Genomic DNA, 57,671 nt, shown 5'->3' with positions numbered 1-57,671 from the left:
GGCTGCGTTTTGTTTATGGTTAATGTTTAATCAACCTGCTAATATTACGAGTATTACTTTACCTTGGGTGGGCTTTGCTCTACCTTTAGGCTTTTTATTCTGGCCCTTGGCTGGCTTTGTCCTTGTGGCAGAGAGTAATGCAACTAATTTAACTGATGGTATTGACGGTTTGGCTGGCGGAACTGTAGCGATCGCCTTACTCGCTTTAGGTGCTATAGTTGCCCCAACAGCCCCAGGATTAATGGTTTTCTGTGCAGCTTTAAGCGGTAGTTGCTTGGGTTTCCTAGCACACAACCGCAATCCAGCCAGGGTATTCATGGGAGATACAGGTTCTCTGGCATTGGGAGGCGCTTTAGCTGCTGTGGCGTTACTGACTAACAGTTTAGTAGCCTTGTTTATCCTCAGTGGTATTTTCTTTGTCGAAACCCTGTCTGTGATGGCACAGGTAAGCTATTACAAAGCCACCAAAGGCCCCGATGGTAAAGGTAAGCGCCTGTTTAAGATGGCTCCTTTACACCACCATTTAGAATTATCTGGCTGGTCTGAATTACAAGTAGTTAGCACATTTTACGCGATCGCGGCGATTTTAGCCGTCATCTGTTTGGCGATCGCTCCGTTCTGAATCTTTCGCTAAATTATCGCCAAAAAAAACAACCCTATGAAGATGAAGAGGGTTGTTTTTTTATGAATGTAAAGCAGAACGGAAAATATCTCTTTAATGTTGTAGTTATACAAGTACTGAATTAACTAGTATTTTTAAATAAAAAAGCAATGACAAAAAAAATTTCAACTGTACTTTTAGCTGGAATTACTGCAACTTTAATACTCAGTAATCCTAGTAGCGCCAACACAGTCAATAAACATTTCGATAACAATAATTTCTTAGTTTCTCAAGCAACCAATAGAGGCAATAGCCAAGAATTGATTGTTAGTGGTACAGAACCGTTTTGGAGTGTGACAGTTAGTCGAAAAGGAATAGTCTACTCTACCCCTGAATCTCGTCAAAATTTTCCTTATGTAGCACCATTAACAGCATCAGGGCGACCAGCAAATTTAGTCAGAGTTTATCGTTTGAGAGGACGGAACAATGCTATCAATACGTTGGTAATCAGAGAAGGTTCCTGTAGTGATGGAATGTCTGATACCAAATATCCTTACTCAGCAATATACATTGCTGGTAATACTGTCTTAGAAGGTTGTGCTAGAGCCAAATAATCCAACTATTGTAAACCAGGGTAATTGTCAGAATCCAGAAGAGTCATTTCTTCCTTAACAAAAAAAATGCCTGCTATGTGGTCTACTTTCGCTGACTACAGAGGATAGTTGATTGTTTGTAAATTACCATGAATACCTAATTTTGACTTTCATCATCTAGATTTTGACGCTTTGATTAAAACTCAAGAAATTAGGATTTACGCTAAATACTCTTTCATTAAGGCTTGGTATGGGGCATGGGAACAGCCTGAGGGGTTTCTGAAAAACGCATCAGAGTAGGCATCATGGAGAATTAGTCAATGTCCCATGTCCTACACCCCTTTGATTTGGAATTTACAATTTTAGACGTTCCATCTAAAACCTCAAATTCCAAAATGTAAAATTTTTCTGCCCCATTACCCCATGAGCGGAAAGCCTTAGATAACTGAGTGGCAAATATCACGAGTAAAGCATTTCCCAAAGTTTTCGCCATTGTGGCTCTTGACCATTACAGATAATATGCTAAGATCATCTGCGTGAATTGGGCTACAACTGCTATTTTTAGCTTTTTAGCAAGCTTTAGTGGTAGTCAGGTTGTGGCTGCGTCTTAATAAAATTGGAAGCATCGTACAAGTAGCGACTGGCTTCCTCCTCTAAACGATGAATCAGATAAGGTTCAATAACGTTACTGTGTCGCAGTGCGGCTAGATACCCATCCAAATACATCCGCATTTCATCCATGCGATAACCGCGATTCCACAATTCGACGAAGGCGTCGGTAATTCGTTGGTAATAGCGGATGGTTTGTGTGTCTTGGAGCATAACTGCTGATTGATCTCTTTGGAATGAGAATTGTAAATGATTCAGGCTGAAATGTGAAGAGTGATTTCTGCTTCAATTTCAGATGCAATTCCTTTTTGTCACTTTTGATAGTCTCTCCAGCAGCTACAATACAGTTAGATTTTATTCCAGAAAAGTTGCAATCAAGATAAGTTGTTAGCCTATTTTTATACTTTTTGCAGAGAACACCTTGGGTAGCCTAACAGATGTAGTTATTTAATAAATTACAAGCTAAATTAGCTTTTGCTAAATACTGAGTATTTTTTATTTCTTTTGTATTAGTACATTGCTTCCTTGTAAATGTAAGTCATTTAGATAAAAGAACTTTTAACAACTATAACAAAAATTTAATAATATTATCAACTTAGCTCTGGGCAAGGCATAAACTAAACATCTTGCCAACATAGGTTATAAAAAAACGTAAAGGTAATTGTGGCTGGAGTAACAAAGACTACAAAACCTTGAGCATGGGCTTGTTACTTTGAAATTCATCGACGCTAAGGGGTCTTGCCGCCGTGGGTTCGGTTTGTATTGAAATCGTTGAGGGGAATCCCCATCTGAGGTCGTTGCTGGGTTGGCACTTGCAACAATTGGAATATCGTGTTCATCAAGCCGCCAGCATATATCAAGCAAGGGAAGCTTTCCTGAGCCATCAGCCAACGCTAGTCATTCTAGATGCTGATTTGCCGGATGGTGACGGTATTGAATTTTGCCGTTGGTTGCATCGTCAGCAACAGCCTCTAATTCTCATGTTATCTGCCCGGACTAATGAGGCAGATATTGTGGCCGGCTTGAAAGCGGGAGCTGATGATTACTTGAGCAAACCTTTTGGGATGCAGGAGTTTTTGGCTAGGGTAGAGGCATTAATCCGTCGTAAGCGCACACCTGCTGCACCTGCTTATTTGGATTATGGGACTTTGCAAATCGATTTAGTCCAGCGCCGTGTACGATTCCAAGGGGAGTTTATCGACCTCACCCCGCAGGAATTTAGTTTGTTGTATGTTTTAGCGCAAGCTGGTGGAGTACCTTTGAGCCGCTCAGAGTTACTGCGTCGTGCTTGGCCTGATGCTATCGACAATCCGCGTACCATTGACACTCATGTTTTATCGTTGCGCAAAAAAGTAGAACTTGATCCCCGCCAACCTAGCCTCATTCAAACTATCCGCAATGTTGGATACCGATTTAACATGGAGATTTTGAATGCTAATCCTCCACAAGCTCAAACAAAGTTAACAAAAGAAAGATTTAGCAATCCACGCTCAACACTGAGCGGGCAGAGGATGTAGTAACAATTCAAAATTCAAAATTAAGAAAGCCACATTTTAAGAGGATTTCTGAGTTTTGAATTGCTGCTGAATTTGGAAAAATTGCTATGAAAGAAGCATGAAGCAAGGCGAAGAATTAATTACTATGGACTACTTACTGTTGACTTAGTTCCACTCGTCCTTGGCTTGCTGTTCAGCGTGCATCAACCTCTGCTGTAAGTCAATCCAGTTGATTTCAGAAGCTGTTTGATTTATCAATAAACATCCTTGCTGTAGATACAAAAGTCGATTACAAAATATCTTGGCTAAATCTAGCTGACTGTTTACCATCACAATTGTGGTGTGATGAGTTTGAGTTAGCTGGGTTAAGATTTGCATGAGATTGGAGGCTATACCAATATCTAGGTTAGAAGTTGGCTCATCTAACAGGAGAATTTTCGGTTGAATGACTAAAGCACGAGCGATCGCTACGAGCTGTCTCTGTCCCGCCGAAAGTTGTAACTCAGTGCGTCCCAACCAATCACTAGGAATTCGTAGCTGTTCTGTCCAATGACTGACTCGCTGCTGAATCGTTTCTTTGGGCAAACCGCGCAAAACTAAAGGATAAGCCAGGGCTTGCTGGACTGTCATCCCCAGTAATTTTGGCTCTTGTAATACCAGTGTCACCGTTTGGCGTAACTGGATAACTGGGATTTGTTCATAATCTTGGTTTTCTAGAAAAATTTTGCCGCTATTGGGTTCGCCTAAACGGTTAATTAGACGTAACAGTGAAGTTTTACCAGCGCCAGAAGGGCCGATAATTGCCAAGCGATCGCCTGGATCAATCTCAAAAGAGATATCCTGCAATATTGGGTATCCCTGAAGCTGAGTTTTGAGCTTGGCAAAGAGATTAACTTGCTCTAGCCGTAATTGGGCTGTCATTGGGGTTTTAGGGGTGTAAGGGGGTAGGGGAAGAAATTCTTTAATTTTGAATTTATCTGTCCCCAATCCCTAATCTTAGATGGCTATAGCTGTAGCGATCGTCCAAGCATCAACGAAAAGTAGTAATAGTGTAAATCCCAATAAAATCAAATACATCCACGGCTGCGCCAAAGGGCGAACATCTGTGGTGTCTATACCTGTATTGGTTTGCACAAGATTAACCAAACGGGTAAATCCAGCTACCCGCATCGGTAGTAAATAAGCTTTTCCGTCTTGACTGAGAAAATAATAAACCAGCCCTCCTTGACCAGTGGAGCGGGGTTTGATTTGTTTTACTTCTGACCACGGTAAAGACCAACCTTTACGGAAAAATTTAGGAACCCAAGCCGGGTATGTTACCTGTATTCCTTGGTCGTCTACAACTACCCTTTCAGTTAACACTGCATACAAGCCAATAAAACCGAGGCTAATTCCTACCCATAACAAAGCTGGTGGCGTAGGTGCATTCGTCACTTCGGCTAAAAAAGGTAAGGGGAGTGTGAGTGCTACGTATAGACTCAGTAGGGTAATCCGAATTAAAGGTGATAGACGGAAGACAGAAGTGGAATTATCGACTAAATTTGCTGTCACGGCTCAAATAGGCTGATGAGGTTTTAAATTTAGTCTAACTGGGAAGTCAAAATGGGGAGTGAGGAAAGAAAATCCTCTCATCTGTGGCGATCGCCCATAATCTTTTTGTGTTTCCTCATGGTAAATACTTCTGTACCACACTCCAACCAGTGAGTGACACCCAGGCAAAACCCACAAACAAAACAGTATTTAAGGTGATATGCAATGGTCTAGCCCAAGGTTTTCTCACCCTAATTTGTGTAGCGCTAAAAGCAGATAACAGAACTAATCCAACTACCATTAATCCAGCCCACAGGTGCGACGAGTGACCTAAAGAGCCAAAATGCCCCAAAGTGCCAATAATACCGATTGCCAGCAGTAACAGCACTAGACTGACCATACTCACACCCATTATCAAGTGCAGCTTTACCCATAGCGATCGCGTAGCCCATCGCCCCCCAGCAAATAACAAAAAACTGGGAATCGAGAGTGAATGTCTCATCCGCCACATCCCAAAGCCAGTGAGTGCTAGCAGCAAATAAGCCATTAGCGATAACCCCATCGACCATGCGGCTATTTTCCATAGCCAAAGAAATGAAGGTAGTTGCATAAATACTTATTGTAAATGGGAGTGGGGAGAAAGAAGCAGGGGGCAAGGAGTAGGGGTAGAAAATAAATGACTAATGACCAAATAAAAAAGGTTGCTGAATATAGCAACCTTTTTTATCGGGAAAACATTGTTTTTTTATTCAACGGATGCTACACCAGCAACTGTTAAAGGTTTTGTATTATTTGTTTGCACAATTGGTTTTTTACTAATAGGGTCTGTCCCTACGGAATCTGTATCAAACTCATGACTGCTAGGCTCGGACATGATCAAGCGATCGCACGGAATTGTATCCGACAAAATTGCACTTGCCATCATACCCGTATGAATCTCCATCTGTCCGGCGATGGGAGCTTCAAACACGAGGCGTTGTCCAGGGAAAACCACCCTTTCAAAGTACCAATTGGGAATATTGGTGATGCGAGCGACCTGGATTTTGCTCGTGGCATTGACGTAGCAGCACAGAACTTTTCCTGATTGCTCAGGTGGTAGAGGATCTAGTATTTGAGCCATAACTGCTGAGGAGCTTGTTGCCACAATTTTACATTACACCAGCAAAGTTAACACTGGCTGATCCCAATATGCTGTAACTCCGACTACCAACTGAAATTTTCTACGCTATTTCTATCTAAAGATATGTTCAAGTTATGAAAATTTTACAAAATAAATATTACCCATAAAATTATACAGTAATGAATATTTTTTTAAAATTTATTTTTTATTAAATTAATAATTAACTCCATTAGCTCATCATGATTCCAACGTAGTGATGATGCCTCCATCAAGAATTTTTGTTTTCATCAATCCCAGGAGTGGATAGCAGGGATCATCGCTTAAGAAATGAACTCAATGTTATGGTAAAGATATATGAAATTTTTCTTCGTAAAACCAATCTATATTATTTTGGTGCCAAGTAACCCTGATTATCAATAATCTGCTGAAATGTCAAGCAAGTTTATGATAAACAATCCTAAATAACACATACTTGGCGTATCGACTGTTTCTTTGTATTTCCCCGGTACATGGCAAGATGGAAGTTAAAACACCAATGATGGAAAATCGAATTCTCTATGTTCGCCTTCCTTGTAACCCCATCTTTCCTATTGGGGTTGTTTATCTTAGCGATCATGTCCACAAGATGTTTCCCAATATCGAGCAACGTATCTTTGATTTGGGAACAGTTCCGCCTTTAGATTATGCGTCTGCTCTAGAGAGTTGCATAGACGAATTTCAACCCACGCTATTAGTATTTTCTTGGCGAGATATTCAAATTTATGCGCCAGTCGGTGGACGTGGTGGTAATCCCCTACAAAATGCCTTTGAATTTTACTACGCGAAAAATCCCTTGATTAAATTGCGTGGGGCTTTAGGTGGTTTGCGAATCTTCATTGCTTACTATGTGGAGTTATGGCGTAATCTAGGACTGGTTAAGCGTGGCTTAAAGCGTGCAGCCAAATATCATCCCGATGCTCGTGCGGTTGTCGGTGGTGGTGCTGTCAGCGTATTTTACGAACAACTTGGTAAAAGCTTGCCTAACGGGACAATTATTTCCGTTGGTGAAGGCGAAACCTTGCTAGAAAAGTTCTTAAGTGGCAAAGAATTTCGGGATGAACGTTGTTATGTAGTGGGAGAAGCCAAACCACGCCAGCGTCTTATTCACGAACAACCAACCCCACTGGAAAAAACTGCCTGTAACTACGACTACATAGAACATATCTGGCCAGAGTTTAACTACTACCTGCAAGAACAAGACTTTTACATCGGTGTCCAAACCAAGCGCGGTTGTCCTCACAACTGCTGTTACTGTGTCTACACCGTTGTTGAAGGGAAACAGGTACGCATTAACCCCGCAGATGAAGTCGTAGCGGAAATGCAGCAATTATATAATCGCGGCATTCGCAACTTCTGGTTTACTGATGCTCAATTCATCCCCGCACGGAAGTTCATTGATGATGCTGTAGAACTGCTACAGAAAATCGTCGATTCTGGCATGACAGATATTCATTGGGCAGCATACATCAGAGCCGACAACCTCACACCCGAATTGTGTGAGTTAATGGCAAAAACTGGGATGAACTACTTTGAAATTGGCATTACCAGTGGTTCTCAAGAACTCGTGCGAAAAATGCGGATGGGTTACAACTTGCGGACTGTCTTACAAAACTGCCGTGACTTAAAAGCTGCTGGTTTTAATGATATGGTTTCTGTCAATTACTCCTTTAACGTTATTGACGAACGTCCCGAAACCATCCGCCAAACCATCGCCTACCATCGGGAACTGGAAAAAATCTTCGGTGTGGATAAAGTCGAACCAGCTATCTTCTTTATTGGGTTGCAACCCCACACCCATTTAGAAGAATATGCTTTTAAAGAAGGTATCCTGAAACCAGGGTATGACCCCATGAGTTTAATGCCGTGGACTGCCAAAAAACTCCTATGGAACCCCGAACCTCTTGGTTCGTTCTTTGGGGAAGTCTGCTTGCAAGCTTGGCAACAAAATCCCAATGACTTTGGGCGTGAAGTCATGAAAATTCTAGAAGAAAAACTGGGATGTGCCGATTTGGAAGAAGCACTATCAGCACCAATTGAGACAAAAGATAAGCAATTGGTAGAAGTTTAAGTCCCAAGAACTAAAATAATGCGTAATTTGTAGTTAAGTATAAATTACGCATTATAAATAAAGAGCGATCGCCATTTTTCTTAATAGTGGACAGCTTGTAAGAGCTGATTCGTAAAGAAAATCTTAAGGAGATTCAAATCATTACTAGGTCTAAGTTTCAGCGAATAAGTGCTGTATTAACCCGAATTCCTGAAACCCTTACATGGTAAGTATTTTACTTTAGTTTACAAATTAGCTCTAATATCACAGCTTAAGATTCAGTGGTCTCTCTTTCTCAGGAGAAATCACTTGCCACTACTGACGGACATTCGCTGGCGAACTATTATTTCTATAGCTATTATTCTCCCCATTGGACTTTTATACAGCCACTATCGGTTTTCTATGTCTTGGTTGAACCAAGAAGTAGGAGGTATTTTTTATGAGATATTTTGGTGCCTGTTCGCTTTCCTATTTATTCCTACTTGCCGTGCAGTTTGGCAAATTCCTTTATGGGTATTAATAATCACTTGCTTGTTAGAATTTTTGCAATTGTGGCAACCACCTTTTCTTATTTGGTTACGTTCATTATGGGTAGGAAGAATGGTACTTGGTAATGCCTTTACTTGGGCAGATTTTCCTTATTATTTTGTTGGTAGTAGCTTAGGATGGCTGTGGCTAAGGCTGATAATTCGTGGGGCAAAGTTAAGATAATTTCATCAATTTCTTTACTTTCTGCTGCAATATTTATTGCTGCGGGGGTTCAAGCGTAGGGAGAGAAAGCACTTACTGACAATCTAAAGTTAATATAAACTGCTCTAAATCATGATACTGGCCTTTCCAAAATCCATGCTGTTTAAGTACACCTTGGTTTTGAAAGCCTAATTTGCATAATAGCTTTTTTGAAGCAATATTATCTAACATGACTTCAGCAATTACATACTGCAAATTACACTCAAAAAAACCATACTGCAAAATTGCTTGTAATGCCTCTTTCATGATACCCTGCCGCCAATAAGTACTGTTGAGTTCATAACCTATTTCAGCAGAGTGTGCTTGCTTATCCCATGTAAAGCCACACGAACCAATTACTATATTGTCAAGCTGACGTGTAATTCCCCATCTGATTCCCTGTCCAGTTTCAAATCGTTTTGTTCGACGCTCAATAAGACTAAATGCTTCCTCAATATTTGTAAAGGTATCAAGGTCATGAAATTGAGTTACTTTTGGATTAGAAAATACTTCAAAAACAGCGCCAGCGTCTTCTGGTTTTTCTTGACGCAACAATAGTCGTTGTGTCTCTAAAGTTGGAAAATTATCCACTTGTTTTTATTTCACCTAACAATTAGTTATTACCTGTCTCCTGCTATGTCTGGTGGTAAAACTGGTCTGCCTAATTCCGCTTCCTGCATTTGGGCTACCATTTGTTGGCTACGACGCAAATAAGCGACGAACAGCAAAATTGTAAAGCTAATGATTACAAGACCAAGGACTCCGTTGCTAAATGTATTGTATGAACCGTGCAATACAGCAGCCAAGGCTACACCAATAAACATAATTGGCAACTGTCGAGAACGGTTGATTGCTGCTAGTCCCAAAAAATAGCCGACAATTCCTGCTAAAATCGCATGAAACAAAGGTAGAGAGACAAAGCGAATAGTATTTGCCAATATGTAAGTGCCAAAACCAGATTGTCCTCTGACTAAATTAAAAGCGTATAGTAAAGAGTAAGAACCACCTTCAGCGATCGCAAATCCTAATCCTGACATAGCGCCATAAAAAGCCCCTGTCAGTGGTTCATTTAATTTTTGGGGACGCAGTAAAAATAAATACACTGGTAAGGCTTTGCACAGTTCCTCTAACACTCCTACACCGAAAATAAAGCCAATCAATTGGGGAATTAGTCCTAAATTCGACTCTGTAGCGGCATAAAGTAACTGGAATAATGGGAATCTCTGAATTAAAAGCAATAAGGGAATCCCCACAATTGCAGTAAACACAACACATTTCAGTGTTTCTTGCCAAGAAAACCAAGCTGGTTTGATTAAATTGTATAACACCACACCCCAAATACTGGCGTAGTAAATACCTAACAACCAAGCTGCTTGTTCGAGATTTCTGGGATTCACAATTAAGCCAATGACCAGAGGGAATAATCCAAAAAATAACAATAATCTAACCGTATTATTACTATACAGTTCTAAACTAAAAACATCTTTATAAGGAACTACAGAAGAAAACTTAAACGTCCTAAGTGCTGCTAAAAACGTTGCAGGTTGAGATTTTTGCCGTATTATATAAAAAACTTCTTCCCAATCTGGGAAAGGTTCATCAGGTCTGCGACCATAAATTCGTACAGTATTAATTAATGCAGGCTGCCATGTAGAAAATTCCTGACGAATAAAAGCCATAGATGACGCTTTATCAGAAACCTGCTCAGACTCCAACATCAACTGTAAACAACCATCCCGGATACTAGCTATAGCAGTGATACCTTGGGGTTGAAAATAAAGATTCATCAACGAGGCGATCGCATTTATATCGCCTTGTTTGGCAAGTGGTAAATAGTCATTAGTCATTAGTCATTGGTCAATTTACAGGGTAAATTTTTATGTATCAACAAGTATTCAGACATCTCCAAAAATGAATTAGGCACAACTCATGAATTTTGCCTATCAATAATTTCAGGCAAGGCATAATTAAAATTGATGTCTATTCCCAATTTAGCCTAACTAAATCTTCGAAAAATAAGCAGATAGGACATTAAACCAGATTTAAAAACAACTGACAACCAACAACTGACACGCAAAGCGCAGTAAACTAAAGAATCAGAAGCATAAATTCATAGCCTCTCTTTCAAATCCTGTTTTCCTCAACGCCTTTGCGATTCACGTAACCAAACCCCATGTTAGAAGGTTCAATTCTACAACAGCTAGAAGCCTCCCATCGCCATAGCACCAGACCAGTTCGGTTCGGGGTGTATTATAAAAACACCCTGGTTGCGCTCTGCCATGCTTTAGAAGATCATATCTTGTCAGATGAAAGTACACCCTTAGTAATTACTGCCTTCCAACGGGGTAAGTGGTATTTACAGGAAGCAGAAAGATATGCAGATATCGCCAAGTGCAGCCGCCAAATTGCCATCATGGCAGCACCAGATGCAGGCTTTGCCAAACATCCTACTAGCCAACTGCCTAATTTAGATTTAGTGGCTTTAGATCCATCTGATCCAGTAGCTCAAGAATGGCATTTGATTATCTTGTCTCCAAAATACACGGCAATGGTACTTTGTCAAGAATTATCTGATGCTGACTATGGAATAGGTGGACAACCAGCATCTGATGTGGAGCGAAAATTCTATGGTTTGTGGACACTTGAGCCAGAATTAGTAAAAGAAACGGCAGAGTTAGCGATCGCTCATATTCAAAAATACAACCCAGAATTAGCAGCAAAACTCCTCACTCATTATCAGGGAATTAAGAATGCTGCAATGAGCTACGCCTCGCCTACATTGGGGAACGATCCGCGAACGGTGATCGCATCAGAAGAATTGAGTACAGTAATCTCCCGTGTTGTAGATTACCTGCAAACAGGACAAGAACAATTATCCATCCCCGCCCCCATTCGCCACCAAGCTTTAGATAGCAACTTGGTTTCTAACGAAATTCAAGCATTTTTGCGGATGGCTCAACTGATGGATTTAGCCGATATTGCAAACCCACAAGCAGCCGCAGAAGTAGCAGCTTTAGCAGAAACCCTGGGACAACTTTTGGATCTACCTGCATGGCAAATTAAAAGATTAAAACTAGCTGGATTGTTGCACCGCATAGATCCTCTCCAAAAAGCCGAGAGTATTTTTACACCCAGCATATCCACACATCACCAAGAATCAGCCCCTAGTTGCCCCTTAACTTGCTCTTTAGTACCAGGAGTGCAAGTCTTACGAAAAATGTCAAGACTGCGAGCAGTTGCTCAAATCATCACTCACCAAACCGAGTGGTGGAATGGTACAGGAGAACCAGCCGGTTTAGCCGGAGATGAAATTCCCTTAGAATCAAGAATTTTGGCTTTAGTTGCAGACTTTCAGTGGCAAGTTAACCAAAAGAAATCCATTAGTCAAAATCGCCAAGAGATATTTGTTCAAGCTCTAGAAGAATGCCGACAACAATCAAACCGCTTTGATCCTAAACTGATAGATGCCCTATCTTTATTAGTCATGGGTTTACAACAGGGACTCGACTTACCTCTGATGACACCAAAAGTTAGTACAGGTATGTGGTTACTTGATTCCCGATGGGATAGCCATAGCAAAAGTAGTGAAGAGATGAGTAGTTACCCCCAATGAATATTGACGCGATTAAATTAGGAAAACTCAAACAACTGCCAGGGGCTAATTTAGAAGATGAAGAACTCTCTCAATTAGATTTAAGCCGCATCAATTTGGCTGGCGCTAACCTTGTCGGCACTAATTTCACTCGTTCTAAACTTGAAGGTGGGCATTTAGAAGGTGCAAACTTGATGGGCGCAACCCTCCAAGAAACAGACTTGCGGGCAAACCTCATGGGAGCTAATTTGATGCAAGCCGATTTAACTGGCGCGGACTTACGGGGTAGCAACTTGCGGGGTGCAAACCTGATGGGAGCTAGACTCAGTGGCGTGTCCTTGGCTGGGGCTTTCTTGAGTGGTGCTAATTTAATGAACGTAAACTTACAAGGCGTTGACTTACGGAGTGCTGATTTACGTGGTGTTAACCTGACTGGAGCTAACCTAAAAGGTGCTGATTTAAGCCGTGCTGACTTACAAGGGGCGTTATTGAGTGAAGCGAATCTCGAAGAAGCTGACTTACGGGGGGCTAATCTGGCAGGGGTGAATTTGACAGGGGCAAATTTACTCTGTGCAGAGTTAGAAGGTGCAAATTTACAAGGTATTAATATAGATAAAGCTTGTTTGATAGGAACGGTACTAGAAATCGTTTAGTAGCTACCTGAAGAGGAATGGTGTTTTAATGATAGATTTTGGCTGACTTAGACCGCATTAATAATGCTAATACACTCATAAACAACACACCCATAAGTCCTTGTAAAGGATTTTGATTTACTCCAGTCAACCAATCAGGTACTTGGCCAGAATATTGAATTAATCCTCCTACATTAATAATGTAGTAGCCCCCAACTAAACCACCATGCAAACCAATTGGTAAACCTAAACGTCCCCTACGCCAACGCTTCGCCCATACCTGCGTTAATCCCAACAATACCAAAGCTGGAAATTGAGGTAGTGTATGAATAATTGCCTCTATTGGTTTGATAAAATGTAACACTGCAAATGTGACTGCATTTATCCACAATGCCATACGTGGATTATAGTCACGTTGCAACTCATCTAAAAGCCAGCCGCGAAACAATAATTCTTCAGCAAACCCCACACCCAAACCAACAAAAAAACCTTCTAAAATTACCTTTGGGAATAACACTGTTGGTTGTTTCCATACAAGCCAACCTAAAACACCTTCTATTACAAACAAAATCAGAATATTCATCAACCCCATAGCCAGTCCACAAAGCAGTTCTATACCGTTACGCTTTGTTAACTCTAAGCCATAGTGCCACAAGACTTGAGGTTGCTGATAGACATTTTTACCCCACAGCCTAAGCAGGAAAATAAAGAAACCATATAACAATACCATTGTCAAAATACTTACTAAATTAGCATCACGGACTAATAAGTAAATGGGTGCAGCCAAGGGCAACCACAATAATAATAAAATAAAAATAAAATAACCCAGCCTAATTGGTGCGGGGCGCTGGGCTAATATAGAAAGTTTGTTTTTCATTGAAGTCACCAGTCAACACTCCAGATTATGACTAATAACATAATCATTAGTGATCCGTACTTCGTAGTTGAAACTATTAATTAAGAATTACTCATCAGGTTCTATTGTGCTGCTTAAACCATGATTTTTTAGGGTTTCGCAGTAGAACTCTGCGTGTTCTTGAGCGCAGGTAATGACCAAGGCTAACCCATTAGTATGGGCTTCCATCATAATGCTTACAGCCTGGGGTTGAGTCAGGCTCGTCACTGTGGTCATTAGCACTTGTACTACGTACTCCATAGAGTTGTAGTCATCGTTATGGAGCAAAACGCGATACCGAGGCGCGAGCTTGCGGGATGTGGAACGCTTCTCAATGGTTTCGACTGACACAACTTTTGCTCTTTGTTTTTTTATTACTACAACAGAAATTCTGTAGAGCGATCGCTCTACAGTTATTTGCTCATTCTATAACATTTTCATCAAAACTTCAGGTCAAGAAAAACTTTCTTACCAATATTTTGGTTTCGGCAAAATGCTATTACCGAAAATACTACAAGACTTTTGCAGTAGCTTATTTTTATAATACCGCATTTTCACTTTTAAAATAAAGAGAGAAGAAAACTACAAATTCATCCTTGCCACTGCCCTAAATGATTATGGACATAAGTCTCAACTTTCAACCAGGACAAATTGTGTCATTAGAGCATGGCGACAGGAATCTGTATGCAGAAGTTATTCAAGTTGTTATTTCCCGCCAGTTATGTTGGGTGCGTCCCTTACTGCTAGTCACCTATAGCCAAGAACTACCAATCATAACCGACCTACGAGACGGGTCTGACTTACTTTGGCCTATTAATCTATTTAGACCCGCTTTAGATATAGAAGTTATTACCCTTCTGAGTCAGGTTCTAGTCAAAGAACCAAAAACAGAACCAGACTTAGCGGCCAAGCAGCAACTTCATCAGTTTATTCAACAACTCTGGCAAGAGTATCAGGAGAAATATTAGAGGGGATTAGAAGAGTAAAGGGTAATAACTGTTAACTGCGGACTAAGCATAACGAATACCCGCATCCCGCATTCGTTCAATTGCTTCATGCAAGCGTTCATCAGAGATGGTGAGGGCTATTCTAAAATAACCTTCCCCTGACATACCATAACCAATACCTGGGGAAACAATAATACCACATTTATCTAACAGCAAAGTAGTAAAATCTGTTGAGGTATATCCAGAAGGTACCGGAACCCAAACATAAAGAGTTGCTTTTGGTGGTTCAATCGGCCATCCTAAGAATTGTAATCCCTTAACGATGATGTCACGACGATTTTGGTAAACTGACATCACAGCTTGTAATTCTGCTTCATCAGTAGCGTAAGCCGCGATCGCTGCTTTTTGAATTGCTTTAAATACACCTGAATCAACGTTTGTTTTTACCTGACTCAAGCCCTTAATTGCGTAAGCATTACCAACTGCAAACCCAACTCGCCAGCCTGTCATATTATAGGATTTTGACAGACTGTGAAATTCAATAGTAATATCTTTCGCACCCGGAATTTGCAGGACACTCGGTGGTTTGTAGCCATCATAAGCCATTTCTGAATAGGCGTGATCATGGCACAATAAAATATTGTACTGCTTACAAAAAGCTACTAATTCCTCAAAAAACTCCAACGTTGCTAAGGCTCCAGTAGGATTATTCGGATAATTAATCCACAACAGTTTTGCTTTACGGGCAACTTCTTCAGGAATTATACTTAAATCAGGTAAAAATTTATTTTCTGTCTTCAGGGGCATAGTGAAAGGTTCGCCCCCAGCAAAAATTGTGGAAGTTCGATACACCGGATAACCAGGATCTGGTATCAATGTGTAATCTCCTGCTTCCACAAAAGCTAAAAAAGTATTGTGTATCGCTTCTTTGGAACCAATAGAAGAAACAATCTCTGTATTTGGGTTTAAATTTATCACCCCAAATCGACTTTCCATCCACTTAACAGCCGCTTCCCGGAACTCTTGCGTACCCTCATAAGGTGGATAGTTATGGTTAGAAGCGTCATCAATCGCCTCACGCATCGCCTGGAGAATATGAGCAGGAGTCGGCTTATCAGGATCACCCACTCCAATATTAATAATGTCAACTCCTTGGTTAATCAGTGCTTCCCGTTTACGGTTAATTTCAGCAAACAGATAAGGAGGAATTTTTTCTAAACGTTTAGCAAACTGCATGGCGGCTTGTAACTAATGCAAATGGGATGCTCATTAGCACAGTTTACGCCACACTATGTAACTAAATAGTAAACACCAAAGAAATCTACTAGCAATAACACCGGGTTTTTACTGGCTGTTGCTACCAATTATGTAAGTTTTGTGAACCTTAATGTTACTAATTATTGCGAAAATTAATTTTCTATAGAGAAAAAATGACAAGACGAGCGGATTCAATATCCCAATCCTAGACTCGGAACTAGCTGAATACGTCCAGCATCCATCTCTGCCATCAATAATTCTAGAGCTTCGTAGTCAACGTCAGAGATGTGACCCATTGAAGTCAACTCAAAGTTAATCTCATTTTCGATCTCTGGAGTTAACTTTTTAATATCCAGAGCTTTTTCTACCAATTGCCGAATTGCATATCTAGTTCTCATAAGTGTATGAACCCACTTTCGGTGATACTAAATTATCCAAGATAGAGTTAAGTATAAAATGTGATCCAGACACATAGGAGTATGTGATTTAGATCACTGTTTAACTAAGTAGATATTTCCTGCTTTGACACACAATGTCACATGAAAATTCATGCCGATTACAGCAATTAAATTAAATGGCAATTCAATCTGTGGCTTAATACATCGCGTTTACGGATGAGTCGATTTTTCCAGCACAAGTTGTCATGATTGCTCTCTTTTGGGGCTTTATATGACGATTTTTTTTGAACCAATACGAAAAAAAAGTATATATAAACACATTTCATTGAGAAATTATGACAATCTTTAAACAGACCCACTATAAACATAAAGATTCAGCAAAGAGAGTTAAGACATATGGTCGATGTCAAAACAAAAAGTTTATGTTCAAATAAATTCAAGCTCTACAATTCAGTAACTCTAATTTAGGATTTAATATGCAAGCAGTACTGAAGTGTCCAAAAATTCAGGTAATTCGTCCTCATGGCTGCCTGAATGCGACTAACGCGTTGGAATTTGAACGAGACTTGACTACAACTCTGGCACAAGAGGATGTCTCAAGCCTGTTTGTGGATTTAGCGGCTGTAGAATCCCTAGACAGTTCTGGACTTATGGCTTTGGTATCTGCCCTCAAACTGGCTCAGAATTTGGATAAGAGTTTTCAGCTTTATTCTGTTTCCCCAGCAATCAGGATTATTTTTGAATTAACCCAACTCGATGCAATTTTTGAAATATTTGAAGACAAAGTAGAGTTCGCGGTAAAGTGATTGTATTAAAAAAGTCATAAATCTTAGCAAGTGACTAGGTTAGCAGCAGCTTAGTGTAAAGGAATTCTAAGTTCCCAAAGCAAATCCTGTTGAAAGAGCTAATCAATGCTAATGTTGGAGGTGAGTAGCTGTAATTAAAGTAGCTCGTTAGCACAGTGGCTGTTGCATTTGAAAGCTTAATCACACCGGATATCTTAAAACCAGCGCGTTACTTAGGTAACGAACGCCTAGCAGTACATAAACCTTGGGATACCGCCTCCATACGCTGGGTGTTAACCTACCCAGAAGTTTATGAAGTCGGAGCATCCAATCTGGGGCATATCATTCTCTATAATATTTTGAATGCCCAACCGAGACAATTATGCGATCGCGCTTACCTACCAGGGGCAGACTTAGCAGCAAAACTCAGGGCTACAAATACACCCTTATTTGCTGTAGAGTCTAAGCGATCGCTCAAGGAGTTTGATATTTTAGGTTTTAGTCTCAGTTATGAACTAGGAGCCACCAACATTCTGGAAATGTTGGATTTAGCAGATATTCCTCTCACTTGGCAAGAACGCTTACAAGGAAATCACCCCCTAATTTTTGCTGGTGGACAAACAGCAACATCAAACCCTGAACCATACGCTGACTTTTTCGACTTTGTAGCATTAGGAGATGGTGAAGAACTCCTACCCGAAATTGGTTTGGTATTAGAAGAAAGTAAAAAAGCAGGATTAAGTCGAGAAAATCTACTCCTCGACTTGGCGCAAATACCAGGGGTATATGTGCCGCGATTTTATCAGATGACGGCAGGCGGCTCAGTCCAGCCTCTACGTCCAGATGTACCCAAAAAAATTTTGCGGCGAGTAGCAACTCCCATACCGGCTTATTCTATTGGGCTAGTACCGTATGTAGAAACTGTACATGATCGCTTGACAATAGAAATTCGCCGTGGTTGCACCCGTGGCTGTCGCTTCTGTCAACCAGGAATGCTCACCAGACCTGCTAGGGATGTAGAACCAGAAAAAGTAGTAGACGCAATCGAGCAGGGAATGCGGGCGACTGGTTATAACGAGTTTTCTTTGTTGTCCCTGAGTTGTTCTGATTATTTAGCCCTACCAGCCGTGGGGATGGAAATTAAAAATCGTTTAAAAAATGAAAATATTTCCTTGACTCTCCCCAGCCAACGTGTAGATAGATTTGATGAGAACATCGCCAACATCCTGGGTGGTACAAGGCAAGGGGGATTGACCTTTGCGCCAGAAGCCGGAACCCAAAGAATGCGGGATATTGTCAACAAAGGTTTAACCAACGAAGAATTATTAAGAGGTGTAAAAACAGCCTGGGAACGAGGTTGGGACAAAATCAAGTTATATTTCATGATTGGCTTACCAGGTGAAACCGATGCCGATGTTTTCGGGATTGCAGAAACGGTAAGTTGGTTGCAACAAGAATGTAGGGGAAAAGGCAGAAGACCCCTCAATTTCAACATTACAATTTCTAACTTCACACCCAAACCCCATACACCATTTCAATGGCACTCTGTAGCAACAGCAGAATTTAAGCGCAAGCAAAACCTCCTGCGCCAAGCATTCCGTAGGATACGGGGAGTGAAGATAAATTTGACCGATGTCCGCATCTCAGCAATGGAAGACTTTATCGGCCGAGGCGATCGCTCTTTAGGTAAAGTAGTACGTAGAGCTTGGGAATTAGGCGCAGGCATGGATTCCTGGTATGAGAACTTAGATAAAGCTTTCACCGCCTGGGAAGATGCGATCGCTGAAGCTGGTCTAGATTGGAAATACCGCCTAGTAGAGAATGGTGAGTGGAATCTGTTTCATGTAGATAAAGCAGATAAGGGAGTAGGGGGAGATGAGGGAGAAAATTTCCCCAGTCCCCATAGCCCCTTATCCCCAGAGAGAATACCACCTTCCTCAGTCTCTAGTCCCCAATCCCTAGATGCTCCCCTCCCGTGGGATCATATAGATACAGGAATTGACAAAAAGTGGCTCCAAGAAGACTTACAACGCGCTCTAGAAGCTGCAATTGTTCCAGACTGCTCATTTGAAGGTTGTTCTCACTGTGGCGTTTGTGGTACTGACTTTGGTCATAACATCGTTATTGAGCCGCCACCAATTCCTGAATTTGCTGGTGAGTTTGTCCCCAACACCACCAAATCTCAACGACTACGCGTTTGGTTTGGTAAACAAGGTGACATGGCATTGGTCAGCCATTTGGATTTAATGCGTCTATTTGACAGAGTACTAAGAAGGGCAAGTTTACCAGTTACCTATACCGGTGGATTTCATCCTAATCCCCGAATTGCAGTGGCTAGTGCCTTGGCTTTGGGAGCTACGAGCAGTGGTGAAATTGTGGATTTTGAATTAACTCAGCCAGTAGAAATAGATGGGTTTATACAAAAACTCACTGACGAACTCCCCCCCGATATCCCCATATATCGTGTGGAACAGATAGATTTAAAATCTCCCGCCGCTAACCAAGTGTTGGATAGGGCAGAGTATGTGATTACTGTGGCAGCTTCAAGGGAAGCGAACACTACACAATGGCAAAACTGGCTGAATATTATTCAGGCAAAAGACGAAATTTTGTGCGAACAAACAACCAAATCTGGCAAGAGCCATTCAGTAAATCTGCGCTCACGTTTGTTTGAGTTGGAATTAGTCACAACCCACAACAGCGAAACTGAATCTACAGCAGTTTTACGTTATGTGGGTAGCTGTCGTCCCGACGGTTTGCTATTGCGTCCTGAACACGTCCTATCTATGCTAGAAGTTGTTGCCGATGAAGAAGAATTTCATCTTCTGCACATCCATCGTCATCAGCTAATTTTAGCGGTATAATCCTTAAAGGGTAACTTGCTAGTAGTTACTCTCTTGTGGTACATCGCGGGAATTGATTTTTAGCAAGGTTGCGTTAGAATGGGGTGAAGAGAAATTTTCTGGCGCTGCATTGAACAAACTGGTTCACTACTACCCTGATACTCAGGGAGCCAAAGTAAAGATATTAGAGTGCAAATTCTAGGATTTTATCCCAGAGAAACTAAGGCAGATTAAAGAACACTCTCTTTATAGCTATCTTGTGAACTAGTGATTAACAGCAGGCTCCGTCGGCTTCTCTACCTCCATGCTTTTAAAACAATTGCTGAATGCCCAATCCTTAGATGGTGAAGGTATCGCATCAGAAATCAACCACGAACGGTTGATTTATTTGCTTAGACAATATGCAGCCGTTCTGGAATAATCAGGCGTATCAACGCGATTCTCTAGTCAACAGCTTTTTTATTTTGAAGCTCAACTTCACAATTTTTATTACCAGCAGTGTCTTTGGAGGCTGGCAGGGGCGAGAGGGATAACAAACCTCCAAGCCTGTTGACGCTGCCGATTTTTGAGGAAATTGAATGCCAAAACAAATTATTATCGCGGAGCAGCATCAAATTGCTGCTGTATTTTCGGAAGATCAAATACAAGAACTCGTTGTAGCCACAGGCCATCATCAAATCGGTGACATCTACTTAGGTGTAGTAGAAAATGTATTACCTGGTATAGATGCTGCTTTTGTCAACATCGGAGATCCAGAACGTAATGGTTTTATTCATGTAACTGACTTAGGCCCTCTACGACTCAAACGTACAGCAGCAGCAATTACAGAATTATTAGCACCACAGCAAAAAGTTTTGGTGCAAGTAATGAAAGAGCCGACGGGAACAAAAGGCCCAAGGCTCACAGGTAATATCACTTTGCCCGGACGTTATGTGGTGTTGATGCCCTATGGTAGGGGTGTGAATTTATCACGACGAATTAAAAGTGAAAGTGAACGTAACCGCTTACGGGCATTAGCAATTTTAATTAAACCTGCTGGGATGGGTTTGCTGGTACGTACAGAAGCAGAAGGTAAGCCAGAAGAAGCAATCATTGAAGATTTGGAAGTTCTGCAAAAGCAATGGGAAGCCATTCAGCAAGAAGCCCAGTCTACTCGTGCGCCAGCATTACTCAACCGAGATGATGACTTTATCCAGCGCGTATTACGTGATATGTATGGCGCGGATGTGAATCGGATTGTGGTTGATTCCAGTACTGGTTTGAAGCGAGTTAAGCAGTACTTGCAGAACTGGAGTGGCGGTCAGACACCACAAGGATTGCTGATTGATCATCACCGCGATCGCTCCCCAATTTTAGAATATTTCCGGATCAATGCCGCAATTAGAGAAGCCCTCAAGCCAAGGGTAGACCTACCTTCTGGCGGATATATCATTATTGAACCCACAGAAGCCTTAACTGTCATAGATGTTAACTCTGGTTCCTTCACGCGATCGGCCACAGCCAGAGAAACTGTTTTGTGGACAAATTGTGAAGCGGCAACAGAAATTGCCCGTCAACTACGTCTGCGGAATATCGCTGGGGTAATTGTGGTTGATTTCATTGACATGGAATCTCGTCGTGACCAGTTACAAGTGCTCGAACACTTCAACAAAGCCCTGCGCGCAGACAAGGCTCGTCCTCAAATTGCCCAACTCACCGAGCTGGGTCTAGTAGAACTAACCCGCAAGCGGCAAGGGCAGAACATTTATGAATTGTTTGGTGACACCTGCCCCGCCTGTGGCGGTTTAGGACACACCGTGCGTTTACCCGGAGAAAGCGAAAATCGCTTACCTACGCCAGTAGCAGTGGAAGTCCCAGAACGTTTTGTATCTCTGCCTACTAGAGAGCCGCGTTTACCAACTGCACGCATTACCGAACCACGGGAAACCTACGATGGATTTAGTGATGGATTTGAAAATGACTCTGACTTAGGTTCTTTAAATTTAATCAATCATCCTAGCTATCAAGAACTTAACGACCAGAATAAACGTCGCGCTCGGACTCGTCGCAGTCGGATAGGCATCAATGGGACAAATGGTAAAGATGAACAAAGAATTACTACCAACCCGCTAGGGTTTATCAGCGAACCAGACCTAGACATTGACGGAGATGTTGAATTAGGTCAACCAGAATTACCTTCTCCCAACCTGGGCAAATCCAGTTGGAATGAAAGAGGAGAACGTACTAAAGTCATCAAAACAGAGCCAGTTAAGCCAGTGGTAGAACCACCGGAGATTAAGACTGTAGAAATGACTCCAGAAGAGCAAGATATTTTTGCTTTGATGGGGGTTTCTCCACTAATTAAATTAGAGCAGGAGGTTAAAAATCCCAAGTCTGTAATTATTAATATTGTTCAACCAGGGCAAACACAGACTACAGCATCCGAAATCACTTCAGAGCCTGTTGCTATAGCAACACCAAGCATGGAAGTTAGTACACCAAAAGTAAAGTTGGAATCTAAGTCTGTGTCGGCAACGGTGACTGAACCAACAAAGTTGACAGTAGTAAATAATGAAGACGCTGAAGTGAATACCACTAATACCACTACCGCAGCTAACCGTCGTCGTCGTCGCCGTTCCTCTGCAACGGAATCTGATACAGGCGAGGATATTTAATACCAATTTTCAAGAAAGAGCAACAGATTTAAACTTGGCAATCCAAACGAAATCTGAATTTCTTCATTTTGTCAGATGCTTTCCAAGTTCTCCAACAGATTAACCACAAGTATTTTCTAGCTTGCTTTCCTGAGTCGGCGTAAGTCTCTCTCTAAGTTGTTTTGAGTTGATATAATTCGTCATTATGGTAGAGATAGGACAAACAGCCGATACTCTACAGTTGCCAATATCCTTAAATGCAACTGGTTGGCTGGAGTTTTCTCCTGCTTTGTTAACTATTTCAGGTTTGGTGGCAGGGGTAGATGAAGTAGGGCGAGGCGCTCTTTTTGGCCCTGTCGTTGCAGCATCTGTCATACTACCAGCTAGTGCTTTTTCTCAACTCATAACAGCCGGGATTAAAGATAGCAAAAAACTATCTCATTCCCGGAGAGTTAAGCTAGCCCAGCAAATTTGTACGCTAGCTATAGACTGGAGAATTGGTTATGCAGCAACTGCTGAAATTGACCAAATTAATATTTTGCAGGCAACACTATTAGCTATGAAGCGGTCTGTACAAAAGCTAAAAGTAAAGCCTGCTCTCTGTTTGGTGGACGGTAATCAGCCAGTAAAAGACTTATTAGTACCACAACAAACTATTGTCAAAGGAGATGAGCGATCGCTCATGATTGCCTCCGCCAGCATTGTAGCTAAAGTCTGGCGCGACGATTTGATACAGCGTCTAGCAGCAAAATATTCCATGTACGACTTACACAGTAACAAGGGATATGGTAGTAAAAAGCATTTGTTAGCTCTGCAAGAATACGGAGTTTCTCCCTTGCATCGTCAGTCTTTCCGTCCTTGTCAAATCCAATCTAAAAGCTAATACCAATCAGTAATTCATAATTAGGTCTATTTCTTTTGTCTCTTTCGTCAGATATCAGTGGTCAATGGAAAAAAACACCTGACCACTTTCACGCACATCGCGGTAAAAAAATTAATCTATATTTAAGATGGGTAATTGCGTATCATTATTACCTAAAGTTTTTTCTTGGGTTTGTAAAATTACCCATTGCCTATAATCTACTAATAATTGATGTAACAATCTTTGCTTTACGGTCAACAATACACTCTTCAGTAAACCATTCCCAGTAGTTTCTAAAATTGGCTTGGGAGTTAGAGAAAAAGGAGGCGGTAAATCAACCTGCACCACTAAGTCAGCCCTACCTTCTAGGCGAGTACCAGTATTTAAGTGATATGGAGATAAATATCCTCTTAAATTTAGAGAGAAGCGCTGGTTGATATATTCAAAACCAAGAATTTCGCAACCCACAGATCGTAGATAAATTGTTCCGTTTGATTCTGACCAAACTCTCATGTCTACAGTAGGTTGAATACTCAATGACATGAAACTTAAAGGGCGCATTTTTAGGCGGAATACTTCTTCAGAAAGCTGCTGGATGCGCCTTTGATCAACCAAAGCATTAACTAGACGTTGGGGCTGACGCAAGTAGTGCTGAATAGGAATAGCCTGCTGTGGTACAGCAATTTCTACCGATTGTGAGGCAGTAAACTTGGTAGCCATGAGTTACAGGAAGTAATGTTTTAATAGTTTTATTATTAATTAATTTTTGACTTGATTAATTTTTTTCTATAAAAAACTATTTAACGAAAGCAATGGATATTCAAAATTATATGTATCTATACTTTATTTTTATCCTTGATATATGCTGACTGACAATATTTTTTATTATTAAATATATAAATAAATTATAGCTTAAATGAGCATTATTGGTTTAGAAATAAACTTGGTCTATATATTTTAGAATTTAATACGTAGTTATGAGGCTTTTTACTTAGATCAAAAAGTACCTATAAGGAACGTATTTTGACAGTGCAATGATGACTCCAAGTCACCTTAGGTGATCGCTTGATATTTGTTTCATAATTACTGAGATTAACGTTTTATAGCAATGCGATTTGATTGCTGTATCCTTCACGGGAGGTGTAGCCCTATTTACTTGCGTAGGTAAACAATAGCTACTCTTGCGGCTTTTTTACTGTGACTCAGACTCAGTTTTTAAGTGCAAGCGCCAACACTAACAACAATCAAATAAGAGTCCTATAGTTCAATAAAAAACTAGTTGTGCTTATGATAAAGTCTATGCACTAAATATGTAACTAAGGACTCAAGATTATGGCTATATCCGTTGCTCATTTAGGCCCACCTGGTACTTATGCAGAGCAAGCAACTATTTCTTATGTAAAATGGCTGACTAAAAATACAGGAATCGAAGCTAATCTTCATCCTTATCCTAGTATTGCTCAATCACTACAAGCTCTAGCCCAGGAGCAAACTCAATTAGCTGTTGTGCCTGTAGAAAATTCTATTGAAGGTAGCGTCACTATGACGATGGACACCTTATGGCAGTTAGACAGCTTGCAAATTCAGTCAGCTTTAGTATTGCCCATTGCTCATACCTTAATTTCTTGTGCGAGTAGTTTAGATGGAATAAAAACTGTTTATTCTCATCCTCAAGCTTTAGCCCAATGTCAAGGATGGCTGGGAGCCTTTCTTCCCAAAGTTCAACTGATTTCTAGTAATTCTACAACTGAAGCCTTGCAAAGACTAGAGCAAGATTTGACAACGGCGGCGATCGCCTCTAGTAGAGCTGCTGAACTGTACAATTTGCCTATACTCGCCAGTAGTATTAACGACTATCCAGAAAACTGTACTCGCTTTTGGGTAATTAGTCAGGCAGAAGCAGATATTGCTCATCAACTACCTTTACAAAATCCCACTCACACTTCTGTTGCTTTTAGTGTGCCTGCTAATATACCCGGTGCGTTACTCAAGCCACTGCAAGTATTTGCTCACTTAGGTATTAACCTAAGTCGAATTGAGTCTCGTCCAACCAAGCGATCGCTTGGAGAATATTTGTTTTTTATTGATCTAGAAGCTGATGCTAATACACCACAGATGAAATCGGCTCTACTAGAATTAACTACCTACACAGAAGTGTTAAAAATTTTTGGTAGCTATAGTGTACTGTCAGTTAGTAATTAACAGTAATTATTGCTAGGTTATCAGTCTATTTCATGACCATTAACTTATAGCTTCGGATTAAAGGTATCTTTCAAAACAGAACGAGCTGCCAAATGATTGCGAGTGGTAGTCAAAATTTCTGCTTCTCTTTCTAAGCGAGCGGCGGTATCTTGCATCTCTAACAGTGATTGCTGCTCTCCAGCCACTCCGTATAAGTTACTGGCTACCCAGTATGATAACTCTGTTGGCAAATCTGGTAACTCTTCTGGAATTTCTATGTTTTGTTCTGTGATTTTTGCTGACAGACGGACAACATCGCGCAGGAGTTGTTCTACATCTGTCGCCAATGGACGTAAATCTTTGGCTGGGGGATGGTCTTCTAGCCATTCCACTAAACCAACACGGTAGGGTTTTTCCCGCACGTATTCTAAGACGCGAAATCTTTGTTGTCCCAGGGTCAACATTTTCATGCGGTCATCTGGTAGGCGCTGGTAGTGAATAATTTCTGCACAGCAACCTACATTAGCGATTGAGCCTTTTACTGGGTCAACCATCAACACTCCAAACCTGCGATCGCTCTCCAAAATCGTGTTCATCATGATTCGGTAGCGGAATTCAAAAATATGCAGGGGTAGAGGTCTGGTGGGAAATAGAACTACTTCGGGTAACGGGAACAGAGGTAGTTCGCGGACGGCAATTCTAGAAGAAGATGTCATTTTTACCTGAGTATAAATTTAATCTTTAAAATTTCTCTTTCTCTGCTTTTCCCGTATTTTCTTTACATTCTATCATTTGTTTTCCAGCTAAATAAAATGCCCTGAAATAATTTTCTTCAGGGCAGAGTAAATCTTCATACAGTAGTCATTGGTCTATAGTCAATGAATTCTTAATTTTTAACTGTGGACTCTTGACTCTTGACTCTTGACTAATTAAAGTTTTACTTCAATGTCTACACCGGATGGTAAATCCAGTTTCATTAACGCATCGATTGTTTTAGATGAAGGCTGGTAGATGTCAATAATCCGACGATGAGTGCGGGTTTCAAAGTGTTCACGGGAATCTTTATCTACGTGAGGCGATCGCAGCACGCAGTAGATTTTCCGTTTTGTAGGTAAGGGAATCGGGCCTATGGCTGTAGCGTTAGTCCGGTTAGCTGTGTCAACAATCTTCTCGCAAGATGTATCTAATAAACGACGGTCAAAAGCTTGTAAACGAATTCTAATCTTCTGCTGCTGTAGAGTTGCCATCTTAAATTTTCCAGGTTCTGATGAATGGGGGAGTGGGGAGTAGGGAATAGTTAATAATGCTTTTCTCCTATTCCCTATTGCCTAAAGTAAGGTCAGATAAAAGAGCAGAGAAGCATTCAGCATCTCTGCTCTGATTTATTAGAGTAAAAAGGTGCTATTTGAGGATTTTGGAGACTACACCAGCACCGATGGTGCGACCACCTTCACGAATAGCGAAGCGCATCCCTTGCTCGATCGCAATTGGGTTGATCAATTCTACTGTCATTTTGATGCGATCGCCTGGCATTACCATTTCTGCTTCGCTGCCGTCATCGGAAGTGAAAGTTTTGATGGTGCCGGTTACATCTGTTGTCCGTACATAGAACTGAGGACGATAGCCAGGAAAAAAGGGAGTTTTGCGGCCGCCTTCTTGTTCTTTGAGTACGTACACTTCACCTTCAAATTGAGTGTGAGGTGTAATTGAACCGCTCTTAGCTAAAACCATACCCCGTTCAATATCGGCTTTTTGGATACCACGAAGTAGTACACCTGCGTTATCTCCTGCCAAACCTTCTTCGAGGCTCTTCTTAAACATCTCGATCCCTGTAACAGTAGTGGTACGAGTGTCTCTAATACCCACTAATTCCACAGTGTCACCAACTTTGACTTTACCCCGCTCAATCCGGCCAGTAGCTACTGTACCACGGCCTGTAATGGAGAATACGTCTTCTACTGCCATTAAGAAGGGCTTATCAACATCACGCTCAGGGGTAGGAATATAAGAATCTACAGCATCCATTAATTGGTAGATTTTGTCTACCCACTCATCTTCACCCCGTTGAGTCTTCGGGTTAGCTGTCATTTTTTCTAATGCCTTTAGACCAGATCCTTTGATGATAGGAATGTCATCACCTGGGAAATCGTAGCTAGAAAGCAGTTCTCGTAGTTCTAATTCGACCAATTCTAACAGTTCAGGGTCATCCATCATATCTTCTTTGTTCAAGAAGACAACCAAGCTAGGAACACCAACCTGTTTTGCCAGTAGAATATGCTCACGGGTTTGGGGCATAGGGCCATCGGTAGCAGCTACCACCAATATAGCTCCGTCCATTTGTGCTGCACCGGTGATCATGTTCTTCACATAGTCAGCGTGTCCGGGACAGTCTACGTGAGCATAGTGACGATTGGCGGTTTCATATTCAACGTGAGCTGTGTTGATAGTGATACCCCGTGCTTTTTCTTCGGGTGCATTATCAATTTGGTCATAGCCCTTAGCTACAGCCTGACCCATAGCCGCCAAGGTCATGGTAATAGCTGCTGTTAAAGTGGTTTTACCGTGGTCAACGTGGCCGACAGTACCGATATTTACGTGGGGTTTATTCCGTTCAAACTTTGCGCGTGCCATGAATCCTCGTTTCCTTTTTTAATTAAGCGTTCCCTTTGCTTTTTGCGATGATAGTTTCAGCTACGCTGCGAGGCACCTCTTCGTAGTGGCTGAACTCCATCGTAAAGATACCCCGACCTTGGGTCTTCGACCGAATATCGGTGGCGTAGCCGAACATGGTCGCCAGTGGTACTTTGGAGGCCACTTTAGCGAGTCCCTGTTCAGTGCTTTGGCTTTCAATCTGCCCCCGGCGGGAGATGAGGTCGCCAATGACGTTCCCGATATAATCTTCAGGAACTTCCACTTCAACTTTCATCATCGGCTCTAAAAGTACTGGTGAAGCCTTCAGTACTGCTTCTTTCAGTGCCATTGACCCAGCGATTTTGAAAGCCATTTCCGAAGAGTCTACGTCGTGGTAAGAGCCATGAACTAACGTTGCTTTCACGTCAATCAGTGGATATCCAGCTAAAATACCAGATTCACAGCTTTCTTTCATACCCTGCTCGGCAGGGCCTATGTACTCTTTAGGTACTACGCCGCCGACAATCTTAGAGACGAATTCAAAGCCAGTACCTGGTTCTCCTGGTTCCAAATTGATCACAACGTGACCATATTGACCTTTACCACCACTTTGACGGATGAATTTGCCTTCCACGTTGGTAACTGTTTTACGAATCGTTTCGCGGTAAGCTACCTGTGGCGCCCCGACATTCGCTTCCACCTTGAATTCGCGTAACATTCTGTCCACGAGAATTTCTAGGTGGAGTTCTCCCATCCCTGCAATTACAGTTTGGTTGGTTTCTGGGTCAACGTTGACGCGGAAGGTTGGATCTTCTTCGGAGAGAGATTGCAGCGCCTTGGATAGCTTATCCATGTCGTTCTTGGTTTTGGGTTCAACCGCTACCGAGATCACAGGCTCTGGAATAAACAGAGATTCCAGAATTACTGGTGAGCCTTCATCAGTAATAGTATCCCCTGTTAATGTGTCTTTTAGTCCCAGTGCAGCACCCAAATCACCTGCTCGTAGTTCATCCACATCTTGGCGATCATCTGCTTTCATAAGAACTAAACGAGAAATTCGTTCTTTTTTGTTCTTAGTAGCATTTAAGACGTAGCTACCTTTTTTCAGAACACCGGAATAAACCCGAACAAACGTGAGGCGACCGTAGGGGTCAGCCATAATCTTGAAGGCCAAAGCCGCTAAGGGTTCATCATCGTCAGCCCGGCGCTCAACGGTGTCGCCATTGGCGAGTGTGCCTTGAATGGGAGGTACTTCTGTTGGTGCTGGTAGGTAATCTACAACTGCATCCAACATTAGCTGCACGCCTTTGTTTTTAAAGGCTGAACCACAAAGTACAGGTACGATTGTGCCAGCAATTGTCCCTTTCCGCAGGGCAGCCCGGATTTCTTCTTCTGTCAGAGCTTCGCCATCGAAGTACTTAGTCATCAGAGCGTCATCGGTTTCTGCGACTGCTTCCACCAACTTGGTGTAGTACTCTTCGACTTGATCTTGCATCTCTGCCGGGATATCCGTTTCTTGGATATCTGTACCTTGGTCGTTGTTGTAAATATATGCACGCTTACACACCAAGTCTACAATGCCCTTAAAGTCGTTTTCACTACCAATGGGCAATTGAATGGCAATGGCATTTGCCCGCAGGCGATCGCGCATTTGCTCATGAACTCTGTAGAAGTTCGCTCCTGTACGATCCATCTTGTTGATGAAGGCAATCCGAGGCACTTTGTAACGGTCTGCTTGCCGCCATACTGTCTCTGATTGGGGTTGTACGCCACCCACGGAACAAAATACTGCGATTACACCATCTAAAACCCGCATTGAGCGTTCAACTTCAATTGTGAAGTCTACGTGACCCGGAGTATCGATAATGTTAATTTGATAATCTTTCCAACTGGTACTGATCGCCGCAGCAGTGATGGTAATTCCCCGCTCCCGCTCTTGATCCATCCAGTCGGTTACAGCCGTTCCTTCGTGAACCTCACCAATTTTATGAATTATTCCAGAGTAAAATAATATTCTCTCTGTTGTCGTGGTTTTGCCCGCATCTATATGCGCCGCAATACCGATATTGCGTACTTTCTCTAGCGGGTTTGTACGTGCCACAATAACCTCCTATAGTTTTTGCCTCATGATATCTTGTATATTACTCTTTGTTAAGATTCTATACTTTTAGAGAAAACCAATTTTTGCTTGGTAATTCCGCGATATATCGTTTTTTGATGCACGATATATCGCTTTTGTACTTAGTAACGATAATGTGCAAATGCTTTGTTTGCTTCCGCCATCCGGTGTGTTTCTTCCCGTTTGCGAATCGCATTCCCGCTTTCATTGGCAGCATCAAGCAACTCATTAGCTAATCTGCTAGCCATTGTGCGTCCGGGCCTACTTCTAGAAAATTGTACCAGCCAACGCAGTGCTAGGGTAGTACCACGCTCTGTACGCACTTCCATTGGTACTTGGTAGGTTGCCCCACCGACACGACGCGCTTTTACTTCTACTAAAGGTGTTGCATTCCGCACTGCTCTTTCAAATACTTCTAAAGCATTATTACCAGTGCGTTCTTCTATTGTTTTCAAAGCATCATAAACGATGCGTGCGGCTAGTGATTTTTTTCCATGACGCATAATTCGCCGGATGATCATACTCACCAGCCGACTATTATATACAGAGTCAGGCGGCACTGGCCGCCTTTGAATAACACCACGACGAGACATACTTTACCCTTAATTCGGAACTTGGCAACGAAATTATATGCTATCAGACAGCGTATTCTCTGAGTGCTAGAGCAACTCAGAATTCCGCATTTTTGGCTCTACGGTTGCAGCAATCCCAATTTATAGACTTGCTACTTTGGTGTAGTACACAAAGCAACAAAATGATTAATACCGAAGTATTTACAATTAAATGCTGCTGTCGCTAACAGTGTTTTTGATACTGTCTACACTTGCTCGCTGAGTGCAGATTGGCGGTAGAAGCTTGAGCAAAATTCCCGAAACAGATTCTTTCTTCTGTGAATCAATTACTGTTTCAGAACAAACATTGATTCTTTTGTTTGAATTTAGGCACTTTGCTTTTTGGTTAAGCGACTAATCGCATCAAGCACGATTAATCGCTTGATTTATTTTTTCGCTTCTTTCGGGCGCTTGGTTCCATATTTGGAACGACCTTGTTTGCGGTCTTTAACTCCAGCTGTATCCAAGGTTCCACGGATGATGTGGTATCTTACACCTGGTAAGTCTTTCACCCGTCCGCCACGAATCATTACAACTGAGTGTTCTTGTAAGTTGTGACCAATCCCTGGGATGTAAGCTGTTACTTCAAATCCCGACGTAAGTCTTACCCGTGCTACTTTCCGTAGAGCCGAGTTAGGCTTTTTAGGTGTAGTTGTGTATACTCTGGTACAAACACCCCGACGTTGAGGGCATTGCTTCAGAGCAGGGGACTTGGTTTTCTGACGCGCTTTCTCGCGTTGGTTACGGATTAATTGCTGTATTGTTGGCATGAGTCACAGCGCGTGAAGCTGCTTATAGGTCTAAGTTTTAACAAATCCTGATTATATCTTTTTTTGTGGTTTTATGTCAAACTTCCATATTATTCGTTTAGACGTGAGATGGTGTAGTGGTGGAGAAGGAATTACCACAACCACAGGTAGCAACGGCTAGGGGGTTTTGGAAACGAAATGCGCCACCCATCAGATCCTCTGAATAATCTATAGCTAAACCGTTGATATAATCATAACTGGTATGATCTATGACCACTTGAATATTATTCACATCAAAGATGCGATCGCTCTCTTTGATTTTTTCATCAAAAGACATATCGTAAAACCAATCAGAACAGCCACCTGGTTTAACTGTGAGTCTAAATAAAGATTGGGGATGCTGCTTTGCTTTTAAGCGATTGATTTCACTGGCTGCGGCTTGGCTCAAATGAATCATAACTAACTTGGGCAAGTGAAGACACCATCTCTAAGTATTACAGATGGGTTGCCCAAAAAATTAATTCATTAGATTGAGATGAGAAAACTTTAATATTAATTCTTTGTGCCTCTGTGATGAAGAAACTACTTTCTAAACACAGAGACACAGAGGAGGACACTTGCATGAGGGAGTTTGCCCATTGAGCAAAGTATAGGTTACACCGAGAAAAGTAGGTATTTAACTTATTGACCTGAGATGGTTTACCAAATAGTCCCTAATGGGATGTCCGAGAATAATCATCTTGGTAGCGAATAATATCATCTTCACCTAAATATTCACCATTCTGTACTTCAATCAGTACCAAGGGAATTACGCCAGGATTCTCTAAGCGGTGAGAAGTACACTGTGGTACGTAAGTAGACTGATTATTACCCAATAAAATTTCTTTTTCACCACAGACTACTCTAGCTGTTCCAGAAACAACAATCCAGTGTTCACTGCGGTGATGGTGCATTTGTAGACTGAGGCGGTGTCCTGGTTTAACTTCGATGCGTTTAATTTTGTATCCGCGTCCTTCTTCCAAAACTGTGAAAGAACCCCAAGGACGCAGCTCAGTTGCAGCAACACTACGGCTAGTAATGGTAGTAGGTAGGGGCAAAGTGTTGATTTTGGTTGTGGTTTCTTGAGATTGAGCCATAGTTACCTCTTTTGGAGACAAAACAAACCGTCATTACTCTGAACAATTGATGGAAAATTTGGGGCAATTTTACAACCGTGAAATTAGCAATTTATTAGCACCTTGCTAAACATAGCAAAGTGAAACTGGGTAGAGTGCAGAATGTTAGTTGAAATTCTAGGTTTATACAAAGTCTTCATCAAGTAGGATGAGTGCTTATTCTCTGCTTTAAAAAGGAGAATGGGAGGATGAGAATTATTGCTCACTTCCCGAATTCCCAATTAACGTGGTTGGAGAAAAATTCCGATGCCGTTGTGGACGCGGGCGGCGGTATTGGGATAGCGGTCTAGTAGTTGTCCGCTTAAGTAAAGGCTAGTTGAGCTACCACCGTCTAGGTTGAGGGCATTTACACATCCCAGTTGCTTCATGAGTTGGGCGTGTTCTGCTAAGTTTGGGCCAGGGCCGCCTGCACGGTTATGTACTGTGGCAATTAATAAGGTGTTGTTGGTGGTTGTACAAATGCCACTGCGAACAGCTCTTTCGATAATAAAGGCTTTACTGAATTTTTCGCTTTCGGCATCAAGGACGATTTGATTATTTTGGACTAATAGTGGCCCAGCTCCTATGATATGCGGGTAACGGTTAAAATCTCCGGGTATGGTGCTACTGGTAATCTGCACATCCTTACCGATTACCAATTGTGATGCGATCGCGTTATTATTACCGCGTAATGTTAGTAAATAGCCATCTTTGGGAATGGGAAAGTTGCTCTGACCTGCTTTATCACCTGCTAATTGATTGGTAATTTTGTTGTTTTGGACTATGAAAATTCTTTCGTTGTCGGTTAAGGGTGTATAAGTCTGTCCCCAGGCGGTGGTGTAACGAGCCATACCTGTTTGTACATAGCCACTATTGAGGAATAGAATTGGCAATCGCAAATTCGTAGATGTGACTAAGGTTTCTTGTAAACTGAGGCGACCAAAGTAAAATTGTCCGGCATCGTTCCAAGCGATCGCACCTCTATTTAAAATGGGACTAGACAACCATCGCCCATCCTGACGAACTGCACCCAAAGGATAGCGGTTATTGCGGTTAAAATATCCCCCGTTAATTGCTCCTATGGCGGAGTAGCGTTGGGCCATTTGAATCAGGGGATCTGTACCTACTAAAGTGTTAGGACTTGTAAGAATCGGTCTTAAGCTTAGTCCGACAGTCCGGGGGTTAATTTCCAACAGAACTACAGGGAATCTATTTGTATCTAAATTGACAAACTGCTGTCGCCAATGTATTCCTGTTGCCCAGGCAATATCTCGCGCATCTAAAGCATCGGGACGCAGATCTATAATTAAGCGATCTGGATTATTGATGGTGGCAAGTCTAGGAAATAAAGCTAAGGGAACCCTTAAACTAATTAAGGTTTGATTGTTCACTACCTCTACTTTTGTCACCATTGGTTCAGGTGTTGGTAGTTGTTTGAATAGATTTGGTTCGGTTGGTAGAGGTGTGTAGCGTTGAATTAGAGCTGCATCAGCTATGCCATCTAGGACGATTGTCCACTCTCTGTGAGTTGGCGCAGGAGGTGGAACATCTGGGCTGTTGGGGTCAGCAGGGGGTCTGATTGGTTGTCCTTGTCTAACTTGCCAGGGGGTTGGGCGGTCTAAGTCTACGACAATGCGAGTTACCGGCAAAGATGGTACGCCTGTGTTTTCTGGTCGCTGACTCTGGCGAATATTTCTCACTTGCCCTGGAGGGGTGGCGATCGCTAAAGTGTTACCTTGTGCTTGTACCTGCCATCCTGCTGTTCGGACAAGATTGGTAACATCAAGATAGCGATAGCCTCCCTGGAGCTTAGTTGTTAAAACTAATGGCTGGGTAGTTGAGGAAAACCACACCACCGGTTGTCTGGCTGGATTGTTGCTGTTTAATAGGTCTACCCCAATAAATTGCCTGAGAGCGCCATCACTAATCAGTGTTGTCACTTGATTTGCTCCTCCCGGTTGCTGCAACCAAGCCCCTGACAAGGTACGACCATTGAGGGAAATTTGGCTACCAGAAGATAATCTGACTGATGCAGATGATGTTGGACGCTGTATGTTTGCTTGAGCAGCTTTTGGTGGATGCTGGGCGCTAGTAGCTAAGGTAGCAGACAAACACAGTGATATTGCCGTTATCGGAGACACTATAGCTTGAAAGAAGCTGTATTTTAATGATCTGGTAACAAAATTGTGGGGTTTTTCTCGGCAATAATTTGACATTTTGTCCATAATTTACATAGGTACTTTTGAAACCTATCACTCAATGAGCTGGTTGGCTAATTGTGTGGGAATCTTAAAAAACAGTGTTTTAATTCCTTAATAAACGTGATAATGTATATGTTGGCTTCTTATCTCTTATGGATGAAAAGCCAATAAGTGCGTCGCTAAAACCACTGTAACTAAATGCTTTAACTAGCACTAGTTATAGCCAAACTATAGATAGTAGTTTTGGTGATGATATTTGGATAAGATATTAGATCCTGATAGATTGTTCCTGCTGTTGCTACTTGAGTGAAGGTTAAACAGTAGAGACGTCAGTGGCAACAGCGAAAAATCTCACAACAATAAAAATATTAGGAATTGTCAAAGGGGTATATAGTGTACTACGCTGATTTTGCTACTAAATCAGGATTGTTTCTGGTCACAGAACAGTGAAGTGTTAATTGGAGTGCGATGGGCTACGCCCTGCCGTAGGCGATCGCTAGCACTGAAGAGTGTTCTTTGTCGAGGAAACTCAAAGCACTAGAATTGAGAACATATAAAGTTGCACGATATAAATAAAGGACTGTCAAAGCACAGAAATTTTCTCTTCCATTAGGATAAACACATAAAAAATAACGTAAAAATTTTAACGTGGGTAATAAAAAAACCGAAGTTAAAATTTTTTTTCTCTAAATTTTGGTGAATTATGTACTTATACGGCACTAAATTTAGAAGTTTTTCTCACAAACAGTGGCGCAATTCGTGACTCAACGATCTCAGGAACAGGCTATGAATCATAACTTGAAGCATCACAACCAAGAAATCACAGCAAATATGAACTCAGGAGATACCTACCAGGGACAAAGGTGGTTAGTAGAGGAGCGAGATGCCTGTGGTGTAGGTTTTATCGCTCATCGCCAAAATCATGCCAGCCACGAAATTGTGGCTAAAGCTCTAGGTGCCTTGACCTGCTTAGAACATCGGGGTGGTTGTAGCGCTGACCAAGATTCTGGTGATGGTGCAGGGATATTAACTGCTATTCCTTGGGAGTTGTTGCAAAAAAAATATGCCCAAGGACAGATAGATTTTTTGTCTAGCAATAATATTGCTGTGGGAATGATATTTTTGCCACAAGATGCAGAAGTAGCACAAAAAGCCAAAGCCGTTGTTGAGCGAATTGCGACTGAAGAAAAATTCACTGTACTGGGCTGGCGAGTAGTTCCCGTACAACCTGATTTGTTGGGTATACAAGCAAAAGAAAACCAACCTCAAATAGAGCAAATTTTTCTAGCAGCAGATAACAGTGGTGATGCACTGGAAAGGCAACTGTTCATTACACGTAAACGCATATTTAAAGCTGCAAAAAGCATCTCCGAAGAATTTTACGTTTGTTCCTTGTCCAGTCGCACAATTGTTTATAAGGGCATGGTGCGTTCTGCGGTTTTAGGAGACTTTTATCTAGACTTACAAGACCCAGCTTATAAAAGTGCTTTTGCTGTTTATCACCGTCGCTTTAGTACTAACACTATGCCCAAGTGGCCTTTAGCGCAACCAATGCGACTGTTGGGTCACAACGGAGAGATCAATACTTTGTTGGGCAATATCAACTGGATGATGGCCAGAGAAGCAAGCCTGCATCATCCAATTTGGGGCGTTGGCGCAGCCTCTCCACAGGAGACTCGCTTTGACGAACTCAAGCCATCAGTCCTCCTGGGTAATAGTGACTCGGCAACGCTAGATAACGTCCTAGAGTTATTGGTGCATTCTGGACGTAGCCCCTTAGAAGCCTTGATGATCATGGTTCCAGAGGCTTATCAAAATCAACCATCCCTGCGTAACTACCCCGAAATTGTGGATTTCTACGAATATTACAGTGGTTTGCAAGAAGCATGGGATGGGCCAGCACTGTTGGTATTTGGTGATGGTAAAACAGTAGGAGCAACACTGGATCGGAACGGTTTAAGACCAGCTCGTTATGTGATCACCAAAGATGACTATATAGTTGTGGCTTCGGAAGCTGGGGTAGTTGATTTCCCAGAAACAGACATTATTGAGAAAGGTAGACTAGGCCCCGGACAAATGATTGCGGTGGATTTAGTCAACCATGAAATACTGAAGAATTGGGAAATTAAACAGCGTATTGCTAAACAGCAACCTTATGGGGAATGGCTGCAAAAGTACCGTCAAGAACTCAAGCAAGTTACCAGTCAGATGAATGGGAATGGTAACGGTAATGGGAATGGGAAAAGTCATGTAACTACGCTGAAGATTGACAAAGAAAACTTACTTCGTCAGCAATTGGCTTTTGGTTACACCACAGAAGATGTGGAAATGGTCATCCAACCAATGGCTACCAACGGATCAGAGCCGACTTTCTGCATGGGTGATGATATTCCCCTAGCTGTGCTGTCCAGCAAACCCCACTTGCTTTATGACTATTTCAAACAGCGCTTTGCTCAAGTAACCAACCCAGCAATTGACCCATTAAGGGAAAAGCTGGTGATGTCTTTGAAAGTAGAACTGGGTGAGAAAGGTAACTTATTAGAACCAAAGCCAGAATACGCCAGAAGACTAAAGCTAGAATCGCCAGTCTTAACAGAAGCAGAATTGGCAGCAATTAAGCTGTCGGGATTTGCTACGGCTGAATTGTCAACTCTATTTGCCATCGCCAATGGTCCAGACGGATTAAAAGAGGCAGTCCAAGCTTTGCAACAACAAGCGGCTGAATCAGTCCGCGCCGGAGCCAAGATTCTCATTTTGAGCGATGGGCTAGGCCCCACCGTAGATGATGGCGCAGGTGGTGGTATCAGCACAAAGTATAGCTATATTCCGCCCCTGTTAGCTGTGGGTGCAGTGCATCACCACTTGATTCGGGAAGGATTGAGAACGAAGACATCTCTAGTTGTTGAGACTGCTCAATGTTGGAGTACTCATCACTTTGCTTGTCTCATCGGCTATGGTGCTGCTGCTGTTTGTCCTTACATGACCTTGGAAACAGTGCGTGCTTGGTGGTCTGACCCCGCAACCCAACAGTTTATGGAACGGGGTAAAATTCCTAACCTCACATTAGAACAAGCGATCGCTAACTATCGTAAAGCTGTAGAATCTGGTTTGTTGAAAATTCTCTCAAAGATGGGAATTTCTCTACTCTCCAGCTACCAAGCAGCGCAAATTTTTGAAGCCATCGGTATTGGTGGAGATTTACTACAACTGGGATTCCAAGGTACTGCTTCCCGTATTGGCGGCTTGAGTATCAGTGAGTTAGCCCAAGAAGTACTTTCCATCCACAGTAAGGCTTTCCCAGAACTGACAACCAACAAGTTAGAAAACTTGGGGTTTGTCAACTACCGCCCTACCGGGGAGTACCACATGAACAACCCCAAACTGGCAAAAGCCCTGCATGAGGCTGTAGATGGGAAGAAGTATGACCACTACGAAGTTTACAAGCAGTACTTGCAAGACAGACCAATTACAGCATTGCGGGACTTGCTAGACTTCCAAAGCGATCGCTCACCCATTGCTCTAGAAGAAGTAGAGTCAGTGAGTGATATTGTCAAGCGCTTTTGTACTGGGGGGATGTCCTTGGGTGCATTGTCACGGGAAGCCCATGAAGTACTAGCGATCGCTATGAACCGGATTGGTGGTAAATCCAACTCTGGGGAAGGCGGCGAAGACCCAGTGCGTTACAAAGTTTTGGATGATGTAGACCCATCTGGACACTCGCCTACTCTGCCGCATTTGCGGGGTTTACGCAATGGTGACACAGCGTCTAGCGCCATCAAGCAAGTCGCCTCAGGACGCTTTGGTGTTACACCAGGGTATTTAGCAAGTGCAAGACAAATTGAAATTAAAATTGCCCAAGGTGCAAAACCAGGAGAAGGCGGACAACTACCAGGGCCAAAGGTCAGCCAATACATCGCCATGCTACGGCGGTCTAAGCCCGGTGTCACCTTGATTTCACCACCACCTCACCACGATATCTATTCCATTGAAGACCTGGCACAGTTGATTTTTGACCTGCACCAAATTAACCCCAAAGCCCAAGTATCGGTGAAGCTGGTAGCAGAAGTTGGTATTGGCACAATTGCGGCGGGTGTGGCTAAAGCCAATGCCGATATCATCCAAATTTCCGGTCATGACGGCGGTACAGGTGCATCACCACTCTCATCAATTAAGCACGCTGGTTCACCTTGGGAACTGGGTTTGAGTGAAGTGCATCGGGTGCTGATGGAGAATAGTTTACGCGATCGCGTGGTCTTACGTGTGGACGGCGGTCTCAAGAGTGGCTGGGATGTATTAATCAGTGCCTTGATGGGTGCAGAAGAATTCGGCTTTGGCTCTATCGCCATGATTGCAGAGGGCTGTATCATGGCGAGAATCTGCCATACCAATAACTGTCCTGTGGGTGTTGCTTCCCAAAAAGAAGAATTACGCAAGCGGTTTACAGGTATCCCCGAACACGTCGTCAATTTCTTCTACTTCATTGCGGAAGAAGTACGAGGTTTGTTAGCCAAACTTGGCTATCGTTCTTTGTCAGAAATCATTGGCCGGGCTGACATACTAACAACACGTAAGGATGCACAACTCACCAAGACACAATCAATCAACCTCAATTGCTTACTTCAACTACCAGATACCAAGGAAAACCGTAGTTGGTTGGTACATGAAGAAGTCCACAGCAACGGCCCAGTTGTAGATGACCAATTGCTTGCTGATCCCGATGTTCAAGCTGCTATTCGCAATCAGTCCACTGTGACAAAGACCTTACCCATAGTCAATACTGACAGAACATTGGGGGCAAGACTAGCGGGAGCGATCGCTTCTCAGTACGGTGATAGTGGTTTCGAAGGACAAATTAACCTTAATTTCACGGGTAGCGTTGGTCAAAGTTTTGGTGCTTTCAACCTCCCTGGAATTATTCTCACATTGTCAGGAGAAGCTAACGATTATGTAGGTAAAGGGATGCACGGTGGTGAAATTATTATCAAACCACCAGCAGAGGCTACTTATGATCCTGCCAAAAACGTTATTGTTGGTAACACCTGTCTCTACGGTGCTACAGGTGGGGTGTTATTTGCCAATGGTTTAGGAGGAGAACGCTTTGCTGTAAGGAACTCCAAAGGTGTAGCCGTCATTGAAGGTGCTGGAGATCACTGTTGCGAATACATGACTGGTGGTGTAATTGTTGTCCTTGGTAAAGTAGGACGCAACGTAGCGGCGGGGATGACTGGTGGACTAGCTTACTTTTTGGATGAAGATGGTTTATTCCCGGAACTAGTCAATCGAGAAATTGTCAAAATTCAACGGATTATAAGCACAGCCGGAGAGAAACAATTGCAAGACTTAATCAAAGCTCATGCAGAACGTACTAGTTCACCAAAGGCCAAACTAATCCTACAAAATTGGCAAGAATTCTTACCTAAATTCTGGCAGTTAGTACCACCTTCAGAAGCTGAAAGCCCAGAAGCAAATCCTCAAGGTGTAACAGAAAAACACTTGAGTTCAGTTTAGTTATTGGTCATTAGTTATTAGTTGTGGACTAATACAAAACTGATAAAGAGTAGTAAGACACTGATTGTTAAAAAAAGACGCGATATATCGCGTCTTTTTTTTAATTACGAATCACTTTTTATTAGTAATTAATTTTTCCTCTTTATCTTGCATTTCTAAAAGTTCAGGAACAGTTACAAAACTATAACCTTGCTTGCGAAATCTCGTAATAATTTCTGGTAATGCTTGTACAGTTTGGGAACGATTACCCCCACCATCGTGCATTAATACAATTCCACCAGGTTGTACTTGTCTGAATACGTTATTGATTAATCTAGGTACGCTGGGGCGCGAGTAGTCTATCGAGTCAGATGACCACATAATAACGGCATATTTATTATTTCTAGCGTAGGAAACTAGTCCATTGTTCATCATGCCTCCAGGTGGACGAAATAAATCTGTTTTCACACCTGTTACTTGATAGATAAGATTTGTTGTATTAGTAACTTCATAAGCTGCTACTTGGGGGTTCATGAAGTGATACCAGTGATGCCATGTATGGTTGCCAATGGCGTGTCCTTCAGCAACCACTCGCTTCACTAAGTCTGGGTAATTTTTTACATTTTGCCCAACAACAAAGAAAGTACCTTTAATATTGTTTTGTTTAAGGATATCTAATACTTGTGCAGTAGTTTCAGGCCAAGGCCCATCATCAAAAGTTAGTGCAATTACTTTTTGACCTTGACTAAGTTTTACTGCCTTAATCGTTGCGCCTTGAAAACGAGATGGAACAGCATAAGACAAACCTTTGGTTTTTGCTTCTTGCTGCCAACTAGTCAGCATCATCGTTTTAAATTTCTCAATTCGCTGCCGAGTTCCGACTTTGGCTGACGGAGTAGTTATATTTATACTGTTGATAATTTGTCTGTTTTGAGCATCTGAGGCGTTTGGTTTGAGTAGCATCATCACCCCAATACTAAAACTAGCACTAAGAGTTAATAATCCAATCAATATTCCTTGTGGCCAGAGAAACGACTTATTGTTTTCCACTTCATAGCTCCTTCAAGGGTAGAATCATTAGTTACTGGTATTACCGTAATTTTTCACACATTTTCTTATCAATGCTTGGATACTTAGTTCATGACTGCTAATTCTAAAACTTTGTATAAAAATTAACAGGAACTAAGGAATGAGCAAGCTGTATGTGATATAGCTCTAACTCAATGTTAGAGAATTTAATTTGGGAGGCTTGTAGCCTATTTAGTTATTGCTATTTTTTAATACCAAATATATTTTCTCCACAGTGTAGAGCTTGAATTTGTATTGTTGATAGATCCCTGGTAAGTAAAGCCAAATTATTATATTAATCAAATAGTTAGTATTGCTAAATCAGCGCATACTATTTTTAGATACTATTAATTGATTTTTTCTATAATTCTTTATCCACTAATAATTATTCTATTTTGCATAGATTTTTGTCAAAGATGAGCAAAGTAAATATGCAATCTGAGTTAGTTAATTTATTGGAAATTTTAATGATATATCAGTTTGCTTGTTGACAATCATTATTCTACTGCTAAGTATCATTTTCGTATTTTTAAGAAAAAATTAAATTTTTAGCCACCAGAAAGCATCCTTCACTTTTAGATCAAGCAGATAGACGACACTCACCTGAAGATAGTTTCTCATTAACAAGAAGCTCGGAGTAGTTAATCCATATACCCTTTAACGATTTATGCAAAATTAATTGTCAAACACTTAGCAACAAATGTGATAAAAAATTTACTTTTTTAGTATCAAAGTGTAAGTAGACCATTAAAGTAGTTTGACTTTTACTGCTTGAAGTCTCAAGTTCATGGGAGTTCTTATCTTAATTAATATAAAAATTAAATATGGGTCGTCACAGTAAAATTACTGAAATTGTCTAAAATTATCAATGTTTAAACCAGGGATGTGGCTCTATTGACCAGAAACAGTATTTATTTTTATAAAAAAAACATAATTCTCTGACAAAAAATTACATAAGATTAGTATTTGTAGTTATATGGTCGGTCTGCTAAAGAAGGCAATAAAAGTATAGACACTAAGGTGGTTTAAATTATCTTAGATTTGGGTAGTTTTTATAACCTTGCATTAGCAGTATATTATGGGTTTTTCTGAAAAGGGTGATGGTCTGCGACCGACGGTCAGTCATCGCCTAAGTTGGAATAAGCTTATCGCTACAATATTCTGTAGTTTATGATACTTTTATTTGTCGATATTGAAGCCACAGAGACGACTATAACTAGTCATTTTTTTTAATATTTCGTTATGAATATGAATGATTCTAATTATTCTAAAATCAAGAAAGATTATCTCTTACTGCTAATATTTTTTTTTGCCGCATTAGTTATAGACAGAGTTTGGTTTTTTTTAGATGAATCCATCCCCGCTTATGATCAAAGCGCACATCTAACAACAGCTTTGCACCATTACCGAGTTTTTCAGGATATCCATATATTTTCTCGTGATTGGTGGTTATCTCTTTGGCAATTAACTCCTAGTTATCGCGCTCCTTTTGTCTATATTTGTACTGTCCCATTTTTATTATTGTTTGGTATGGGATATGATGAAGCCAGTTTAGTGAATCTGCTTTATAGTGCAATAATTATTACATCAGTTTATCATTTGGGTAATTATTTATTTAATAATCGCAAAATTAGCATAACAGCCAGTATATTTTGTTTATTATTCCCTATCTTAGGGATTATGCGAACTGATTATTTATTAGATTATGGTTTAGCAGCAGTTGTTACATTGACTTTTACTGCTTTAACAATTTGGAAAGATAGTAATAAAGGTTTCTTATCGTGGTTATTAACCTTTATATTAGGCTTAGGAATAGGGTTGATAATGCTGGCTAAACCCACAGGATTTATTTTTATTTTAATTCCTAGCCTTTTGAGCTTAATTAGCTTAACCAAAGAAGGTAAATATCTTAAGTTAGTTCAATCTGGGTTCTCTTTAACAATAGCTTGGATAGTTTGTGGTTTTTGGTACAGTTTAAATTGGTTAACTATTATTACATCTGCATTAAATGCTAACCGGGTAGGAAAATCAGAGGGTGATCCTCCACCTACAACTATAGCTGGATGGTTGGTTTATCCACAAATGTTACCAGAAACTATTGGCTTACCGATATTATTTATGAGTATCGGGATTTTATTAATTTACCTAATTAAAAACAAGTTCGATATTAATTTAATTCAAAGTAAGTGGAATAAATCAGGCTTGAATTGGTTAATAATATTTCTGTTAAGTAGTTATATAATCTGTTCTCTTGGTACAAACAAAGATAGTAGATTTATTCTACCTTGCTTTCCAATAATTAGTTTAATATTATCTTATTTTTTTAATCTGATTGATACTAAGTTGTTTGATAAAATCAGGTTAATAACTATTGGATTAAGTATCATATTTTTACTCAACAGTTTATTTCCATTACCTCTAATTAAAGCGTCGAGAATACAACATTTACCCAATGATGAGGGTAAAAGATATCCACTTTCGCAGTTGATCAATAAAATTAACAAAACAAATCCATATTTAAGGTCAACTTTAGGAGTAATTCCTGTTTCTACACCCCAAGTTAATCAGTTTACTTTAGATTATTTTGGGACGTTAACAGATTTTAGAGTCTACAGCAGAAAATTAACTACTAAATTATCACAAGTAGAGCAAGACTTAGAGTATTTTTCCTGGTATGTTACCAAAGATAATGAACCTGATGAGCCTGGAGAAAGGGGTGAAACTAAAAGGAAGTTAAAACTTTTAGTAGAGTCTTCCTCGGATTTAAAATTACAAGAAGAATGGGAATTGCCTCATGGAGATAAACTGCGGTTATATCACCGAATAAATCCTGCTGTGGTTATTGAAAAATTAGATAACGCTAATTCTTCAGTTACGCTAAAACAAGTGATAACTAACAATCAGTTTGTATTTGGTGATCATAACCCTGTGACTTATCAAGTAACCGGTACATGGGATGATTTGCAAAATGGATTATTGCTATTAAAATGGCAAAATGAGCAGTCATCTTTCTTTCATGATCATGCGATCGCTTTAGGTAATTTATATTGTGGTCTTAAATGTCATCCGCAGGGAACTTTTCAGGTAACGGAGAATCTCGCTGCATTTATTCCTAAAACATTACCGCCAGGCAAATATCAATTATCAGCCCTTTATTTAGATAGAAGAAATAGCCAAGTCACACCTTTGGAAATTTCTGATATTGCTGTCAATCTAACGGCTGAAGGAAAATTAGAAAAATCGCCAGCATTAGATTTAGTCTCAAAAATGTCACAATTGGCATTAGAATTACAAAAGGGTAAGCTAGATAATATTTTTGACCAAATATCTAATTTTAATCAATATGATCCTACTCAAGATTATCTAAAACAAATTGAATTTGCCGCTAATTATTACTTGCAAAATGAACCAAATAATTTAAATTGGCGTTATCGCTTGGTACTCTCTCAACTTTTACAACGTCAAGTTCCTAATTTAATCGATAATTTAACAGAGTTAACTAAATATGATGCTCAAAATCCTTATGTATGGCTTTATCTAGCCTTTGTGTATTTATATGATTTTCAACCTAGACAGGCTGAACTAAAATTAGCGATCGCAGAACAATTAAAGGCAGATATACCAGAATTAAAAACATTAAAAACTGTGACAAATATCATGAAGTTTTTGCCATTAATCCATTTCTAAAAAATGATTTGAACTGTCAATATGCGCTCAGTCACAGAGAAAAAATGCTTATTAGGTTTGTTGGTCGCTTCATTGTCCATGTGGCTGATATTGTTAGGTGACTCTCCTTTGCGTGATTGGGATGAAGGTACCATAGCACAGGTTGCTCGTGACATTTGGCTAGCCCCAGTTGGTTCTATGCGTTGGCTGTATCCGACCTTAGCAGGGGAGGCTTATCATAACAAGCCTCCTCTAATACACTGGTTAATTGCTTGGGCTTACTCTATTGGCGGTGTGAATGAGTGGACAACACGTTTCCCTGGTGCAGTTATCACTGCATTGGGAGTACCTTTGTTGTACTTAGTAGGGCGATTACTTTTCAATCGTAGTTTACCAGCTTTATTGAGTGCGTTGGTTTATTTAACTATGTTGCCTGTAGTCCGCCACGGAAGGCTAGCAATGTTAGATGGTACAGTTGTTACTTTTTTCTTACTATTGCTGTTTTGTTTGCTAAAAGCCCGCCACAACCAAAAGTATGCTTTAGGCGTAGGTGTTGCTTTGGGGCTAATTACTCTAACTAAAGGGATGATCGTTTTGCTACTAGGAGGAATTGCTGGTTTATTTATTTTAGTAGATAGACAATTAGCTTTATTAAGAAATCCTTATTTGTGGTTAGGGTTATTGTTAGGAAATGCACCAGCGATCGCCTGGTATACTGCTCAATGGCAACATTATGGTGGGAGTTTTTTAGAAATTAATTTGCAATCCCAAAGTTTTAACCGTATTTTCCAGTCTGTAGAAGGACACAGAGGCCCGCCTTGGTATTATTTACTAGAAATTCTTAAATATGGTTTTCCCTGGGTTTTGTTCTTTCCAGGAGGGTTTTATTTAGCAGGTAAAAAGCGTCATACTTCCTGGGGTAGTTTAATTCTCATCGGCACAATTGTTTACTTTGGAACTATATCTGTGATGAGAACAAAACTACCTTGGTATATCATACCCATATATCCATTTTTGGCTTGGGCAACTGGTGCGAAGTTAGCTGATATTTGGCAGCATGGCCATGTAAAATCAAAAACTTTGGTAGTTCTATTTGTAATGCTAGCGATAGCAGGTTTAGGAGGTAGTGTTTACTTTGTCACTAGTGAGCCTCAGCCTACATTAATTGGTATGAGCATTATTTTAGCTGTGAGTATGAGTATAGTAGCATGGCTGGTTCACAAGAGCGATCGCAACTTTATTCCAGTGTTATTTGTCGGGATGTATTTAGTTTTATTTTTGTTAATGAGTTCCCAATCATGGATTTGGGAATTAAACGAAGCATTTGCAGTCAAACCAGTTGCTGCATTAATTCGTCAACACCTTTCTCCTGGTACAAAAATCTATACTTCTTTTACCTATAGTCGTCCTAGCTTAGACTTTTACTGTAATTGTCAAGTTCTTCCTTTTGACATATCACTTTTACCACAAATTAGAACCAATAATTATTTATTATTAGATAAGACAACTTTACAAAAAATCTACTTATCTGAAAGTCAAATTTTAGGTTCTGCTGAAAACTTTACTTTGATTGCGCCATCCAAAAATTAATTTGTATCAAACATAAAATCAGATTTCTGTTAATAATTTATCTATCAATTATTAATCTCGCAATGCCGTCTTTAATTTTGGATAAATGACATCACAATTTTTTACCAAAAACCAAATTGCAAAACCCAAAATAATCGAGAAAAACTTAATATGTATAGGAGTTCCTAAATAACTAAAAAGTGATGACAACTGCACAACTATAGCTATCCAACGATACTGAGGTAAATAAAAGGCAAGAATAATAGAACAAATATCGGCTGGATAAAAATATCGTTGGTGCATTTTTGGTAGGATATAAGGCAATAACAATACTGATAATGTAGCTAAATATATCAGTCTTTCTTGCGTAATTTCTTGTTTGTTTTTATAAACAATGTAAGCTAATAAAAGTATGACAAATATAGTTCCTATTACCCCTATTGTAGTAACTACACGATAAAAATCGTTGGGAATCCATTGATAAAAATTAGGTACACCTTTAGCTAGTTCTTTATATTTATTAGCTTGATTGAAATATACTAATAGTAATTCCGGCATTGGTCTTCCAGCTAACCAAGCAGGTATCATTGCCAATAAATATACTAGAGGAATGATCGGTAAAAAATACCACATTATTCTCTTTTTGAGCAACATTATTAATAATAAAGGTGAAAGAAACATTGCCTGTAATTTAAAAGACAATGCTAATCCGAAACTAACTAATGCTGGAATTTGTTTTTGGATACATAAAAAATAAATACAAGCAATTAAACCCGTTGTGTAGATGCTGTCACATTGACCCCAAATAGCGCTATTGTAAATAACAACAGGACTCAATATGACTGTTATAAAAGCAAAATTGCCTAGCTTCCCCTCTGGATACTTAAGTTTGACAATTTTGTAAGTAAAAAAAGCACAAACAAAGTCAATAGACATGGCAAAAAGTTTAATTGCCAGAATTTTTGGTAATCCTGAAAGCAACGTTGCCGCAATTACAAGCCAGTAGAGGTAGGGTGGTGTATAGTCAGCAAATCCATATTTTAAGGCACTAAATCCGCCATTAATTACTATAAAATCATACCAAGGTGCTAAAAAAGATTTATAATCTGATGATTGATTAGGAACACATACTAATCGAATTAGCACAGCAAAAATAATCGCAATAATTAAATAGGCTGGAACTTGATGAGGAAAAATTTTTAACAGCCTTTGAAACTTATATTTTATTAGCTTAAATAACTTCTGATCTGAAGTGTTGGTCATAAATAGTAGATGCTATGTGGTGAAGTTGTTAGGAAATTGTGACTATTATATATGACTTATACAAGCTAGGGAAATAGCAAGAAGTAAATGCGAACGACTCGCTTAGACCTTCGCGTATATCAGCTAAAGTCTTGACACTTCAATGCTGTGCAAATAAGGATTTTAAATTTGCTTTTACCCTACCCATTGTTCTTGGGCAAATCCCACGGCTAGCTTGGCAAGTAATGTAATAAATAAACCTAAAGTGAAATATCCCTGACGAGGATTGTGAGATAGTTGCATACCGATCGCCATACTCAAAGGTACTATGCCATAAGCTAGGCGGCTTAAGGATATCGTTCCACCAGAAGCGAGTAGCAACCCGATACCACAAAAACCATAAATAACCGCTACAGAAGTCAGTTTGGCACGAAAGCGCCACAACGCACAACCACCACCCAACAGTATAAATACATTAAGCAAGCGATTAATAAAATCTTCTGGTGCCAGTAGCAACAAAAGCAAAACTAGACTGTAAAAGCCATAGATAATCTTGGCAGAGTTTAAGTATTGACGAAAGTAGTATAAACAATATCCAGTACCAACAATCAAGGTAAACAGCAAAGGATGCCAAGGGTCATTGATCAGACCCAGTTCAGGCTGAACCCAACCATATTTCCAATTTTGAGAACCTAAGACAATTTGCATCAGCATATTTAACCACCCTTGCCCATCAAACCCTAAAGATGGTCGCCAGCCTCTTTGTGCAGCGATAAAGGCTAACGGATCATGAAAACGGATGGCACAATATAAACTAAATAGAATCACTCCTGTAGCAGTGGCGAAACCAGCAATATAAGCAATTGGTGGTCTGCGTTCCTTCCAAGAAGCGATCGCCAAGGCGGGAATCATAGCCATTCCTGTGGGACGTGTGGCTGTCGCTAACGCACCCCAAAAGGCTGTCCAGCCATACTGCTGTTGATCAAAAGCCCTTAAAGCAGCTGTACTTAAAAATAAATACAGTCCCTCAGTATAAACTACCCCTGTAAACATCGCGGATGGATACCAAGACACCACAGCCGTAGCCCATCTGGCTACACTGGTTCCATAGCAATTTTTCAGCCAGAAGTACAAAATATAAAGTGCTGCCAAAAATGCCAAATTGTTGATTAAAAGACCTGCTAGTTCAAACGAAAAACCCCAAGTCATCAACACCCTAATGCTGAAGGGAAAGAGGGGAAAAAACGCTAAATTATGTTGTTTACCGTCATTAACAAATTCATATCCTGTAGTGGCGATCGCTCTATAATGTACACCATCCCAAGCGTCAAAAACTCCCCAGCCTAAACTAGAGGGAGTTTCTGGTGCTGATGGTAAATTAGGTGCAACTAGCAACATAGTAATCCAAATTAGGATTCGGCTGAGAAACCACATTGCTACTGGAAAGAGAAAATCATTTTTCCATAAAACTTGTGTGATCAATATTTGCACTTTAGCCATAGACTTGAGTCTTTCCCAAAAATCCCTTATCCATTTATTTATCTATGGTTATCACCCGATAATTTCACATTATTCCAGTATTAAACAATTACCATTGAGTAATTTTCGGAAAATAAATTTTAAGCATTTATGATTAAGGAATTAGTATTTAAATACACAAAATATCATTATAAAAATTAGCGAGCTTCAGAAATAAATACTTAGTAGCGACATTTCCTAAGTAAAATCAATATTGATCCCATGAAGAATAATTGATTGTGGCGATCGCTGTATATTAATGAGTCCTCAGCAATTTATAGTGGGAGTTGTCGGTAAATCCTTAAGTAATTGTGAAAAGTATTACTCTTGTTGGTTCCACTGGCTCAATTGGTACTCAGACTTTAGATATCGTCACTCAGTACCCAGATCAGTTTCGGATTGTGGGGTTGGCGGCGGGAAGCAATGTAGAAATGTTGGCAGAACAGATTCGGCAATTTCGACCGCAAATAGCAGCGATTTCTGCCGCCGAAAAATTGCCAGCACTCCAAGCGGCTCTCAAAGACCTTGATCCCCAACCTATTTTACTAGGTGGTGAAACCGGAGTGATCGAAGTTGCCCGTTATGGTGATGCCCAAACAGTTGTCACAGGTATTGTTGGTTGTGCAGGGTTATTGCCAACAATCGCCGCCATTGAAGCCGGTAAAGACATCGCTTTGGCAAATAAAGAAACTCTCATCGCCGGCGGCCCTGTAGTATTGCCCTTAGTGGAAAAACATCGTGTTAAATTACTCCCAGCCGATTCCGAACATTCTGCTATCTTCCAGTGCCTCCAAGGTGTACCCAAAGGCGGCTTAAGGAAAATTTTGCTCACGGCTTCCGGTGGTGCTTTTCGAGATTGGGATGTAGAAAGATTAGCAGAAGTAACAGTGGCTGATGCTCTGAAACATCCTAACTGGTCTATGGGGCGGAAAATTACCGTAGACTCAGCCACTTTAATGAACAAAGGTTTGGAAGTGATTGAGGCTCACTTCTTATTTGGGTTAGGCTACGAAGATATTGAAATTGTCATCCATCCCCAAAGTATTATTCACTCCCTAATTGAGCTGCAAGATACCTCTGTTTTAGCCCAACTCGGCTGGCCGGATATGCGCTTACCCCTGTTATATGCGTTATCTTGGCCGGAACGCATCCACACCGATTGGGAACGCTTAGATTTAGTTAAAGCAGGCAATCTCACATTCCGCGAACCAGACCATCAAAAGTATCCTTGTATGCAGTTGGCTTATGCGGCTGGTAAGGCTGGTGGTTCTATGCCGGCTGTGTTGAATGCCGCTAATGAACAAGTTGTGGCATTGTTCCTGGAAGAGAAAATCAAATTTTTAGATATTCCTCGATGTATTGAATTAGTGTGCGATCGCCATCAAAATGATAACTGTGTAAATCCTTCTTTAGATGACATTTTGGCAGCAGATCAATGGGCAAGGCAAGAAGTTTTAACAGCTACTAAAAATTTAGCCACTCAAGCTCAGATAATTTCTGTGCGCTAAGGCTTAATAAAATTAATTTTTCGTCTAATTGGTGAAAGTTAAAACCTATAGATCAGATCCCCAAATTTTTTGAGAAATTGGGGATCTTGCTTAACACAATAAATCTTCTGATTATTTGCCCAATTCCCAAAGTATGAAAGCGTTTTTCAAGTCAATGAAGTACAAGGAAATTTAAATAGTACAACTATTGCAAATTAATGAGAATACCATAATATAAGTAGGTCGGCGTAAATAATTATTGTTGGAATAATGCAGGGGGCAGGGAGCAGGGAGCAGGGGGAGAAAGAGTTTGAGCTTTATTTACTTTTATTCACATAGTTTGGTTTTATTGCACCTATTTACTTATGCTGTTTGATTAATGACTATTGCCTTGTTGAATTGGAATTTCAATCCAAAATTCCGTACCTAAACCTAATTGCGAGTTGCATTTAAAAACACCACCATGTTTCTCTACTACAATTTTGTAACTAATTGACAAGCCTAAGCCAGTGCCTTTACCCACAGGTTTTGTTGTAAAAAAGGGATCACATATTCTGATTCTCAGGTCTTCCGGTATGCCTGGACCATTATCCGCAATCCGAATTACTATGCTTTCAATACTGTCTCCAATCAGACCAATACTAGTAGAAATGATAATTTCACCATTATGAGTTTTTGATTGCGACTCCCTATAATCTTCTAACGCATCAAGGGCGTTACTCAAAACATTCATAAATACCTGATTCATCTGTCCGGCATAGCATTCTACCAAGGGAATATCACCATATTTTTTGATTAGCTTAATCCCAGAAAGCTCAGGTTTAGCTTTCAAGCGATGTTGCAAAATTAGCAAGGTACTATCAATACCCTCATGAATATTCACAGCTTTCATTTCTGCTTCATCAAGGCGAGAGAAAGTCCTTAAAGACATGACAATTTGACGGATGCGATCAACACCGATTTGCATAGAAGCTAGAGTTTTAGGCAAATCTTCAGCTAAAAACTCTATATCCATTTTGTCTGCCTGCTCTAGAATTTCCAAACTAGGATTGGGAAACTCTTGCTGATAAAGTTTCAACATCCTGAGTAAATCCTGAGTGTATTCACTAACATGGCTGAGATTGCCATAAATAAAGTTCACTGGATTATTAATTTCGTGAGCTACACCTGCAACTAATTGACCCAATGAAGACATTTTTTCTGTTTGGATGAGTTGGGTTTGTGTTTGTTGCAAATGATGTAGTGCTTGAGTTAATTTTTCCGTTTGTTGCTGTGTTTGGGTGAGTAGTTCAGCTTGTTGTAGTACAACTCCCAATTGAGCAGCAATTTGAGTGAGGAAATTAATTTCCGAAGGTTTCCATAGACGAGGGCCAGAGTGTTGATAAGTTGCTAGCAAACCCCAAAGCTTCTGCCCAAAAAAGATAGGAGCAAGTACAAAAGCATGAATTTGATATTGCTCTAGATTTTCAACATGACATTGAGTAAACTCCATTTTATAAATATCATCTACGGCAAATGTTTGATTGTAACGGTAGCGTCCTCCTTCTGTGTCTTGTAAATAGGTATCGTTCCAAACTGTATTAATGCCTATTTTTGATTCATTTGACCAGTTAGGGCTAGTTGCCTCAAAATCACCAACAAATTCACCACCCCAATCTGTTGTGAAACGATACACAGAAACTCGATCAGCTTTGATTAATTGACAAACTTCTTTAGTAGTTGTCTGAAAAATAGTATTAGTATCAAGAGATTCACGAATCTTAGAAATAACACCAAATACAGCTTGTTGTTGTTCTGATGTATGTTGTAGTTCAATAGTGCGTTTATGGACTTGTTTTTCTAAGTTTTCGTTAAAAACTTGTACTTGTTGATATAGTTCATACTGCTGAATTGCTGAGGCAAATTGTTTACCAATTTCTTTAGCTAGTTCAATATCTTCGCCCGTCCATTTTTGAGCTTGCGCCTTTTTAGAGTCACGCCATAGATTAAATGACATACGTGGATAAAGTTGCCTTTGATCGCCATCAAATTGACCAGCCCACAAAGTTTCAGTATCTATCTCATTGCGGAAAATACTTAAGTAACCTAGTAACTGCTGACGATACTCTAAGGGAATAAATAAAATGCTGCGAATTTTAGTTGGTTGAAAAACAGTTTGTAAACTTCGCAAAGCGGGAATTTGATAGATGTCGGTAATTGCCCAGACATCATGATGATGAGATTTGTAGTGTTCCTGCCAGACACTATACTGCTCAATTAGTGGATAGATAGTTGGTTCTGGAATAACGGGTTGTTGTCCACAGATATAAAGTTGGACACAGTTGCTCCCTGGAATTAAACATTCTCCCAAACTCCGAGAGGTACCATTTTTTAAGTCAACAGCTTGATTTTTTAAACAAAGCCTACCACCAACGCCACCGAAAGCGGCAACGGTTGCTTCTAAAGCTGGTTGTAAGACAATCGTTGGTAATGAGTGCAGTAAGGTAGCAATGCGATTAATGATGGTTTCTCGTTGTGCTTTAGCACGGGCTTGGGTGAGGAGATGACTTTGAGCGATCGCCACGGCAAGTTGATCTACAATCATCTGCATGGCTTCCAACTCATCCTCTGAAACCATCCGGCTTTGGGAGTGATGAGATACCAATAATCCCCACAGTGCATCTTGATGAAAAATAGGAGCAACAACCGAAGATTTAACTCCCATCGCCGTTAAATATTCCACATGGCAGGGGTCTACAGGGCGATAACTGATTTCTTCTGAGATTAATTCTCCCGTTTCTAAGTTACGCAAAGGACTTTGACCAATCTGCTGTGTATCTACGTTGACGACAGAACGTACCTTTGATTTGATAAATAGTTCCCGTGCATGGGGTGGAATATCATCAGCCGGAAAATTCAAGCCCAGCATTGAGGGTAGACGGTTTTCATGAATCGACTCAGCAATGACCTGACCGCTTCCATCTGCGTGAAATTTGTAAATCATCACTCGGTCAGTTCCTAATAAAGCGCGTACCTCAGCCGTTGTCGCTGTGATGATGTCTGCCAACTCTAAAGATTGGCGGATGCGAGTTGTGATGCGACGCAGTACACTTTCTTGATTAAGACTGACTTGGGTATTTGATTGAGCGATCGGTGACATTGCTTTTCTTTAAATTAATTTCAGGAAAATTACGATATTCTTAACAAATATAAAGACATTTTTAAATTTAAATAATTACATTGTCTACAGTGAAAGTACGGTCAAAATTTCCTGAAAAAACTTCTTTATATTTTTATATAAATTTTTGGTTTTAACAATTAACGTTTTTTATTAAGCTATAGCAAAGTAAAAATAAAATTTGAACTAATTAAATACTCTTGAATTATTTGAAGAATCAAATTAAAATTTTAAAAGACGCGATATCAATCACGTCTTTCTAAGATAAAAGTAAAATATATTTTTTACTTTTATTAGCGTTTAATTATTTAAACAAAATTAAACTTTCACATTATCAACAAAGCGGATTTTCAAATAGTCTTCTTCCATCTTTGCTCCTGCTGGTTGTAAGGCTGCTAAGGCTTGTGGCAATACTAAATTACGGCGATGATTGCCAATAGTAATGTTTAATTCATCTCCAGTTTTATTGAGTTGAATCTGATTTTTGGGAATTCCAGGCAAATATAATTCTAAACTGTATTGGTTATTTTCTTGAACAACTCTAACAGTCGTTTCTTTATAATATACCTGAGTTGGATCTTCGTCTTTGTACAGAGTTTCTTTTAATCGTTCTAAAGCCGCTAAACCACACATTTCTTCTGAAAATAGTGGTACTTCTTTTACGGGTAAAGGATGGAAATTTTCATGGATTTCTTGACGGTATTCTTCCTGATTTTGTTTCCAGCGTTGGAAAAACGGATCTTGCACTTCGGCAGGGATAATGCGATTAGCCACAACTAAATCAGTGGCAACATTATACAAGCTTAAATATGCGTGAGCGCGTAGAGACTCTTTAATCACCATCTTTTCTGGGTTGGTGACGAGACGCACTGAAGTTTGCGTATTATCTGTTAATACTTTTTCCAAAGCTTCAATTTGTTCATAAAACTCATAAGGCGCATCCATCACTTCTTTATCTGGTAACGAAAACCCAGCTATTGGTTTAAAGATAGGTTCAACCAATGGACGCAGCGCGACTGAGATGTTTTGAAATGGCTTGTAAAAACGCCGCATATACCAACCGCCAACTTCTGGCAAACTCAAAAGCCGTAATGCTGTACCTGTAGGTGCAGAGTCGATAATTAAGACATCAAAGTCGCCTTCGTCATAGTGGCGCTTCATTCTCACTAAGCCGAAAATCTCATCCATGCCTGGTAAGATGGCTAATTCTTCTGCCTGTATTCCATCTAAACCCCTGGCCTGTAAAACTTGGGTAATGTAGCGCTTCACTGCACCCCAGTTTCCTTCTAATTCTTGCAGTGCATCTAGTTCTGCACCCCACAAGTTAGGACGGATTTGCTTTGGTGCATGGCCTAATTCCATGTCAAAACTGTCTGCTAATGAGTGAGCGGGGTCTGTACTCAAGACCAGTGTCCGATAGCCTAATTCTGCACAACGAAGTCCAGTTGCAGCAGCCACCGAGGTCTTACCTACGCCGCCTTTCCCTGTCATCAAAATTACTCGCATGGATGATTATGCCCTGCCTGAGAATTGTTTACATTTATTTACGCTATCTCTATTATCGATGGTTTGCAGGGAATAAGTGCGGTTTGAGTGGGTCTAGTGTCAGGAAGTTATTGGGTGTTGCTAGGTGATGGGTGATTTGGCTCACGCAGAGGCACGGAGGAGCAGAAACAGAGCGAAAAAGAGAGTTAGGCTATTTTTGCAATTAGTTTTTAAGTTATGAATTATTTATTGTGAACATCTTTAATATCTAGTTCATCAGTTTTAAACAATCTCCACACCATCTTTTTATATTTATTTTCTGACTTCATTTTTTTCCATAAATTAATCTTTTTTCATCGTCAAAGCATCACGAAGGTAGTGATTCGCAAAGGTGGCTTATCCCGTTTTAATTCTTAATCATAAAGGTTCTTGGTGATGTTTATTTAACTCTAATTTCATAGCAATCAAATTTTACTAATGATTTATTTGGAAGAAGTGCTGCTTGATTACATCTAAAGGTGAACAGTGCCAATAATCAATATGAGAAACTATCAAGCCATCAGAGTTAAAACCAAGTTCACTCCAACCAGAGATAGAAATGCGTGGTTTCCAAGGTACGGGAGTATTCCAACTCAGCGTCCATTCTGTTTTTATTTTGTCCCCTAAATGTTGAATATCATGCAAATCCATTTTGATATTTAAAAACCAAGTTTGCATGAAATTAATCATTTGTTTATAGCGATTAACCCCGCGAAATTTATTTAATGGGTCTTGAAAATAAACATCTTCAGCATAAATGCTATAAGTTTGATTTACTGGAAATCGCTGATAGTCTTGTTTGAGAATTTCAATAATGTTCATTTACCAATTACCAATTACACATTGTCTAGCTATTTACCTCATTCCAAAGCCGTTCTAACTGACGCTTCCAAGCGGCTAAAACTTCTTCTCTTGCTTCTATAGTTTGGTTAACTTCTCCTAACAATCCTTCTGCATAAAACCGTTCTAGGTTTTGCATTGTAGCTTCAAGAGATTGTCCTTGCTGTTTTGCTGCTTGCACAATTTGCCGGACACGACTTTCAATCAGACGATTGAAGACATCGTTTAAACCAGCTTCATATAAAGAAATAAGTCTGGAGATCGCACTACTCAAATCATCACTAGTCAAAGTACTGCTATTGTGTTGATATACTGCCCAAATCACGCCATCATACAAAGCATAGCGGACTTCTTGGGTATCATCAAAGTTGGCTTCTAAAAACTGTGCCAGGAATGCTTGGGCTTCTTGTAATGGCACAATTGGTAGTAAAACTCGCAACCAACTACTATCTTCCGACAACAATACCAATAGTCTAAATGTAGATGTATCTACTTGCCACGATCCAGGTGCGATCGCTTGTACATCTGCCGTACTAAATAATTCTGCCAGAATTTCCGCAATTATTTCAGGTGTCATATTCTTTTTTGAGCTTCAGCCTCTAGCGTACCGCTTTTACGTTCAGAGGCGCATCAGCTTATTGGTTGGACTGTTGCACTACTTGCTGGACTACTTCTAGAGGTAAATCTAACAACTGAGCGATCGCTTCTACACTCAACTCAAACTGTACCATACGAGGTATCGTTTCTAATTTACGCCTAATGTGAATTAAGAAAAAAGGCGGGAGAAGTAAGAAGATGAAAGTTACCAGCTTCTCAAATCAAACTTCCCCCATGACTAGCATAAACTTTGGAACGCTAT

Annotated in this window: 45 protein-coding genes (1 of these 45 running past the window's edge); 17 read left to right on the top strand and 28 right to left on the bottom strand. The window is 40.5% G+C overall.

The window, feature by feature from the left end; all coding sequences use genetic code 11:
* Both mraY and H6G18_RS12905 read left to right on the top strand, forming a co-directional pair.
* On the top strand, positions 1 to 622 hold the 3' portion of the coding sequence (gene mraY / locus H6G18_RS12910; RefSeq protein ID WP_190407504.1) for a phospho-N-acetylmuramoyl-pentapeptide-transferase. The gene continues 482 nt to the left of window position 1, outside the view; 622 of the gene's 1,104 nt are visible here — the last part of the coding sequence; its start codon lies beyond the left edge, outside the window; it ends in the stop codon at positions 620 to 622.
* 149 nt (positions 623 to 771) lie between these two features.
* A complete protein-coding gene (locus tag H6G18_RS12905; protein ID WP_190407503.1) occupies positions 772 to 1,215 on the top strand; it encodes a COG3650 family protein in 444 nt (147 codons plus the stop codon).
* Positions 1,216 to 1,773: 558 nt separating this feature from the next.
* Here H6G18_RS12905 and H6G18_RS12900 read toward each other — a convergent pair.
* Positions 1,774 to 2,016 (bottom strand): DUF6761 family protein, encoded by a 243-nt coding sequence (locus tag H6G18_RS12900; RefSeq protein ID WP_190407502.1) that lies wholly within the window; start codon positions 2,014 to 2,016, stop codon positions 1,774 to 1,776.
* Between the two features lie 533 nt (positions 2,017 to 2,549).
* On the opposite strand from H6G18_RS12900, the gene H6G18_RS12895 reads away from it, so the two are divergent.
* Positions 2,550 to 3,320: a response regulator transcription factor gene (locus tag H6G18_RS12895; RefSeq protein WP_190407501.1), complete on the top strand. Its 771-nt coding sequence runs from the start codon at positions 2,550 to 2,552 to the stop codon at positions 3,318 to 3,320.
* A 144-nt stretch (positions 3,321 to 3,464) separates the two neighbouring features.
* On the opposite strand, the gene H6G18_RS12890 is transcribed toward H6G18_RS12895, so the two are convergent.
* The 4 genes from H6G18_RS12890 to H6G18_RS12875 all read right to left on the bottom strand — a co-directional run bounded on the left by H6G18_RS12890 (position 3,465) and on the right by H6G18_RS12875 (position 5,949).
* Positions 3,465 to 4,220, bottom strand: coding sequence for an ABC transporter ATP-binding protein (locus H6G18_RS12890; RefSeq protein ID WP_190407500.1), 756 nt, complete (start codon positions 4,218 to 4,220; stop codon positions 3,465 to 3,467).
* 75 nt (positions 4,221 to 4,295) lie between these two features.
* Entirely contained in the window at positions 4,296 to 4,850 is a 555-nt protein-coding gene (locus H6G18_RS12885; RefSeq protein WP_190407499.1) for a hypothetical protein, read from the bottom strand.
* A gap of 115 nt (positions 4,851 to 4,965) precedes the next feature.
* Positions 4,966 to 5,439: a DUF4079 domain-containing protein gene (locus tag H6G18_RS12880; protein ID WP_190407498.1), complete on the bottom strand. Its 474-nt coding sequence runs from the start codon at positions 5,437 to 5,439 to the stop codon at positions 4,966 to 4,968.
* Between the two features lie 135 nt (positions 5,440 to 5,574).
* Complete coding sequence (locus tag H6G18_RS12875) at positions 5,575 to 5,949, bottom strand: DUF1830 domain-containing protein (RefSeq protein ID WP_190407497.1); 375 nt, start codon at positions 5,947 to 5,949, stop codon at positions 5,575 to 5,577.
* 517 nt (positions 5,950 to 6,466) lie between these two features.
* Here H6G18_RS12875 and H6G18_RS12870 point away from each other — a divergent pair.
* Positions 6,467 to 8,056 carry a photosystem II high light acclimation radical SAM protein gene (locus H6G18_RS12870; protein WP_190407496.1) on the top strand — a complete coding sequence of 530 codons (1,590 nt, stop codon included), beginning with the start codon at positions 6,467 to 6,469 and terminating at the stop codon, positions 8,054 to 8,056.
* Positions 8,057 to 8,344: 288 nt separating this feature from the next.
* Positions 8,345 to 8,746, top strand: coding sequence for a ribosomal maturation YjgA family protein (locus H6G18_RS12865; protein ID WP_190407495.1), 402 nt, complete (start codon positions 8,345 to 8,347; stop codon positions 8,744 to 8,746).
* 72 nt (positions 8,747 to 8,818) lie between these two features.
* Here H6G18_RS12865 and H6G18_RS12860 read toward each other — a convergent pair whose 3' ends face one another.
* Positions 8,819 to 9,355 carry a GNAT family N-acetyltransferase gene (locus H6G18_RS12860; protein WP_190407494.1) on the bottom strand — a complete coding sequence of 179 codons (537 nt, stop codon included), beginning with the start codon at positions 9,353 to 9,355 and terminating at the stop codon, positions 8,819 to 8,821.
* A 29-nt stretch (positions 9,356 to 9,384) separates the two neighbouring features.
* The gene (locus H6G18_RS12855) at positions 9,385 to 10,611 is read right to left on the bottom strand and encodes a PrsW family intramembrane metalloprotease (RefSeq protein WP_190407493.1); all 1,227 of its coding nucleotides are present in this window, start codon (positions 10,609 to 10,611) and stop codon (positions 9,385 to 9,387) included.
* Between the two features lie 326 nt (positions 10,612 to 10,937).
* On the opposite strand from H6G18_RS12855, the gene H6G18_RS12850 reads away from it, so the two are divergent.
* Both H6G18_RS12850 and H6G18_RS12845 read left to right on the top strand, forming a co-directional pair.
* A complete protein-coding gene (locus tag H6G18_RS12850) occupies positions 10,938 to 12,377 on the top strand; it encodes a DICT sensory domain-containing protein (protein ID WP_190407492.1) in 1,440 nt (479 codons plus the stop codon).
* Complete coding sequence (locus H6G18_RS12845) at positions 12,374 to 13,009, top strand: pentapeptide repeat-containing protein (protein WP_190407491.1); 636 nt, start codon at positions 12,374 to 12,376, stop codon at positions 13,007 to 13,009. Before H6G18_RS12850 ends, H6G18_RS12845 begins: the two co-directional genes overlap by 4 nt.
* A 25-nt stretch (positions 13,010 to 13,034) precedes the next feature.
* On the opposite strand, the gene H6G18_RS12840 is transcribed toward H6G18_RS12845, so the two are convergent.
* Positions 13,035 to 13,865: a CPBP family intramembrane glutamic endopeptidase gene (locus tag H6G18_RS12840; protein WP_190407490.1), complete on the bottom strand. Its 831-nt coding sequence runs from the start codon at positions 13,863 to 13,865 to the stop codon at positions 13,035 to 13,037.
* A gap of 87 nt (positions 13,866 to 13,952) precedes the next feature.
* Positions 13,953 to 14,234, bottom strand: coding sequence for an ATP-dependent Clp protease adapter ClpS (gene clpS, locus H6G18_RS12835; protein ID WP_190407489.1), 282 nt, complete (start codon positions 14,232 to 14,234; stop codon positions 13,953 to 13,955).
* A 266-nt stretch (positions 14,235 to 14,500) separates the two neighbouring features.
* On the opposite strand from clpS, the gene H6G18_RS12830 reads away from it, so the two are divergent.
* The gene (locus H6G18_RS12830) at positions 14,501 to 14,851 is read left to right on the top strand and encodes a hypothetical protein (protein WP_190407488.1); all 351 of its coding nucleotides are present in this window, start codon (positions 14,501 to 14,503) and stop codon (positions 14,849 to 14,851) included.
* 42 nt (positions 14,852 to 14,893) lie between these two features.
* Here H6G18_RS12830 and H6G18_RS12825 read toward each other — a convergent pair whose 3' ends face one another.
* Positions 14,894 to 16,066 carry a pyridoxal phosphate-dependent aminotransferase gene (locus H6G18_RS12825; RefSeq protein WP_190407487.1) on the bottom strand — a complete coding sequence of 391 codons (1,173 nt, stop codon included), beginning with the start codon at positions 16,064 to 16,066 and terminating at the stop codon, positions 14,894 to 14,896.
* A 212-nt stretch (positions 16,067 to 16,278) separates the two neighbouring features.
* Positions 16,279 to 16,485 (bottom strand): hypothetical protein, encoded by a 207-nt coding sequence (locus H6G18_RS12820; RefSeq protein ID WP_190407486.1) that lies wholly within the window; start codon positions 16,483 to 16,485, stop codon positions 16,279 to 16,281.
* A 476-nt stretch (positions 16,486 to 16,961) separates the two neighbouring features.
* Between H6G18_RS12820 and H6G18_RS12815 the strand changes: the two genes are divergently transcribed.
* From H6G18_RS12815 to H6G18_RS12800, 4 genes are all read left to right on the top strand, one after another.
* Positions 16,962 to 17,291, top strand: coding sequence for an STAS domain-containing protein (locus H6G18_RS12815; RefSeq protein ID WP_190407485.1), 330 nt, complete (start codon positions 16,962 to 16,964; stop codon positions 17,289 to 17,291).
* A 155-nt stretch (positions 17,292 to 17,446) separates the two neighbouring features.
* Entirely contained in the window at positions 17,447 to 20,134 is a 2,688-nt protein-coding gene (locus H6G18_RS12810) for a TIGR03960 family B12-binding radical SAM protein (protein ID WP_190407484.1), read from the top strand.
* A gap of 557 nt (positions 20,135 to 20,691) precedes the next feature.
* Positions 20,692 to 22,767, top strand: a complete 2,076-nt coding sequence (locus tag H6G18_RS12805; RefSeq protein ID WP_190407483.1) for an Rne/Rng family ribonuclease — start codon at positions 20,692 to 20,694, stop codon at positions 22,765 to 22,767.
* A gap of 184 nt (positions 22,768 to 22,951) precedes the next feature.
* Complete coding sequence (locus H6G18_RS12800) at positions 22,952 to 23,629, top strand: ribonuclease HII (RefSeq protein WP_190407482.1); 678 nt, start codon at positions 22,952 to 22,954, stop codon at positions 23,627 to 23,629.
* A 111-nt stretch (positions 23,630 to 23,740) separates the two neighbouring features.
* Here the strand turns inward: H6G18_RS12800 and H6G18_RS12795 are convergent, their stop codons facing one another.
* Positions 23,741 to 24,328, bottom strand: a complete 588-nt coding sequence (locus tag H6G18_RS12795; protein WP_190407481.1) for a DUF1997 domain-containing protein — start codon at positions 24,326 to 24,328, stop codon at positions 23,741 to 23,743.
* A 612-nt stretch (positions 24,329 to 24,940) separates the two neighbouring features.
* Here H6G18_RS12795 and pheA point away from each other — a divergent pair.
* Positions 24,941 to 25,810, top strand: coding sequence for a prephenate dehydratase (gene pheA / locus H6G18_RS12790; protein WP_190407480.1), 870 nt, complete (start codon positions 24,941 to 24,943; stop codon positions 25,808 to 25,810).
* Between the two features lie 44 nt (positions 25,811 to 25,854).
* On the opposite strand, the gene H6G18_RS12785 is transcribed toward pheA, so the two are convergent.
* From H6G18_RS12785 to H6G18_RS12745, 9 genes are all read right to left on the bottom strand, one after another.
* Positions 25,855 to 26,505: an LON peptidase substrate-binding domain-containing protein gene (locus H6G18_RS12785; RefSeq protein ID WP_190407479.1), complete on the bottom strand. Its 651-nt coding sequence runs from the start codon at positions 26,503 to 26,505 to the stop codon at positions 25,855 to 25,857.
* A 213-nt stretch (positions 26,506 to 26,718) separates the two neighbouring features.
* Positions 26,719 to 27,036 (bottom strand): 30S ribosomal protein S10, encoded by a 318-nt coding sequence (gene rpsJ, locus H6G18_RS12780; protein ID WP_010998474.1) that lies wholly within the window; start codon positions 27,034 to 27,036, stop codon positions 26,719 to 26,721.
* A 154-nt stretch (positions 27,037 to 27,190) separates the two neighbouring features.
* A complete protein-coding gene (tuf, locus tag H6G18_RS12775; RefSeq protein WP_190407478.1) occupies positions 27,191 to 28,420 on the bottom strand; it encodes an elongation factor Tu in 1,230 nt (409 codons plus the stop codon).
* A gap of 22 nt (positions 28,421 to 28,442) precedes the next feature.
* A complete protein-coding gene (fusA, locus tag H6G18_RS12770) occupies positions 28,443 to 30,521 on the bottom strand; it encodes an elongation factor G (protein WP_190407477.1) in 2,079 nt (692 codons plus the stop codon).
* Positions 30,522 to 30,661: 140 nt separating this feature from the next.
* Positions 30,662 to 31,132, bottom strand: coding sequence for a 30S ribosomal protein S7 (gene rpsG, locus H6G18_RS12765; RefSeq protein ID WP_010998477.1), 471 nt, complete (start codon positions 31,130 to 31,132; stop codon positions 30,662 to 30,664).
* A gap of 404 nt (positions 31,133 to 31,536) precedes the next feature.
* On the bottom strand, positions 31,537 to 31,920 hold the full coding sequence (rpsL, locus tag H6G18_RS12760) for a 30S ribosomal protein S12 (protein ID WP_190407476.1): 384 nt from the start codon (positions 31,918 to 31,920) through the stop codon (positions 31,537 to 31,539).
* 97 nt (positions 31,921 to 32,017) lie between these two features.
* Positions 32,018 to 32,356, bottom strand: a complete 339-nt coding sequence (locus H6G18_RS12755; protein WP_190407475.1) for a HesB/IscA family protein — start codon at positions 32,354 to 32,356, stop codon at positions 32,018 to 32,020.
* 256 nt (positions 32,357 to 32,612) lie between these two features.
* Complete coding sequence (locus H6G18_RS12750; RefSeq protein WP_190407474.1) at positions 32,613 to 33,035, bottom strand: cupin domain-containing protein; 423 nt, start codon at positions 33,033 to 33,035, stop codon at positions 32,613 to 32,615.
* A gap of 260 nt (positions 33,036 to 33,295) precedes the next feature.
* A complete protein-coding gene (locus H6G18_RS12745) occupies positions 33,296 to 35,278 on the bottom strand; it encodes a phosphodiester glycosidase family protein (protein WP_190407473.1) in 1,983 nt (660 codons plus the stop codon).
* Between the two features lie 762 nt (positions 35,279 to 36,040).
* Between H6G18_RS12745 and H6G18_RS12740 the strand changes: the two genes are divergently transcribed.
* The gene (locus H6G18_RS12740) at positions 36,041 to 40,762 is read left to right on the top strand and encodes a glutamate synthase-related protein (protein WP_190407472.1); all 4,722 of its coding nucleotides are present in this window, start codon (positions 36,041 to 36,043) and stop codon (positions 40,760 to 40,762) included.
* A 111-nt stretch (positions 40,763 to 40,873) separates the two neighbouring features.
* On the opposite strand, the gene H6G18_RS12735 is transcribed toward H6G18_RS12740, so the two are convergent.
* Positions 40,874 to 41,791 carry a polysaccharide deacetylase family protein gene (locus H6G18_RS12735; RefSeq protein WP_190407471.1) on the bottom strand — a complete coding sequence of 306 codons (918 nt, stop codon included), beginning with the start codon at positions 41,789 to 41,791 and terminating at the stop codon, positions 40,874 to 40,876.
* Between the two features lie 1,266 nt (positions 41,792 to 43,057).
* Here H6G18_RS12735 and H6G18_RS12730 point away from each other — a divergent pair.
* The gene (locus H6G18_RS12730; RefSeq protein WP_190407543.1) at positions 43,058 to 45,496 is read left to right on the top strand and encodes a hypothetical protein; all 2,439 of its coding nucleotides are present in this window, start codon (positions 43,058 to 43,060) and stop codon (positions 45,494 to 45,496) included.
* Positions 45,497 to 45,517: 21 nt separating this feature from the next.
* Positions 45,518 to 47,065, top strand: a complete 1,548-nt coding sequence (locus H6G18_RS12725) for an ArnT family glycosyltransferase (protein WP_190407470.1) — start codon at positions 45,518 to 45,520, stop codon at positions 47,063 to 47,065.
* A 51-nt stretch (positions 47,066 to 47,116) separates the two neighbouring features.
* Here the strand turns inward: H6G18_RS12725 and H6G18_RS12720 are convergent, their stop codons facing one another.
* A complete protein-coding gene (locus H6G18_RS12720; protein WP_190407469.1) occupies positions 47,117 to 48,307 on the bottom strand; it encodes a hypothetical protein in 1,191 nt (396 codons plus the stop codon).
* Between the two features lie 174 nt (positions 48,308 to 48,481).
* Positions 48,482 to 49,786, bottom strand: a complete 1,305-nt coding sequence (locus tag H6G18_RS12715; RefSeq protein WP_190407468.1) for a mannosyltransferase family protein — start codon at positions 49,784 to 49,786, stop codon at positions 48,482 to 48,484.
* A gap of 329 nt (positions 49,787 to 50,115) precedes the next feature.
* Between H6G18_RS12715 and dxr the strand changes: the two genes are divergently transcribed.
* Positions 50,116 to 51,312, top strand: coding sequence for a 1-deoxy-D-xylulose-5-phosphate reductoisomerase (gene dxr / locus H6G18_RS12710; protein WP_190407467.1), 1,197 nt, complete (start codon positions 50,116 to 50,118; stop codon positions 51,310 to 51,312).
* Positions 51,313 to 51,667: 355 nt separating this feature from the next.
* Here the strand turns inward: dxr and H6G18_RS12705 are convergent, their stop codons facing one another.
* The 4 genes from H6G18_RS12705 to H6G18_RS12690 form a co-directional block, all read right to left on the bottom strand.
* The gene (locus H6G18_RS12705) at positions 51,668 to 54,430 is read right to left on the bottom strand and encodes a GAF domain-containing sensor histidine kinase (protein WP_190407466.1); all 2,763 of its coding nucleotides are present in this window, start codon (positions 54,428 to 54,430) and stop codon (positions 51,668 to 51,670) included.
* Positions 54,431 to 54,766: 336 nt separating this feature from the next.
* Positions 54,767 to 55,954 carry a TRC40/GET3/ArsA family transport-energizing ATPase gene (locus H6G18_RS12700; RefSeq protein ID WP_190407465.1) on the bottom strand — a complete coding sequence of 396 codons (1,188 nt, stop codon included), beginning with the start codon at positions 55,952 to 55,954 and terminating at the stop codon, positions 54,767 to 54,769.
* A 453-nt stretch (positions 55,955 to 56,407) separates the two neighbouring features.
* A complete protein-coding gene (locus tag H6G18_RS12695; protein ID WP_190407464.1) occupies positions 56,408 to 56,794 on the bottom strand; it encodes a DUF2358 domain-containing protein in 387 nt (128 codons plus the stop codon).
* Between the two features lie 25 nt (positions 56,795 to 56,819).
* On the bottom strand, positions 56,820 to 57,389 hold the full coding sequence (locus H6G18_RS12690) for a hypothetical protein (RefSeq protein ID WP_190407463.1): 570 nt from the start codon (positions 57,387 to 57,389) through the stop codon (positions 56,820 to 56,822).
* Between the last annotated feature and the right edge of the window lie 282 nt (positions 57,390 to 57,671).

Origin of the sequence: Anabaena subtropica FACHB-260, assembly GCF_014697105.1 — a bacterium.
GTDB lineage: Bacteria > Cyanobacteriota > Cyanobacteriia > Cyanobacteriales > Nostocaceae > Trichormus > Trichormus subtropicus.
The sequence above is the reverse complement of the archived record's forward strand: the minus strand, read 5'-3'. Positions and strand labels throughout refer to the sequence as shown.

Excerpts from the sequence above, each read along its gene's own strand:
- H6G18_RS12905 (WP_190407503.1), top strand. The coding sequence starts at position 772 with ATGACAAAAAAAATTTCAACTGTACTTTTAGCTGGAATTACTGCAACT.
- H6G18_RS12900 (WP_190407502.1), bottom strand. The coding sequence starts at position 2,016 with ATGCTCCAAGACACACAAACCATCCGCTATTACCAACGAATTACCGAC.
- H6G18_RS12890 (WP_190407500.1), bottom strand. The coding sequence starts at position 4,220 with ATGACAGCCCAATTACGGCTAGAGCAAGTTAATCTCTTTGCCAAGCTC.
- H6G18_RS12880 (WP_190407498.1), bottom strand. The coding sequence starts at position 5,439 with ATGCAACTACCTTCATTTCTTTGGCTATGGAAAATAGCCGCATGGTCG.
- H6G18_RS12875 (WP_190407497.1), bottom strand. The coding sequence starts at position 5,949 with ATGGCTCAAATACTAGATCCTCTACCACCTGAGCAATCAGGAAAAGTT.
- H6G18_RS12870 (WP_190407496.1), top strand. The coding sequence starts at position 6,467 with ATGGAAGTTAAAACACCAATGATGGAAAATCGAATTCTCTATGTTCGC.
- H6G18_RS12855 (WP_190407493.1), bottom strand. The coding sequence starts at position 10,611 with ATGACTAATGACTATTTACCACTTGCCAAACAAGGCGATATAAATGCG.
- H6G18_RS12850 (WP_190407492.1), top strand. The coding sequence starts at position 10,938 with ATGTTAGAAGGTTCAATTCTACAACAGCTAGAAGCCTCCCATCGCCAT.
- H6G18_RS12845 (WP_190407491.1), top strand. The coding sequence starts at position 12,374 with ATGAATATTGACGCGATTAAATTAGGAAAACTCAAACAACTGCCAGGG.
- H6G18_RS12840 (WP_190407490.1), bottom strand. The coding sequence starts at position 13,865 with ATGAAAAACAAACTTTCTATATTAGCCCAGCGCCCCGCACCAATTAGG.
- H6G18_RS12830 (WP_190407488.1), top strand. The coding sequence starts at position 14,501 with ATGGACATAAGTCTCAACTTTCAACCAGGACAAATTGTGTCATTAGAG.
- H6G18_RS12825 (WP_190407487.1), bottom strand. The coding sequence starts at position 16,066 with ATGCAGTTTGCTAAACGTTTAGAAAAAATTCCTCCTTATCTGTTTGCT.
- H6G18_RS12820 (WP_190407486.1), bottom strand. The coding sequence starts at position 16,485 with ATGAGAACTAGATATGCAATTCGGCAATTGGTAGAAAAAGCTCTGGAT.
- H6G18_RS12815 (WP_190407485.1), top strand. The coding sequence starts at position 16,962 with ATGCAAGCAGTACTGAAGTGTCCAAAAATTCAGGTAATTCGTCCTCAT.
- H6G18_RS12805 (WP_190407483.1), top strand. The coding sequence starts at position 20,692 with ATGCCAAAACAAATTATTATCGCGGAGCAGCATCAAATTGCTGCTGTA.
- H6G18_RS12800 (WP_190407482.1), top strand. The coding sequence starts at position 22,952 with ATGGTAGAGATAGGACAAACAGCCGATACTCTACAGTTGCCAATATCC.
- H6G18_RS12795 (WP_190407481.1), bottom strand. The coding sequence starts at position 24,328 with ATGGCTACCAAGTTTACTGCCTCACAATCGGTAGAAATTGCTGTACCA.
- pheA (WP_190407480.1), top strand. The coding sequence starts at position 24,941 with ATGGCTATATCCGTTGCTCATTTAGGCCCACCTGGTACTTATGCAGAG.
- H6G18_RS12785 (WP_190407479.1), bottom strand. The coding sequence starts at position 26,505 with ATGACATCTTCTTCTAGAATTGCCGTCCGCGAACTACCTCTGTTCCCG.
- rpsJ (WP_010998474.1), bottom strand. The coding sequence starts at position 27,036 with ATGGCAACTCTACAGCAGCAGAAGATTAGAATTCGTTTACAAGCTTTT.
- tuf (WP_190407478.1), bottom strand. The coding sequence starts at position 28,420 with ATGGCACGCGCAAAGTTTGAACGGAATAAACCCCACGTAAATATCGGT.
- rpsG (WP_010998477.1), bottom strand. The coding sequence starts at position 31,132 with ATGTCTCGTCGTGGTGTTATTCAAAGGCGGCCAGTGCCGCCTGACTCT.
- rpsL (WP_190407476.1), bottom strand. The coding sequence starts at position 31,920 with ATGCCAACAATACAGCAATTAATCCGTAACCAACGCGAGAAAGCGCGT.
- H6G18_RS12755 (WP_190407475.1), bottom strand. The coding sequence starts at position 32,356 with ATGATTCATTTGAGCCAAGCCGCAGCCAGTGAAATCAATCGCTTAAAA.
- H6G18_RS12750 (WP_190407474.1), bottom strand. The coding sequence starts at position 33,035 with ATGGCTCAATCTCAAGAAACCACAACCAAAATCAACACTTTGCCCCTA.
- H6G18_RS12745 (WP_190407473.1), bottom strand. The coding sequence starts at position 35,278 with ATGGACAAAATGTCAAATTATTGCCGAGAAAAACCCCACAATTTTGTT.
- H6G18_RS12740 (WP_190407472.1), top strand. The coding sequence starts at position 36,041 with ATGAATCATAACTTGAAGCATCACAACCAAGAAATCACAGCAAATATG.
- H6G18_RS12730 (WP_190407543.1), top strand. The coding sequence starts at position 43,058 with ATGAATGATTCTAATTATTCTAAAATCAAGAAAGATTATCTCTTACTG.
- H6G18_RS12725 (WP_190407470.1), top strand. The coding sequence starts at position 45,518 with ATGCGCTCAGTCACAGAGAAAAAATGCTTATTAGGTTTGTTGGTCGCT.
- H6G18_RS12720 (WP_190407469.1), bottom strand. The coding sequence starts at position 48,307 with ATGACCAACACTTCAGATCAGAAGTTATTTAAGCTAATAAAATATAAG.
- H6G18_RS12715 (WP_190407468.1), bottom strand. The coding sequence starts at position 49,786 with ATGGCTAAAGTGCAAATATTGATCACACAAGTTTTATGGAAAAATGAT.
- H6G18_RS12705 (WP_190407466.1), bottom strand. The coding sequence starts at position 54,430 with ATGTCACCGATCGCTCAATCAAATACCCAAGTCAGTCTTAATCAAGAA.
- H6G18_RS12700 (WP_190407465.1), bottom strand. The coding sequence starts at position 55,954 with ATGCGAGTAATTTTGATGACAGGGAAAGGCGGCGTAGGTAAGACCTCG.
- H6G18_RS12695 (WP_190407464.1), bottom strand. The coding sequence starts at position 56,794 with ATGAACATTATTGAAATTCTCAAACAAGACTATCAGCGATTTCCAGTA.
- H6G18_RS12690 (WP_190407463.1), bottom strand. The coding sequence starts at position 57,389 with ATGACACCTGAAATAATTGCGGAAATTCTGGCAGAATTATTTAGTACG.